Below are 57671 nucleotides of genomic sequence, written 5' to 3'. Positions count from 1 at the left end.
GATGATCTCAGCGCAATGGTCATTGGCGAACCCACTGCCGGCAATATCGTTTACGCCCACAATGGTTCGCTGAACTACCACGTCTATTCACAGGGTCTGGGCGTCCACAGTTCCATGCCAGAAAAGGGGATTAACGCCGTCACAAATCTTGCCAAATACATCACGGCCGAAGCGACCGCCTTTGACGACGCACCGGTTAGCCCCGAACTGGGCCCCCTCGTCCACAGCGTCACGGTCTTCAACGGCGGCGACCAAGTTAATAGCATCCCCGCTAAAGCCGAACTGCAAGGAAACATTCGCCCAATTCCGGAGTTCGACAACGCGGCCGTGATCAAACGTTTAAACGAAATTGTCGATCACCTGAACACGCAAAAGGACCAACACCTGACCCTACACGTCGACTACAGCTTCAAGCCGATCATTAGCCGCCAGGATTCCCCGTTGGTTCAACTGACCAAGCGCATCGCCGATCACGAATTCGACCGCGACACGCAGCTACAGGTGATTCACGGCGCCACCGACGCTTCTGAATTTACCAAATCAACAAACGACTTCCCCGTCATCGTCTTTGGCGCTGGTGAGTGGAGCGAGGCCCACGCGACCAATGAGTTTGTGGACTTAGATCAATTTATTCACGTTCAACACGTTTACCAGCAACTTGCTCAGGAATTTTTAGCCTAAAGAAAACGATTGGCACTGCGATTACTCGTGGCGCCAATCGTTTTTTCGTTATTTGCCGACCGTACGATAATCATGGGCGCCAAAGTACTGCAACCCCGGTAAGGCTTGACTGTTGAGCAGCTGACTGACGGTGACGAGCTTATAGCCCTTGGCCTTCAGGCGCTTAATAATCGTTGGCACCGCGGCGACCGACTGCGCATGAATATCATGCATCAGCACAATGTCCCCACCGCGCGTATCCTTCATGACCTCATTGATATCCTTATTCTTGTTCAGGTAAGCCCAATCACGCGAATCCACTGACCATCGGATAACAGGTTGTTCAATCGCTCGACCCTCAGCCGCGGTAATGTTGCCGTAAGGCGGCCGCACGTATTGGGGTAAGCTACCCGTTGCCTGGTAGATGGCACGATTAGTCCGGGTGACCTGACTCACCGTTTTAGCGGTCCCAATGCTGTTGAAGTTGGGGTGATTCCAGGAGTGATTGCCAATCTCATTGCCCCCGGCCACGACGGCCCGCGAAATCTTAGGGTACCGACTCACGTTTTGTCCCGTTTCAAAGAAGGTGGCGTGCACCTTGTACTTCTTTAGGGTCTTCAGTAACCGCGGAGTCAGCGTCTTATCCGGCCCGTCATCGAAGGTTAACGCCACCATCTTGGTCGTCTTAATGGCCGTCGTTCGGTTGGCCTTTGGTAAGTATCGGTTGCCCACCTTCCCCTTTAATTGCGTGTAGGGGATGGTAATTTGTTTGACCTTAAATGTATTGGCCAATAGGTTCATGCGTAAGCCTTGCGGCGTCAGTGTGGCCTTCTTGGTCATATGTGTTGGGAGTTTAACCTTGTAGACCGCGTTGACTCGACTTCCCTTGGCGTGCGTCTGCTTTAAAATTTGCTGCCGGGCCGCCTGACGAATGGCGGCTAACCGGTGGGTATTTTTATTTGTCAGCTGACCGAATGTCACCGTTTTGTTGGTAGACTTCGCCTGCGCCGGTAAAGCACCCGCTCCCAACACCAGCGCCACTACCGCGACCAGTAGTCCAATACCGTACCATCTTCGTTGTCGCATCGTAATCCCTCCTCAAAATAAGACTCCCCTGAAACTATCTTAATTCTACCAGTTGGTTCGTAAAATTGACCACAAAACGGCTTACAAATTTGGCAATAAAAAGAGCCCGGACTAAAACGCCCAGACTCTCAGTGTCTCCGAAATTAAATTGCTAAAACCTACGCCCAAAGGCAGCCCGTTTCGCTTAAAACTGCCAACCACCTTTATTCGCTCGCTTAATCTTCGTCGTCATCCGGTGGATTAACGGCTTGTTTATTTTCCTTCAAAACTTCGTTGGTGTAGTATTCAAGATCGGCCAATACGGATTCGTTACTCGATTGTTGCGCAGCCATATTTTCCGCAATCGCCCATCGCGCGAGTGCATCAGAGATGGGGACGATGTCTTGAATGATCGCCATATCGGAATCATCGGCATGCTGTTCCTGAATTGCCCGAAAACTGTCGATGTCCGTAATCAATCGCAGAACCTTTCCCGTTCGTTTCTCAATGGATTGAAAAATAACGAAGTGGGCGCGCTGGTTCGCTTCATCCATTCGCCCTCGAATCGCTTGTAATTGCTGATCGTCTATATTTAATGCCAATGCCTTCACCCCACTGTCCCTATTCTAACAAACAATTGCTGAAAACTGGCACAATTTTAGGGCCAAACGGCAATATTTGCGAAAGATTTAGCAAATCGCTAGGGATTGGTAATCATAGCCGCCATTGATTAAGAGATCTACGACCACCGTTGCGACTGTTTCACGTGAAACACGACCGGCGGGAACCGCCGCCCCCTCGGCAATAATCTGGGGCGCCGTCGCTGGTGTCGCCGTCAACGTCACTGGCCGAAGAATTGTGTACGGAAATTCCGCTTCATCGACCAACTTAGCCGCATACCGCTGCTGGTTCAAGTATTCCTTAACGTCAGTGATCCCCGGATAGGCTAAGTCTCCCGTCACCTCGTGATCGACACCAGCGGTACTCAACATCACAAAACGCGTTAACGCCAGCTGTTGGTGGTATTGGGCGTCAAACAGCGCCTCGAAGGCCAGATCAACATCCATCCCGGTCAACGCCGAAAAAACAACCGGTCGATCCTGTAGCGCCGCCTGATAGGTCGTCTCCTGTGCCAAGTCGCCGGTCAGTTCCATGACCTGAGCGGCTAACTTTTCGGGTACCTGCTCAGCCGATGCATGCAACAACCGCACCGGTCCTGCTGCCTGATCCACCAGACGCTGGGCAACGCTTTGTCCCAGCGAATTCGCCCCAATAACTACATAAGTTGTCATGTCTATTTCGCTCCTTTTAGCTTTACCTCCCAGTGTATCAGAAAACTTGCCGCAACTGATAGCCTGTCCCAAACTTTAAGGGTCCAATACGTGCCAAAATCCAGTATACTGGACTTGTAATTGTATCCCAGATGCTGATTATTTTAGGAGGTAACGTAATGACACATACGAACGTAAAAATTGGCAAGACTGACGTCGAAACCACCCCACTTGGCCTGGGGACGAATGCCGTGGGTGGGTACAACCTCTTCCCTAATTTAAAGGACGAAGACGGCTTGAATCTGGTCACAGCTGGACTGAACCACGGTATTCGGCTGTTGGACACGGCCTTCGTCTACGGTCTGGGGCACTCCGAGGAATTGGTGGGACAAGCCATGCACAACTTCGATCGCCACAGCTTTGCCTTGGCGACCAAGGGGGCCCAAGACTTTTCGACCGGCGAGCAGGTCATCAACAATGATCCCGCGTTTCTGACCCAGCAGGTTGACGCCAGCCTCCAACGGCTCAATACCGATTATCTCGATATCTACTACATTCATTTTCCGGATAAACAAACACCTAAGGCCGAGGCCGTTGGCGCCTTACAACGACTACGTGAACAGGGAAAGATTCGCGCCATTGGGGTCTCAAACTTTAGCCTGGCACAGGTTAAAGCGGCCAATGCGGACGGCTATGTCGATGTAGTTGAAGACGAATTTAGCCTGTTACACCGCGACCACGAGGCCGATTTGATGCCCTATCTGCGAGATCACCAGATTAGCTTTGTTCCTTATTTTCCCTTGGCTTCCGGCCTGTTAACCGGGAAATACGATCAGGACGTCACCTTCCCGGCCGATGACATTCGCAGCCAAATCAGTGACTTCCAGGAACCCCGCTACGGTCAGGCCCTCAAGGCCATTGCAAAAGTTAAACCGATAGCGGCAGCCCACCAAGCGACCGTGGCGCAAACCATCTTGGCGTGGTACATGCAAAATCCATTGATCAGCGTCGTGATCCCCGGGGCTAAACGGGCCGCACAGGTTACGGCCAATGCTCAGGCCCTAGACGTGACCCTCAGTGCCAGCGACTACCAAACCATTGACGCTGCCTTCGCCGCGTTTAAAGTCACGGCTAACGGTAAGTCACTGGCCGATCCGGATTAGACTCTATTTACCAACGTAATGTGAAGTGACGGCTTTCCGGCCGTCGCTTTTTAATTTACGAACTTTATTTTTATAAATTTATTTCTAATTCGGGATTGCATTCATCTTAAAATGATGTTAAGCTCTTTTAGTAGTGATTAAAGAGAGAAACCCGAACGATATGTATTAACGTTCGGGTTTACTATGTTTTAAGGGAGCGCATAAGATGCAGAGAATTGCCAAGTTTTTTCAGTTTGAGGAATTAGGAACCAATTATAAAACAGAAATTTTAGCCGGGATTACGACCTTCGTTTCGATGGCCTACATCCTGTTCGTGAATCCCCAGGTCTTAGGCGCTTCCGGCATCAGTCAGGGGGCGGTCTTCACCGCCACAGCTTTTGCCTCCGCCCTTGGGTGTGCCCTCATGGGGATTCTGGCCAACTATCCTATCGCCATTTCTGCCAGTCTCGGGATCAACGCCTTCTTCGCCTATTCCGTGGTCATTGGGATGAAGGTTCCGTGGCAAACGGCCTTGGCCGGCGTCTTCGTGGCCTCAATTCTATTCATGATTCTGACGGCCTTCAAGCTGCGCGAAAAGGTGGTTGACGCCATTCCTCGCGACCTGAAGATGGCTATTAGCGCCGGGATTGGCTTGTTCATTGCCTTTATTGGCCTGAGTCAAGGTGGCCTGGTGACTGCCGACAAATCAACGGTCGTCACCCTCGGTTCCTTGCAGGTCGGGAGTACCTGGTTAACCATCTTTGGGTTACTGGTCACGCTAATCCTGATGAGCGCCAAGGTGCCCGGCGCCATCTTTATCGGGATGGTGGCCAACTCCATTTTAGGTTTGATTACCGGATTGATTCCCATGCCCGCACACATTGTGGCTGGGATTCCCAGCATCAGCTCCACGTTTATGGTCGGCCTAACGCACGTTGGCAGTATCAACTCCTTACAGCTAATCGTCGTTGTTTTGACCTTCTTACTGGTCACCTTCTTTGACACCACCGGGACTCTGGTTGGGTTAGCCGAACAGGCCGGCCTGGTCAAGAACAACAAGATTCCGCGTATTGGCAAGGCTCTGATGGCCGATTCAACGACTATGGTCGCCGGTTCCTTGTTAGGGACCTCGCCAATGGGGGCCTTCGTTGAATCCTCCGCGGGGATCGCCGTGGGTGGTCGCTCCGGCTTTACCGCCATCGTCACCGCCATTCTGTTCATTCTGGGGGCCTTCTTCTCACCATTGCTGGCCGTTGTCACCAACCAAGTGACCGCCCCCGCGCTGATCATCGTCGGGGTCCTCATGGCACAGTCCTTAAAGAACATTCACTGGGAAAAATTCGAAGTTGCGGCACCGGCCTTCCTGATCGTTTTGGGGATGCCCCTGACTTACAGCATCTCGGATGGGATCGCACTGGGCTTCATCACCTACCCACTGACCATGATTGCCGCCAAGCGTGGCAAGGAAGTTGGTCCGATGATGTACGGCCTGGCCGTCGTCTTCATCCTCTTCTTGTGGATTCTAAATGCCGATTAACTAATATTTAAACTAAACGCGTTGACGACCACCTCGACTGTGAGGCGCGGTCGTCAACGCGTTTTTAATTTGCCGTTAACCAGTCTTGGTAAACGGCCGGCTGCAGCACGGCTCCCATAATCATTGTCGTCAGGGTGGTTAAGTCCGATGTCGCTTCATAATATCCGGACCGAACGCCCTGTGCGAAATGAAAAACCGGTCGTGTCAAAAAGTAGCGATGAAAGTTCAACGCTACCGGTCGTAAAACCTGTTGCGTCACTCCATCTCGCAAGAGTTGCTGAATCCGCTGATTGGCCAGATCATCCTGTTTTAGGGCTAACTGTCGCTTCATCTGACCATCATCTAACAGCAACTGAATCACCGTCACCATTTCCGGCTGGGCCAGCGCGAAGTCATAGAGTCCCCGAATGCTGGTCGTCAATTGAGCCACAATCGACATGGTGTCCGTTAACTCGGCCGTCGCGGCCACACTTTCTGCGTGGACGGCCGCTTGAAGCACCGCCAACAGGAGATCCTGTTTATTTTCAAAATAAATATAGAGGTTCGACTGGGGAATCCCTGCACTTTTGGCAACTTTAGTCGTCGAAAAGCCCGCCAGTCCCGCGGTCGCTAAGACATGAATCGCCGCCTGTAAGAGCCGATCGCGCTTGTGTTCATCTTTAAGTTTCACCTTGCATCCCCCTTTTAATCGCTTATTTCAAGTTTATCAGTTGACAAAGGATAAGTCTATCTCTTATAATAAATTCGAATAAAAGATAGACTTATATTTTATGAAAGAAGACTTTCCTATGAAAATCGTACTTACCGGTTCACTGGGCCACATCAGTCGGCCACTTGCACAACAATTACTCGCGGCGGGCCACAGGGTCACCGTCATTAGTCATTCGGCGGCGCGCGCCAAGGAGATTCGTGCGCTCGGAGCCACCCCAGCCATTGGACGGATCAGCGATGAAGCCTTTCTCACGACGACATTTACCGGTGCCGACGCCGTTTACCTGATGATTACAAACACTAACGACGACCAAGACATCTTCGCGGCGGGCCACCGTCAAGCCACGATCTACGCGCAGGCTGTGCTGACTGCTGGCGTCCAACACGTAGTCAACCTTAGTAGCGTTGGCGCCAATCTCGGTCCCGAAGTCGGCGCGCTCTACATCTATCACATTATCGAGGATGTCTTAACCCACGCGCTTGCATCCACCGCCACGCTGACCTTCCTACGCCCAACTGGAATGTTCTACAACCTGCTGGGGAGCCTGCCCAGCATTAAACGGGATCACGCCATTTATACCAACAATAGTGTGACGAAACGCGGCTCGTGGGTCGCGCCCATCGATATTGTCCCCATTGCGGCGCAGGCGTTAACCACGCCTCGTCCCGGGGTCACGCACCAATACATTGCCAGCGATGAACGCAGTTACCAGGAGATCGCGGCTCTCTTGGGCCGGGCGTTAAATCTTCCCGATCTGCGAGCCATTCAGATTGACGATGCCACCATGACTCGCAATCTTTTGGCGAGTGGGCTACCACAGACCTTTACCACGCAATACGTTAAGATGCTCGCCTACGAACGCGATTCTGACTTTTATGCCGATTACCGCGCACATCACCCCGTACTGGGGCCCACGAAATTAGCCGACTTTTCCCAGACCGTTGCCCGGGCTTACCATCAGCTTTAATCGTGAACACAAACGGGTCTGAGACCGCAAAGTCTCAGACCCGTTGTGCCGTCGCTATTAAATTCCTGAAGCGTGAATTCCCAGACGGTTGACGTCCCTTTACCATTTGTAAAATAACCCGGGTTAACGCTCACGTTGGTCAAAATTTCCCGGGTTATACGTCCGTAATTAATGACGCCGGCGGGGATGGTGCCACCAATGCCAACTACCGGCACCAACCAGGATCACCAGTCCCGCAACCGACAGCCAGCTTCCCAGAACGAATCCCGGTGTCTGATAGGTAAGTTGAATGTGATGGACCCCGGCGGCTAGTTGGGCCCCGACAAAGCCATCGTTTACCCGCTGCGTGGCAACCGACCGACCATCAACTTTGAGTCGCCATCCACTGGAATACGGAATGGACGTGGTCATGACGCTAGTCTGTTTGGTCGTGAGATTTCCCGTCACGCGATTCGCACTGACCGTCGCATTCTTCAGGCCACGCCGCTGAACGGCATGGACCTGTCGATCATATGCCGGACCATACGGCATCGCCACCAGTTTAACGGCTTTGAAATTAATCTGGCGGGTCGCATTGAACGTAATATCAATCGTTTGCCGCCGCTGCTTGGTATACCCCAGATTCAGCAGCATCCGATGCTTCGGTTCATAATCCGAAAGATTATCAATCCCAAACTGAGAAAAACTATTCGTCGCATCACGCGTCTTGACCTTGATCCAGTAGTCACCCATATCGGGACTGCGCACGGCCGTCCGCCAATCATTAAGCTTGGTGAGGGCCGATCGCGGCGTATTACCCAAAATGCTGGTATTGTCCTGATCCTTCAACTGATCGGCCGTTGTTAGACGCTGGGCACTGATGCCATCTAGTGCCAAATAAAGCTCCGTCCCCTGGGCCTGCTTCGGCCGTTTGAGGGTTAGTGTGTACTTAATCTGATGCCCTTGGACATCGCTCGTCATCTGTCGTAGTCCGTGTTGGTTGGCCGTCATGGTGTCTTGAAGCACCTGTTGGTTGGCAGTCAATACCCGATCCAACGCCGTTCGGTTCCGGTCTAGTTGCACCTGCTGCGCGTACTTTTGAACCATTTTCTGACTGATTAGGCCCTGATCATCAACGGTTAGGTCTGGCTCTTTTATGGAATTCCCGTAAAGATCCAGTTGCTTCTCGTTTAACCCCTTCTTCTGACCCGCTAGTGCCTGTTGCAAGCGGTATTGGACCACTTTATTGGGGCTATCCAGTACCGGGACCGTGTCGGCCGTTACCGTGTAATCCAGCTCCTTTGCCGGCGACTGTACCTTCGCCGGTTGAACCCCTGACACCTTATCGGACGTCACGGCCGCTTGCGTTAAACTACGCTCGCGTGCAACGCTAGATAGGCGACGCCACTGTTTCATCGTCAAGGCCTGTGGCTGGGTATAAACCAGTGGGAAAGCCAATGAGGTGGTCAACTTTTGGGTTCCTTCACCGTTAGATAACCCATAAACCGCTTGTTCCGGATAGACCGTCTTCTCGGCGTGATAGCCATACGGCAATGCCGCATGATTCGCGACTTGATCCTCACGCGCAAAGATTGTCTTGACGCCCAGCAAATGGTTCAGCGTGGACCGATTATCTCCTTGACCAACCGGAGAGTTCATGGCATACGCCGAGTTCTGAATATCGCGATTAAACTGCCCGACCGCCCCATTTTGAACCGAAAAGTACGACATCACACCGTGCAAGTCGTGTGCCATGGTCATATTATTCCCGACGGTCCGAAAAACGTTAAAGTTTGGCGTTGTGTTGACCCGCGAAAAGGCCTTCTCCCGGCGAACCGACTGATCGGCACCGTCATAGTAGTCCCGTATATATCGGCTGGCATCGCCCTGACGTAGTTGCTGCGTGGCTTGTTGGCTCGCATTAGGATTGTAATATCCCCAAGCGTTGTTAATGAGATTTAGTCCCAGTAAAGCACTCACTAGGGTTACGGTCACCCGTGCTGGCTGCTGGCCACCGCTCACTAAGACCAGCGTCATCGCCAGAAGTAAGCCATAAGTGATCAAATTACGCGCTGGATTACTGAAGACGAACCCATTGCTGAGATAGACAATCGCCAAGAGTCCGGCCGTCCCACCGGTTAACCACCAGCGGTCCGCCTGTGTCAGGGCAGTCACGTGATCCAGTAAGACCATGGTCGCCAAGCCAAACGGAACCGCGGCCAACAATAGCCAGCGATTGGAAGGCGTCGACAAGACGTTGAAGAACGCCGCAACGGCCGGAAAAGCTAGACCAATCGCAATCAAGACCAAGGTGCCGGCTAACGGCCGATACCGTTTCCAATGGACCAACGTGTAGAGACAACCTAGAAAAGAAAAGCTAGTCATTCCCAGAACGGCCCAATAGCTCAACGCGTTGCCCGTGGTCAATACGGCATTGCCCAACTTGAGGTAGTAACTGAGCGGATACAGCCACAAGCCGTTGGCAAATATCGTTCCTGTTCGCGTCGAATTTAACATCATCAAGAGAGAAGGGACCAACAGAATTCCCGCTAGTAGGAGCCCGGCCACAGCGGCCAGCAACAAGCGCCCCAATCGGCGGCCAATATGGCCAAGTGCTTCCCCCCGTTCTCGCAAATACAAAGTGTGCAGCCCCACATAAATTAAGCTGCCCAGTCCCAATATGTACGCAAAGTAAAAATTACTGAGAACGGCCAACCCGGTCAACGTGCCTAATGTTGCCCACCCCTTACCGCGCAACACCCGATCAATTGCCCAGAATAACAGTGGCAACCAAATCATCGGCAGAATGAAGAACGGATGGTGAACGCCAATCATGAGTGAATAGCCAGTAAAGGCGTAAGTTAGCGCACCAAGCACCTGACTAAGCGGCTTAAATGAATAACACCGCGCCAAAAGTAAAAAGGCTAACCCAGCGGCATACAGCCGGAGAATAATGAACCACCCATACCCAGCTTCCATGAGGTGGGTTGGTAGTAAGGCCAGCAAATAGGCGAAGGGATCGCCCAGGACGTAATAGGCCAAGGTCGTGAGTTTATCGGCCCCCAACCCAAACGTCCAGGACCACCCCGTTACCCCGGCTAATCCCGCCTTCGCTAACAGCCGATGAAATTCCAACATTAACGGATAGTGCTGGGTCACACCATCCATATTCCAAATCAACGTGCGATTAGCCATCAAAAATATCCCAAAGCTAAACGCCGCAATCACCGTGAACGCTGCGGTGTATAGCACCCACAACGGCCACCGGTGGTTTGCGATTTTCATGATGAGACCCTCCAGTAAATTTCGAAATTAATGGCTCACGAGTGAACCGCTATGCTTCCAATTTACAAAGCCCAACGCACCGTGTCAATCATTCTCGCCAAACGATACGGCATTGTAATGTTTCATGTGAAACAGCTTTTGCCAAACGCCGCAAAATGCGGTAATCTTACGTCAGTGTCAAAAATCGAATTATTAGCAAAGGAAGGAATTTCTCGTGAATTCTAAGAAAAGTTTTCTAGGTATCGATGGCACCCGTGGTATGGTGCTGGCGGCCCTAGTTGCTGCACTCTACGTCGTTGTGACGACGGTCTTGGCGGCCTTTAGCTTTGGTGTCGTGCAGGTACGGCTCTCCGAGATGTTTAACCATCTCGTCAGCTTTAACAAACGTTACATCGCTGCCGTCACTCTAGGGGTCTTTATTGCCAACGTTATCGCGTCACCACTGGGCATTTTGGATATTGCGACTGGGACGCTCCAAACCCTGCTGGCCCTTCTGGTCATGTATGGTCTGAGTCGGGTGGTCCATAACCGAATTGCCCAAATGATCCTGAACACGGTGGTCGCCGTCTTCTTCATGTGTATGATTGCTTGGGAGATTGCCATCGTGGCGCAAACGGCTTTCTGGCCAACTTTCTGGGCCAACTGGTTATCCATCGGCATCGGTGAATTGGCCAGCATGATTGTCGGCGGCATTATTGTCTTCTTACTGAGTCTCAAGATTGACTTTACCAAATAATCTTGCGAATCCTCTGCACCTCACGCCAAGTGGGTTGCGGAGGATTTTTGCCAACTGCCATCGATTGCATCAGCTTCATTCAGCGTATCAGATGGAACCGCCGTTTGCCTAAATAAACGACTCGGAATTATTTTAACGTCACATTCATCCGAATGAAGAACGACTAATTGGGTAAAACGAAAGCGAACCAACATCCTCGCTTTCCGTTCGTAACTTCTGTAAAGTCAACGTTACCCCCAACCAAATTCACAGAAAAAGCCTCACCGATTTCTCGATGAGACTTTCACCACATATTCCATACTTTTTTCTGTTGCTAGCGCCAGACTAAGTGTCGGAGAACCGACCACCGAAGCAGCCTCAATCCAGTTCAGCGCCTCTTACTCTCAGCGCCGTCATCATACACCCATTGGTAGGTGCTGCCAATCAATTAGTCTTCAGAAACTAACTTGTTTTCTGCAGCGACATCGTCTGGCAATTCCTTGTAATCGAAGTGATCGAAGGTTGCGGTTTGACCGTAGCCCGCGTAATCAACCGCATACAGTCCAACGAAGGCCCCGGTGAAGAAACCACCGGAAGTTTGTAAGACGTAGTCGTCAGAGAGAATTGCGGCATCCAATTCAACCGGAACCGTTTCCCACTTCTTGCCATCAAATGAGTATTCGTAAGTGTAAGATTGCTTACGAACCTTCGTCCGGAACCAAACGTAGTCGGTCCCTTCAGGAATCGCAATGGCATCGTCTTTCAAGTAAGACGTGTAATTGTTGTTGTCGTTTTGGGCAACTTCGATGACGTGGCCCTTCTTTTCATCCCAAGTAATGAAGATGGAAGAGTAGTGCTTGTCATTGTAGAAGTTAGCCAAGCCGGCCATTTGTTGATACGTGAATGGATCGAACTTAACCTTCGTTTCTGCATCGAAGTTGAAGGCTTGCCAACGACGAGCCACGTAGGAAACATCGAAGGTGCTGGATAAGGATTGGTTCCCAACCAACTTCAATTCGCCGTTGCCAACCGTCCCCAATTTCTTGGTAAATGGTTGCCGTAAGGTGTTCCAGTTCAAATCAAGTTCTGGCTTGTCGAATTCATCGTGTTGTGAGTGATCCGCTGGTGCCTTCGTCAAGATTGCGTCTTTAGGCGCTTCAACCTCAACTTGACCACCATGACCGCCAACAACCCGTGGCCAACCAGCATCGTCCCATTCAACCTTTTGAATTGACGTTTCACGGCCAAGCGTGCTCCAACCACGTGGGTCATAAGCAGATTCGTTCTTGTGGTTCCAAGGACGCGAAACCAATGATGCGTAGTACCATTCGCCACCTGGTGTGTTAACCAAGGCACCGTGACCTTGCTTTTGTAAGTAGAAGTCTGGTGTGTCCATGTTGGTGATGAATGGGCCATCTGGTTCACTTTCGAAGGATAACTTGTCTAGTGTCTTAGAACGAGCAACGACTTCTTGGTGGGTAAAGACGGTCCCACCTTGAGCAGCAAACAGGTAGTAGTAGCCATTAATCTTGTACAGATGTGGCCCTTCAACCAGTTTAACGTCGGTCCCATTGTAAAGGTTCCGTGCTGTTTCTGGCTTGAGTTGCATTGTTGAGGTATCAAATTCAGTTAAGGTGATCCCGTCGAATGGGTGGTGATATTCACGGTGATCCCAGGTTTGTTGAACCAGGTACTTGCGACCGTCATCATCATGGAATAAGGAAGCATCGAACCCAACACCGTTAACTCTGATTGGGTCAGTCCATGGGCCGCGAATGTCCGTTGCCGTGGTCAGATAGTTGGTCATATCCTTGAAAGGACCGTCCGTAATCTTAACATCGGTGTAGATCAGCCAGAATTTACCATCAGCGTAGCTCAAATCTGGTGCCCAAATCCCGCCAGAAGCAGGGTTACCTACCATGTCCAACAGCTTAGTCGTTGACAGTGGTGATGGTAACAAGTTCCAGTGAACCATGTCCTTGGATTCGTGCAGACGAACACCTGGGAACCATTCAAACGTTGAGTTCGCAATGTAATAAGTGTCGTCAACCCGAATCATGCTAGGATCCGCGTTAAAACCAGGTAAAACGGGGTTTTGAATCTTCATAAAAGAATCTTCCTTTCCTTAACAAAATTAGTTAACTACGATTAAGTTGCCTAAACCTCATGTGCCTTCCGTTCAGCGTTAAGTTCCTCGTTCATCTTCTTAACGTCAGCGTCAGACAAGGTGTACTTACTCATGACCCACATCGCAACCAGAGCCAAGACGATTGGTAACCAGATCATTGACCATTGGATACCCATCAAGGCACCAGCACTTTGCGTCGTCTTCGTCCCATCAAACTTGAAGAAGGCGTTGATGTAACCAGGGATGATCCCACCAAGAGCCAGCCCAATCTTGAAGAACAGTCCCATGATGGCGTTGATGATCCCGGCAACCCGCTTCTTGGACTTGTATTCGCCGTAAGAAACAACTTCTGGAACCAATGACCACATGTAACCAGTAGCAGCAGTGATCCCCCATTGTTGTAAGAAACGACCAATGTAACCCAGAGCCGTTGCGTTCTTGAAGGAAGGCATTGCCCATACCCACAGAACCAACGTCCCAATAATGAACAGGGTTAAGAAAGCGTAGAAGAATTGACGCTTCCCGATCTTCTTACGGATAATTGGCCATAAGAATACCAAGAAGATACCAGGAATAGAACCAACCAAGTTAATGGAAGCCATCCATTCGGAGTGACCAATGTTGTATTGCATGTAGAATGGCCATACGGTGTTCCCGAAGAACATGAAGGTAAAGCCAATCAGGAAGAAGGAACCTAACACTTGCAGTGGCTTGTTTTGCTTGAATTCGTACCACAGATCGGAGTACTTAACGGCAGCGGATTCCTTTTCAGTCGGTAAGACCCGTTCCTTGATCCCGAAGTAGGTGAACATCAACATAATGAAACCAATGATCATGTAAATCCCCATGACTAAGAAGTAAGCCTTCCCAGCCTTTGGTGAGGTGTAATCCCCTAAGTTCATGTGAATTCCGAAGAACCCAATATCTTTTGATTGTGGGTTAGGAGAAGCCATTTGAACAAATAATGGCAAGAACGTGTAAACCAATAAGTTCCCAATGTTAGCTTCCGTCATCCGGACAGTCGTTAACGTTGAAACTTCATCGTTGTCCCGCGTCAGTGAGGCGTTCAGTGCCCCATAAGGGATGTTAACGAAGGAGTAGATCAAAGCCGTTGCCAAGTAAGTGATGAAGGCATACATCACGCTGCCCCGAACGGCATCGATTGGCAAGAAGAGCATGGCGGCGAAGATCGTCATTGGAATCCCACAGTAAACCAGGTAAGGCCGGTATTTCCCGGACTTGAAGTTGTGCTTATCAACAAAGGCACCAACCCACGGATCCCAGAACACGTTGACCCAACGAACAACTAAGAAAATTGTCGCACCAACTGCGGCGGAAATTCCGTAAACAGTGGTTAAGTAGAAAAGTAACATCGACCCAATCGTACCAAAGATTAAGTTTTGGGCTAAATCCCCGGCACCATAACTAATTCGCTCACGCCAAGAAAGCTTGGCGAACTCGTCATTGGCATTGTCTTGAGTCTTTACGGCATCAGCCTGACTATTTGAGGCCATATGCAAAAACTCCTTTCAAAAGGAACAGTTTGTAACGTGCTTGGTAAATCAAGTGAGCTTACCAAGACGTCCGCTTGAATATGTCATCTGGTTGGTAGAAACAACCAACCAAGGTAGATAAAAAAATTGCTGAATCTCAACAGAAGTATCGAACAACTAGGTTAATTTGCCAACCAGCGCTAACTGGTTCTTAAATTAACTCGTCTTTTACACCCTTCTTCGGCGTAAAAGCAACAAGCTTAGCATGGCCAAACGCTAACTTGCTGTTTTGTTTCGTTAGCTAACTACAACTGCATTGTAATCGCTTTCAGCCCCAATGGCTATCTTATTTCGTGACTAATTTTAGTCATTTTGTGACCTGATAAACAAAACAAAAAACCCGGTAAATTAACCTTTTACCGAGCTAACCTGTCGCTTTGTGCACGTTAAACTACTCAAAGTAGCCGCCTTCCTTAACCGTTCGGACGCGCCGCTTTTGCTTCATTTGGCGCTGGTACTTACTGGGTGTCGTGCCCGACCACTTTTTAAATTGCTTACTAAAGTTAGACACACTGCTGGCCCCCATCAGATCCGCAACATCCTCAATTGAATATTCGGGCGACCCCAGTAGCATCTTAGCCTTGTTGTATTTCTGACTTTCAATGTAGTGCAGTGGCGTGACGCCATAAACCTTCTTGAATGTACGATGGCCATAACCACTGCTAATCCCAATCTGCTGGCACACGTCACCAAAGGTAAACGTCATCACCTCATCCCGCTCGATCCGATCCTTAATGAGCGTGGCAATCTGCCGGCTCGTCTTAGCCTCGCTCTCTGTGTAACGGGCGCCGTGCCGCGTATCATAGTCCTGCAGATCCTCCGTTAGATCATAGAAAAACTCCAATACCGCGATCTGGATCTTCAAATTAACCTGTTCCTTACTCAACTTCTGATTGGCACTATAGGCAACCATTTGTCTGGCCGTACGGACCGCGGACTTCGCAATTGGCTGGTCGGCCGTAATGACCGTGTTCGCGATCTTCCCAATAATTTCCGACTTCAAGGCCAAATTCTCAATGTTAAAATGGAAACAAATATAAGTCATATCCTGCTCTGCGCTACTGTTTTGATTTGTATGCACTGTCCCGGGCGAAATGATGATGGCTTCACCGGCACCATAGTCATACGTCGTGAGATTTTTAATCTCTGTCGTTTGCCGACCATCAATGACGACCATCAGCTCAAATGCTTGATGTTTTTGTTCAAAAAATTGCCAGCCACCGGGAACGGTTCGCATGTGACCCCCAAATAAATATAGACTAGAATCCACGACCGGCAACGACACAAAGCGTTTCATGCTAAAACCTCCTCACATCGTCGATCTGCTGTCTTCGTGTAACCGCTTCATATTTTAACTATTATTATAATCGCTGAGTTGGTAAAAATAAACAACCAACATCGGCGATCTATGTAATGACCAACTTATTATGATAGCTTATCTGTCTTTTTAGGTTTGTTTTGCCCCTACGTTTGTGGGGAATACCTGTAGCTAATGGTTGCGCTAACCGGCTTCCCGGGATCACCCCCACACCTGTGGGGAATACCGGGTGTGGGTGGTGGCGAGACGGCCCGAAGAAGGATCACCCCCACACCTGTGGGGAATACAACCGGTAGTGATTGGCGCGGACGGGAAAGAGAGGATCACCCCCACACCTGTGGGGAATACGTAGTGGCGATGTAGTGAAGCTGATCAGCGAGGGGATCACCCCCACACCTGTGGGGAATACAGCCCCTTGATCTCGCTACCGGTCAAATCCGTAGGATCACCCCCACACCTGTGGGGAATACTTCATCAAATTGTTCGCCATATGGGCCAACAGAGGATCACCCCCACACCTGTGGGGAATACCTCGATCACCGCGGGCCGTAGTTTTACCGTTAAGGATCACCCCCACACCTGTGGGGAATACTATACCACAGCCACCCGGTAACGCTTGCGTCCGGGATCACCCCCACACCTGTGGGGAATACCTGCAAAAAAACGCCACTTTTGCGAAATTTTCGGGATCACCCCCACACCTGTGGGGAATACTGAAAGTTCGTCGCTGGATACCTTTCGAGTACCAGGATCACCCCCACACCTGTGGGGAATACATTGTTGTCGTGCTGTAACCGTGACGCCACGCGGGATCACCCCCACACCTGTGGGGAATACGCTTAATCAATGGCTCCGGCGGTGGTGGGCCAGGGATCACCCCCACACCTGTGGGGAATACTGAAAGTTCGTCGCTGGATACCTTTCGAGTACCAGGATCACCCCCACACCTGTGGGGAATACGTTTCAACTACAAATACATGGTCTGGGTTAGCGGGATCACCCCCACACCTGTGGGGAATACTAACGGCGATCCGAAAGCCGTCAACAACTGGGAGGATCACCCCCACACCTGTGGGGAATACAACCGATTCTATTTTCAATGATGCCGATTCGTAGGATCACCCCCACACCTGTGGGGAATACTTTCAACCTCCCATCCATTGGCTAGCCCTAACAAGGATCACCCCCACACCTGTGGGGAATACCGATTGGCGAGCTGAACGGCGGGATTCGTGGAAGGATCACCCCCACACCTGTGGGGAATACGGATCCCTAGCAGCTCAACGGTGTTTACCCACAGGATCACCCCCACACCTGTGGGGAATACCACATCAATTGAAGATGTGCAACAAACGGTCGAGGATCACCCCCACACCTGTGGGGAATACGTGTCTTTGTGGATATCGGCCAACAGGCGGTCGGGATCACCCCCACACCTGTGGGGAATACTAGCCCGTCAGATTCATGTTTCCGATGGCCAGAGGATCACCCCCACACCTGTGGGGAATACACTAAACAATCCCTATCACACCGGCATTCTCATTTTCGGAATGTTCCCGTTTTAGTCAGTTTGTTATTTCCAGCATACAGCAGTCGGCAATGATTCACAATGAAAATACCCCGACGCCAAATCTCAAAAATAGGAGATTATGTTTACGAGGATTAGTTCCACCTAGAATAATAAAATGCCACGCAACTTAAACAAATTTTCGTTTAAATCGCGTGGCATTCGCCTATTATAAAATTGGTGATAACAGCCGTGAAGCCGTCTGCTTAAATTTCAAATACAACGACTGGTCATCAAACATCTCCGGTGTAATCAACTCGCTGTGCGCCATATCCTTTTCGAAGATATTTTCCAATTGGCACGCGATGCCCTCGTCATAGATGAAGGCGTTAATTTCGAAGTTTAGTTTGAAGCTCCGATAGTCCATGTTCGCCGATCCGACCGACGCAATCCGGCCATCGACCACGATCGTCTTGGCATGGATAAATCCATTATGGTAGTAATAAATCTTCACGCCGTCATCCGCCAACTGCCGCGCATAGTACTGCGTGGCCCGGTAAACAAAGGCGTGATCCGGCTTATCGGGAATCATAATCCGCACGTCAATTCCGGCCATGGCCGCAATCCGCAGGGAGTCCAACACACTATCGTCGGGAATAAGATAGGGCGTTTGAATCCACAGGGTCTTCTCCGCCGTTTGAATCAGGCGCATATAGCCCATTTTGATTTGTTGTAGGTCGGAATCCGGCCCACTGGAAACAATCTGCAGGCTGGTATTGCCCTTCACCTTACTGAGTGGGAAGTAGCGCGTATCAATCTTGCGATCATTAAAGGGATGATCCTTATCCGTGGCATTCCAGTCCAACATGAACCGGGCCTGTAAGGAAAAGACCCCGGAGCCGACAATTCTCAAATGCGTGTCACGCCAATAGCCGAACTTTTCCTTCCGACCGAGGTACTGGTCGCCAATGTTAAAGCCACCCACATACCCCACTTGACCGTCAATCGTCACGATCTTCCGGTGATCCCGGAAGTTCAGCCGAAAGTCAATGACGGCCGACCGCGTCCCCAGGAACGGTTCAACGTGGCCGCCAACGTCCATCAGCGGCTTGAAGAACCGTTTCCAAGTACCCATCGACCCCCAGGGATCGTAAATCACGCGAACTTCGACGCCCGCGGCCGCCTTCTTAACCAGCAAGTTCAGAATCTCATTTCCAATCTTATCGTTATAAAAGGTGTAAAATTCAATATGAATACTGGAATGGGCCCGTTCGATGTCTTCCAACATGGTGTGGAACAGGTCATGGCCGTCCGTAAAGATCTTAACGCGGTTCTGCCGCGCCAGGAAGGCCTGATCCGTTTCCATAAACATATTAACCATGTTGATGACCGAATGGCTAATCTTGTCGGCGGGCATGATCTCGGTGCCCAACTGCTCACGTTGTTGGGTCAATCGCTCATTCAGCTGGACGGCTACTTGATGTTGTAACCGGAACATTCGGCCCTTCGGCAACTTCCGGCCAATAAAGGCGTAAGCAATAAAGCCCACCACCGGAAGCAAGACCAGCACCAACATCCAGGCCCAGGTCGCTGCAATATCGCGCTTTTCTCGAAACACCGTCACCAAGGCCAAAGCCGCGTTAATGACCACGACAATTTCAAAGATAAGCATGTAGTTCACGCTCACGGGAAACCCTCCTCTACTCTCTGTCTTTTTTATCATACCCCAATTCGTTCAAATGTCTTTACTTTTTTTTAATTTTTCCTGATACTTACTATAAATCATTTGGAGGCCAGCTATGTTTACTCAGTTTTCTTCTTTGCTTGGTGGCTTACACGGCATGCATTCCGTCCGTATCTTCCACTGGATTTTCCGCGAAAACCCCATGATTGGGACCATTCTGATTGTTGGTCTCATCTTATTTCTCATCTATCGCTACATGAACCGTCGTTGACTGCCATCACCCTAAAAAGGACGTCCTCCGCAAACAGCTTGCGAGGAGACGCCCTTTATGTATATGCCTAAAATGAAGCAGCCGGATTCCCATACTGACTGGTTCCCGTACTGTAATTAATTTTAACGCCGGCCTGAATGTTGAAGATATAGACGTTGTAGGAAACGCCTGAACTGCCGACGGACTTCGCCTGCATGTGCACGCCACGCGCCACGAGTTCATTCCCCCGGAAAACAGGCTCAACCTGGTAGCGGACGTAATCGTTGGGGTGCGTCTTAAGATAGCTGGCCACCGGATTCTCGTACGCCGTCATGCCTGGATCATTCAACGACCGCGTTCCGGTCATCAGATTCTTCAAGTTATTATTCTGACCCGTTAACTGGTAGCCAATCAGGTGACTCCGATTGTAGAGATAGCCCCGTTTGCCGTTGACCGTATACGGCTTATTCTTCCACCCAGTCGGGTTCACGTAGAGCGGCTCGCGCTTGGCGGTGGGCATTAATTTCTTACTTAACAACGCATTGGCCGTGGTCACCCGATTGTGATTGTCCAAGGTCCCATACGTGGCCCAACCACCCTTCTTCGTCGACAGCTGGGCCGTCGTAAAGGTTGGCCGATTGTGATTGACCGCCACAATCTGGGTTCCCGTATATTTCTGTTGCGCCAACGCCTTGGTTGCGACCGATTGCTTGGGTGCGCTAGCTGTTGAACTGCTGGTCGACCGGTCGGACGTTGAGGTTCCGACCACCTTATTGACGGCCGTGGTCAAATGCCGGGCCGTTGAATTACCCTGACTGCCTAAACTGCCGACAGCGCCAATCGCAATCAATAGAATCGCCGCATAAATGGATACACGACTCCCCCGGCGACCACGACGATAGTGCCGTTTACTCATAATCAAACTCCCCTCTCAATTCCGTCAATCCTCTGATTTTTATTTTACCAAAAGAACATGTGTTTGTCTTTAACTTTTTGACCTTCCTCGTCTCTGTTACCGGATCTTAACGCTTTTTTAACGCCCGCAAGCGAATCTTGCCGCGGCTGGCATGCTATACTGGGTGAAGGATGGGGAGCGCGCAAGTTGTACGCGGACTCTAAAACTGTTATCATTTTTGATGAGGTGATTGGATTATGAAGAAGACCCGGACACTGACTGCCGTCTTTAGCCTTTTGGCCATCTTGACCATCGGCTTAGCCGGCTGCAGCAACAAGAGTAGCAAATCGGGGAATACGCAACAAGCAAGTTTTAAAAACAAAACGACAAAGAAAGCTGACGTTAAGTCGACTTTGACCAACTCAAAGAAGCTTTGGTACGTCACCGGCGCCGTCAACGCCAAGAGTAACTCCGGCATGGAGGCTTACCGGTTCAACAAGAACGGGCAGGCGACGGTCTACAACGTCAACAAGTTCTACAAGACTTACGCCGCTGCAAAAAAAGCAAACGCCTTGAACAAGTCGGGCGTCTTGAAGGCCACCTTTAAGACCAAGGGTGACAACACCGTCATCAACTTTAAGGGAAAGTTATCCGATATTCCAATGACCCAGAAATTCACGGTTAAGAAGACCTTAACCGGGACCAACAAGGCCACCAAGTTGAAGGTCGCCGGTTATCACATTGCCCGCGACATCGATAACGACGTCACGCAAGCCGTCCTGGTTAAAGTTGGCAATTAAGCTTTGGTAGTCATGTAATCTGAAACGAGGCCAGAAATGGTCTCGTTTTTTAAGTTGGAGGTCCGCCCTATGAAAAACTTTCTTCCACTACTTGGTGGCTTAATCGTCATCGGTGGCGTCTTACTCTACCAGCAGTTCCGCCATGTCAGTGGTATTGCGATGCTTGAAACGGCCATTCTGGGGGTCGCCGCCGTGTTAGGCATCCTCCACCTTATCAGCCACTGGCGTCATCGGTAGGGTGTTTCACGTGAAACACAACGGCTGACAGCGCGCGCACTTTGGGTTATGATAGGGCCTAAAGGAGCGTGATTCTGATGTTAAAAGATAAATGTCTACCGGCCATTGCCAACCCGATCAATCAGGAAGATATTCACCGTTTTACAGACTTAATTGACGAGAATCCTTGGCTGATTCCAGCAACGGTAATGCTTGAGATTATTCCGATCACCGTTGTCGCCCATGGATTCTGGAAGAACCGCCAGCTCAAGAAACAATTGCAAATCGAACGCGAACGAACGAAGCAGTTACAAATTAACCGTTTCCGGCCGAGTCATCACGATGGTCAACCACGGCCCCTTGCCGAACATCTCCACGGCCCGTTCCATCATTAATCGTTAAAATAGCTCAAATCGTTGCCAAAAAAGGTGACGATTTTTTAATTTTAATCAATTATCGTAATATTATGTTAACTATAATTTACATATAAAATTTGATTATTTAGCGGTATTTTCACCGTTAATTTCTCACTTATCCCATCCTAACGATTAGTAAATAGTAATCCAAGCACTGAAACAGCCGCTATTTCAGCACTGTTAATCAATGACTTATGATTAATATTCGAACCAGTTAAATAGTCTTCATAATTTCTTCACATTTTCGTTTTAAGATGACAGTAACTCGAAAATCGTTTTAACCAACCGATTTTGTCATTAACGATGACTTCCCGTTGCCCTAACCACGTAACGGCTACCGCCTCCTAACCAGGGGCGGTTTTTTGTTCATTCCACTCAAAAGACGTGGCCCTTGCCGGCACCACGCCTTTTTTGATCGTTATTGCACTTCTATTGTAAGGAATCCCAAGCGGGTAATTCCTGTGGCTGCGTCGCCAGTACGGCCCGTTGATCGGCTGTTAAGAACCGTTTGTGCACGACCACTTCGTAGACGAAGTCGTCCATCCAGTCGTCGGTCATCACAAAGTAGCCCTTCGCACCATTCTTTTCGCCCCAACTGTTCTCAACCTTCCAACGGATTGGGTCGTCGGCAACCAGATCAACCCCGGTCAGCGTCATGGCGTGGGAAACCTCGGCTTCGCCCGTCGCTAAGCGTTGGGCCTTTGTCAGGCTCAGATCGACGCCAAATAATTCGGCGGTCTTGTACAACTGACTGTCCAGGAAGCCCCGTTCCCGGCTCATCTGCTGAAGGACATCGTTACCAAACCAGACGGCCTCACCGCTTTGCAGCTGGGCAATCGCGGTCCGCTTGAGTTCCGCCATCGGTAGGTTTAAGAAGGTAATGTGCTTCCCACCCACGATATTGTCCTGACTCGGCAAACTGTAGAGCCGGTCAAATGGCTTATCCGGTGAATTGGAGATGACCACGTAGTCGTCCAAGTCAATATCGAAGTATTTCTCAAAAAAGCCTTGGGGCGTCAGGCCGGCATCGCGGTGATACTGGTGCTGATCATCCTTGTATTCCAAATCAAACGTTGCGGGTGGCTCACCAAAGGAATAAGCCGCCATTCGGTAAACTTCCTTCAACGCTTGCGCCCGGGTTGTGGCGATCTGTTCCTCACTAGCCCCCGTTGCGACTAACTGACGTAGTGCCAACGCATCCTTGCGTAATTTCAAATCCAACGTGGCCGCAAATCCCGTTGTATCATTGGTGTTAAAGGATTCTGGCATCGCACTGGCCGGAACGACCCCGTACTTTTGGACCAGCGCGGCGCCCATCGCCCACTGACCACCATCGTCGCCGGGACGACTCAGGTAAAAGGCGACTTCCCGGTCATCGAGTGGCTTATCCGCCGTTCGTAAAATATTGTCATAGAAAATGTTGGCCCGTTCGACCTTATCCCAGAAGAAAAGATAACTCTGTGACAGTTCAAAATCCTTAACGTTATACTTGGCGGCAAATTGGTGTCGAATGGTATTCAACGTTGAGAACAACCAGCACCGCCCGGAATGCTTCTGGTTGGAGACTTTCCCCGTATCCAATTCCACGGAGAAGGTGCGGTTCAACCGCACGGCGGCTTGGGAATCTTCGGCTGCGGCTAATACCCCATTCTTAATCACTGCGCGACTCACAACGTCGTGGGCGGGTTGCCGCTGAAGATCGGCATGTAAGGCCGCCGTCTCGGCTGCGGTTAATTGATGTTCAGGTTGTGTTTCTGACATAAAAGACGCCTCTTTCTTCCTCGAATGAATAATCTCATTAAAATCTCATATTTTAATTTAAATTTATTCTAACCCTTTCGGTGAGGCGGTGCAATTTTTCTCGTCAATTTCTGACAAAAAAGAGTGGGTCAAAAGGCGATTAGCTGGTGAGCATTAAGACGGATAGCCGAATCATCCCGGACTTGGATTGTTTGGTTATCTGTTCTAAGCGGAACCAGCTGCCTTTTGGCCCACGTTTCGGCAATTTAAGTTCGGAGACACTAAGCGTCTGGGCGTTTTGTCCCAGACGCGCTGTTCCCTTACGCGCCTAGGCCCCTTCGTGCGGCGCTAGTTTGTGATCAAACTGATCTTTATCGTAATCCGGCTGATTGGAAATGTGCATGGCGGATTTCAACCGCACCGTCAGGAAGTGCCACATGGCCGGCGTGATTCCCAGTTCGTCCAAGTCCTGTTCGGAAATGGTGTACCGAATCCCGGCTTCATCATGCGTTTCGACCTTCTGGACCCACTTGGGGTCGCGCAACAATTCACGCCCTAACGCTACGAAGTCGATCCCCGCGGCCATCACCTTTTCGGCGTCCGCTGGTTTTTCAACCGACCCCACGGCAATCAAGGGTAAGCGTCCGGCAACTTGTCGCTTAATCTTCAAGATTAACGGTTCCTTGTCGCTGTCGTCGTTCAACGAGGTCCGCCAAGCATATCCCATCGAAATGTGCAGGTAGTCAATCGGCTGGCCGCACAGCACGTCGATGAACGCCAACGTATCTGCCAACCGAATGCCCGGCGTTTCAATTTCTTCCGGCGAGAGTCGGTAACCCAGGATAAATGGGCGGTCGGCATACTGGTCAATGACGGCGTGGCACCGGGCGATCACGGCCAACGCGAAGCGCATCCGGTCGTGGACGTCGCCGCCCCACTGATCGGTCCGGCGATTGGAGTGCGGGGAGAAGAATTGCTGTAACAGGTAGGTATTGGCCCCGTGCAACTCGATCCCGTCGAAGCCTGCCTGAATGGCGCGACGGGTTGCTTCGCCAAAATCGGTGATGATCTGTTCAATCTCGTCTGCGGTCAGCTCCTGTGGTGTTTCGGCGTGGGGTCGCTCGGCAGCGACCGCACTGGCACTCACCGTCCGTTCCCCCCGCAAAACGTGGGAATTGGACATTCTGCCGGCATGAAAAATCTGCAAAATTGCCTTGGTCCCGTTCTGCTGCATGGCATTGGCCATCTGGGTCAATCCGGGAAGAAAACGATCGTCCGTGATGGACAGCTCGCCCTCAAAGCCCTTGCCACGGGCCGAAACGTTGGCCACCGGTGAAATGAACAAGCCCGCACCGCCACTGTGAATCCGGAAGTACCGAAGCTCATCTCGGGTAATCGAGCCCTCTTCAAAGGCCGACGCCTCGGTCATTGGCGGAATAACCACGCGGTTCTTGACGGTAACCCCGTTCGCAAAGGTATAGGGGTGTAAAAATTGATAATCTTCAGCCATTTCTAACGCACCTTTCTAGTTGTCCGTCGTTACTTCGACGGGCTCTATCTGATCTATCTTTAGTATAGTTCGATAAATCACAAAGTCGAATACTTTTCTGATAACGTTTTCAGAACGAAATGGTTATACTAAGAGTGAGGTGATTCCTATGGCATCCAGCACCAATCGACTCGCCGAAATCCTATCGGCAATCCGCGATCTGGGCAGCATCACGGCGGCTGCTCAACACCTATTCGTCTCTCAACCCTATATTAGTCGGACGGTTAAGGAAGCCGAACAGCAACTCGGCATCCAGCTGATTGACCGCACCGCCAAGCCCACCCGACTGACCTACGCCGGTACCCAATATCTAATGGGGCTAGAAAAGATCCACCGTCAGCTGACGGACCTCGATCAAACTATGCGCGAGCTTGCACAATCTAAATCCGGTCACATTTCCATCGCCCTTTCCGAAAGCATGGCCACACAGATCCTCCCCAAGCTGGGAAGTCACTTTCTTCAGCAGTATCCCCAATATCACCTGGATATTCATGAGATGCCCTCCGCAGCGGCCGAACGCGCCGTCACCGACAACCAGAGCGACGTTTACATTGGGCCCAAATCCCCCCATCACCGGGACTTCTTCTACCGCATCATGCGTGACCAAGCCTTTAGCGTCTTGCTTCCTCAAACCAGTGCCTTTTCACTGCCGCGCATCGAGACGGCCCAACAGCTAACCCCGCTTCTGACGCAGCCCTTCATCGGTTGTGACCTACAGATGGTTCTGGGCGAGATTATCCGCGACTTCATGGCAACCCACCAGCTCTTCTTACAACCGGCACTCACGCTCAATAGCCTGACGACTATTCAACGGTTGGTCGAACAAGGCGGTGGCTGGACTATCCTGCCCACGCCCGACCACACCACAGCCCGAGTCATCCCCATAACCAGCAACCTCTTGACCTACCAGCTCATCATGGCCCACCGCACGAGTAAGGCCAACACACCGGAAATGATGGCGTTTCTGCGGGTGGCCCAGCAGGCCTTTGACATCGATCCCCGCCGGCAAGTTAAGCAACGCGATGACTAAGTCCGATCTAAAAAAAGCCCGACGTCCCCTTACAGGGTCGCAGAGCTTCACGAGACTAACTCACCAGACTTAATCCGGCGCCAATCCCTTTTCTAAAAATTTAATAATCGTCGGAATTGCCGTGGCAATTTCTTCAGGAACCAACAGACTGCGTACCAATTCCGTTAACATAGTCCCAATCATGAACTGGGCAATCCGCGAATTAGGCCAGTCAACCAGCTCCCCGCGGGCCTTTAGCCGGTCTAGGACTGGAAACAAATTGTCCTCAAGTAGCGGGCCAGCGTGCTGTATAAATTGACTTCTCAAGTCTTTTCTTACCGAAACCTCGCGAATCAAGATCCGCAAAATCGGGCCATTTTTTTGAATAAACGCGAGCCGATCCTCAGCAATCGACTGGATCATTTCGTGTCGCGTCAGGTAGGGTTTCCCAACTACCCCTTCGGCAAATTCCGTGATCAGCCTAGGCAAGACCTGCGTGACAAATGGCGCCAGCACGGCGGCCAACAATTCATCCTTGGTCTTATAGCGGCGATAAACCGTACCCTCCGCAACACCGGCCTTCTCGGCAATCTGCTTGGTTGTCGTGTTGGCAAATCCCTGTTGGGCAAAGAGCTCTAGACTGGCGGCGAGGACCTGCTGCTGTTTAGGCGGAATATCGCCATTCGCCGCCATGACGGCCTTAAAGGCTTCTTGAATATTCATTTCTTCTGCCATGTTAGACCCTCCGATAACGTTTCATGCCGACGACATTTAAAATCGTGAAGAGAATCGCAAATAGAGCTAAGATGCCCAGTTCTAGTGCGATACCATCGAAGCCAACGCCCCGGGTCGCCACGTTCATCAGGGCATTACCACCGTAATAGAGTGGGAAGATGTGGGCAATCCACTGTAGCCAGTTGGCCATCTGATCCACCGGAATCAAGCCGGAGAAGAAGACTTGGGGAATCACCAGAATTGGAATAAATTGCATCATTTGGAACTCGGAGTTGGCAAACGTTGAGACAAAGATCCCCATGGATAGGGCCACCAACGCCAAGAGGAAGTTAATCAGTAGAATCAACCAGACACTGCCAATCATGTGGATCTGGAAGACCGTCAGCGCAAACGTCACGGTAATCACCGTTTGGATCAAAGCGAAGAGGCCGTAGCCCATCAGGTACCCGGTAATAATCTCACCGCGACGAATTGGCGTGGCCAGTAATCGGGTCAGCGTCCCCGTGGTCCGTTCGTTCAGCAATGAAATCCCGGAAATCAGGAACACGAAGAAGAAGACAAAGAACCCTAACAGAATCGGCAGGAACGTATCAAAGAAGGTCGAATCCGAACTCCCATAGAGATAGTGGCTCGTCACGCTGTAGTTGGTGGGCGCCTTGAGCTTGGTTTGCTGGGACTGAACTGGGGCAGTCTGCGTGGCACCGGCGCCGGTCGCGCCCTGCGCAGCCGCCATCTTTTGTTGCTGGGCCACTAAGGTCTTAAGCACCTTGGCCTGTTGTTGTAACGCCTTTTTCTGGGCCTGCGTTGCCGCCGCTAAAGCCTGGACCTTAATCTTGGTCAAACCGCCCTGTAACGCCTGCCGAACTAGGGCCGAGTCGCTCGGCTGGCTGTTCTGGTAGGTCACCGTCAGCTTGCCATTTTTTTGTTTAATAAAGGCGGCTAAGTTGTCCTCGCGAACCTTGGCCTTAGCCGTGGCCTGCGCGCTGTAGTGGGTGAGCTTGACGTGCTTGTTCTTGATGGCTTTAACCACCGTCGTGTCCACGTTGCTAACCCCAATCTTCGCCACCGTATCCGAACTGGTATTGAAGAGGAAAAACATCAACGTCAGGATAAATAGCGGCGCGATAAACATCAAAGCCAGCGTCCGCTTATCCCGTAACATCTCTCTTAAAACCCGTTTAAAGATCGCTATGACTCTCATCTTGTAGCCGCCCCGCTTTCAAAAAGACTTGTTCAATCGTTTTAACGTCATATTCCTGTTCCAACTGTTGCGGTGTCCCCTGGGCCAACGCAATGCCCTCACGAATCAACATCAGGTAATCACAACGCTCAGCTTCGTCCATGACGTGGGTCGTCACCAACACCGACTTGCCCTGCGCCTTGAGCTGGTACAGTTCCGCCCAAATCTGTTGCCGTAATTCCGGGTCAATCCCAACCGTGGGTTCATCCAAGATCAGCAATTCCGGGTCCTGAACCAAGGCAATCGCCAGCGACAGCCGCCGCTTCATCCCCCCGGAATAGGCCGATACCCGGCGATCCAAGGCGTCCGTCAGGTTCACCACCTGGGCCACGTGGTCGATAGCGGTGGACAATTGGGACTTCGGGACACTCATCAATTCGGCGAAGAACCGAATATTCTCGCGCGCCGTCAAGTTCTCATACAGGGCATCGCTCTGGGCCATATACCCAATCCGCTGCATGATCTTGCGGTTGGGCATCGCCGTACCCAGAACCGTGGTCGTGCCGGCATCGACTTTTTCCATCCCCAAGATGGACTTAACTAGCGTGGTCTTCCCGGCTCCCGAGGGGCCAATCAAGCCCATAATCTGGCCCACCGGCAGTTGTAGACTAATCTGTTTCAAAACGGGATTATCGCCAAATTTCTTGGCAACGTCTCGCACCTCAATCGTATTGGCTACCATCATTAATTCCTCCTCACACGTTCTACTTGTGAGTGTGCGCTCACTCATTTACAACCACATCATACGACCTCACTCATTAAAAGTCAACACTTATTCGTTAGCGCTTACAACACATCAAATAAAAATGGCCACCAACCGGCAGCCACCATACTCACTTCATGTTAACTTAGTCGCCCTCACTGGGCGTTTCGTTCGCCACGGCCGTTAACGCCAACTGGCGAATCTGGTCGACCAATTCATCGTGGTCACCCGTAATGTCGGCGAATAAATTGTCGGCCACTTCCTGCCGCAACTTGACAATTTCCGGGTAGAGCCGTTCGCCCCGTTTCGTCAGGGATAGCTCGTAGACCCGCCGATCCGACTTCGATTGGCGCTTCCGCACGTAGCCGAGATTCACCAACTGATTAATGGCCCGCGTGACGTTACTGGGATTTAAATAGGTCAGGCTAATCAGCTTATCCTGAGTGAGGCGCGGATGCTCATGGAGCCGCAAGATATAATAGTACATGCTGGCGTTCAAGCGGTAGGGTTGCAGCCGCCGATCCAGGGCAATTCTGGTATACCGATTGGCAATCGAGAGCCATTTAACAATGTCTGAATCATTTCCCGTGGTGGCCATGAGCCGCCTCCTTCTCCGTAAACTACGTGCGCAAGCATATTCTAAAATCTCATAAAAGTCAAGCCACTTACCGCGCCGGTTTCGCCCGAAAATTGTGATGCAATCCGGGCCAGACCAGACGATCGGCTAGCCCAATCAACGTTCCATTGAAGAGTAACGTAAACAAGGTTCCCCAGTTCACGGCATACAGCTGGTGCGTATTGATCCAGCAGACCAGAATGATGATGACCGGTGGGGTAAATGTGAGCAGCTGGGCCACGATGACGTTGTCGTGGCAATACAGAAACCGCAGAATATTGGTGGTGTCGTCGTTGGGATGCATGACCAAATTGGCGCGTTGATACATCGAAATGGCCGCACAAAAGATGACGATTCCCGTAATGGCTAACAGTAGCCGAACGACCGCCGACAAGCGCATGATGCCCATCCTGGTGAAGGTCGTCGAGAAAATATCAACGAAGTAACTAAAGAATAGGACAAAGCCAACCTCGCCCAACAACCGGGGGAAATCCCAGTGGCGCAGCAACAGTTGATTCGCGATTGCGGCCAGACAGCTCACCACAAAGATCGCCAATCCCACACTGGTGCCCAACCAATGACTGAGATTTACCTCGGAAGCCGTCCAGGGGCTCGTCCCCATGTTGGAAGCTACCGAAAGCCCGTTACCAAAGGCGTTGACCACCAGTCCCAGAAACAAAGCGATCCACCGCTGAGTCATTGTATTTTTAATGGTTAAGCGCCTCCTTGGTTGATTTAACGGCAAAGTTATGCTTGAGACCGGGCCAGATGAAGCGGTCGGTCAAGTTAATGATGGTCCCCGTGAAGAGTAAAGCAAAAACCGTGCCTAAATTAATCGCAAATAGCTGATGCGTCACGACCCAACTGACCACGATAATCGTCACCGGCGGTATGAAATTCAGAAGCTGCGCATGTAAAACGTTGCCGTGACAGTACATGAACCGGAGAATATTAGTCGTATCATCGTTGGGATGCATGACCAGATTGGCCCGCTGATAAAGGGAAATCGCGATACAAAATATCGTGACACCAGCCACGGCCAGGAAGCCGCGTGTCACGACCGACAGTCGCAGAATTCCCATCCGATAAAACATCTGCGTAAAGAAATTCACGAAGAAGCTGACGAAAAACATGAACCCAATTTCGCCAAAGAAGCGGCGGCCATCCCAATGCCGCAACAGAAACTGATTGGCAACTGCCGCTAAGCAACTGACGACGAACACCGGCCAGCCAATCGCCACCGTCAACCACTCGCTCAAGTTAACCTCCGACGCCATCCAAGGACTAGCCCCCATATTGGCGGCCACCGTCAACCCGCTGCCAAACGCGTTGATGACTAACCCCAAGATTAAGGCAATCCAGCGTTCCTTCAACGTATTCTTAATAAGTACCATCTCCCGATTCAGATCTCGTGACGTTGGGTGTTGGCCAACGCTATATACGTTCTACAATACGCCTATCCTTCCAAAATGTAAGCGGCTACTAAAAATTAATTGGCGCCCAATTCAAAAAACGTTACGCATCCCGCCAATGGCTATTGGTGAGATCCGCAACGCTTTATTTTTATCTTTAATAAGCCAACGAATTGATATTAACCCGTTTCGTCTTGCTGGAGGCCCAGAATGGCACCTTCACGACGCCGACAATCTTGTCCTTATCCACGAAGCCCCAGTAGCGGCTATCGTTGGAAACACTCCGGTGGTCACCCAACACGAAGTACTTGCCCTTCGGCACAACCGTGGCAATCTTGCCGTTATTACCGCCCTGCCAGTCATTTTGGCGTTGCAGGCTGGCCAACGTCCAGTTCCCGGTCCCGGAAGTCCGTTCGCTCTGGCTGATGAAGCTCTGGTTAATCCGTTTGTTATTGACGTAAATGTACCCGTTCTTACTCTTCACCGTGTCGCCGGGCAAGCCAATGACCCGCTTGACGTAATTGGTGTTGGGCTTAGCCGCCGGGTCTTCACCATGCGCATCGAACACGATGACGCTGAGATGCTTAACCTTCGACATCTTCCAGGCAAAGACTTTTTCATTATTATTCAGATTGGGCTCCATGGATGGCCCATCGACCCGCACTCGTGTGAACACAAACTGCTTGAGCGCTAAGGCAATGGCCAGACCAATCACGATCGGCACAATCCAACTCAAAATTTCCTTTAGATTCTTCATGTTGGCACTCCTTATTTTCGGAATCACTAATTATGTTATTATCATACACCACCCGCCGCCGTTCGCACATTTATTTTGGCCGGCAGCGTCAGTTTTAATCATAACATTTACGTTCTGCCGATCCCACGCTTTACCAAAAATTTACGTGTTTGAAATCAAACTGCAAGCTAGCTGTCACGTTACGACTTGCAAAATCTCCTATTTCCAGCAATAATGGAGCAATACGCTTTTACCGTACATAATGACCTGGGCCGCCATTCTGCAGTAGAGTGGCGGCCCGGCGTCGTCTTCACTGGTTATTGCGAAATTAATAATTACACCGAAAGGGCTGACTGCTTTTGAATGCTACTCTTACTCGGCGCCGGCAAATCTGGCTGACCCTCCTGTTGGGAACCGTCAGTGCGACCGGCCCATTGGCCATTGACCTCTATCTGCCAGCCTTACCGCAGATGCGCACGCAATTCGCGACCAGCGCCTCCCTCATGCAACTCAGTATCACGGCCTGTTTGATTGGGCTGGCGCTGGGCCAACTGATTGCGGGTCCCCTATCGGACCAATATGGCCGACGAAAGCCTTTGATTGTGGGCTTTATTATCTTTGGCTTGGTCTCCCTTGCCATGGCCTTTATTCATTCCATTACCTTATTAATCATCCTGCGCTTTATTCAAGGACTCGCCGGTGCCACCGGTCAAGTCATGGCCCGAGCCGTGGCGCGCGACCTGTTCTCGGGGAAGAAATTAACCCGCTTCTATGCGCTACTCAATACGGTCAACGGCGTCTTTCCCATTATTGCGCCGATTATCGGGGGCTTTATGATCCACTACGTTGACTGGGAAGCCATCTTCATCCTGTTGGCCATTATTGGCTTAGCCATTGCGCTAGCGGTTGCTGTGGGCTTGCCCGAATCTCTGCCCGTCGCCGAACGGCAAACAGGTGGCTTTCACAGTTCCTTGGGAGCCATGGGTCGACTGGTCGTGCAACCCGCTTTCTGGCCGCTGATCTTGGCCACGGGCCTGGTCTACGGCGGTCTGTTCAGTTACATTTCCGCCTCCACCTTCGTCTTTCAAACGGGCTTTGGCATGGCGCCGCAGACCTTCAGTCTCCTCTACGCCTTTAACGGTCTGGGGATTGTGGTCGGCAGTAATCTACCCGGCCAGTTGTCCCGCCGCTACTCCAATCGCCAACAGGTGACAAGCCTGCTAACGATCGCCGTGGGGGTCAGCCTCGCGTTGCTAGCGAGCCTGTTCTTCCCCGCTAACGTGTGGGTCGTCAGTGGCCTCGTGCTGGCGATGGTCATTCTGATCGGCGCGCTACTGACGTTGACGGTAACCATCATCATGGATCAGGCCAGCAAGAATGCCGGCGGGGCTTCTGCCGTCATCGGTTTGGCGCAGAATGCCTGTGGGGGCCTGGCCTCACCATTAGTCGGTCTGACTGGCCAATCCTACGCTGCGATGGCGATGATGTTATTTGTCTGCAATGCCGGAGCGTTGGGGCTGGTTCGTTACCAAGGGAAGTCGGCTAAAACCAATTAAGTGAAATCATCGAAACGCTGGGGAGGACGTCCGCAGCGTTTTTTTACCGTCTAAATGTCGCCCACAACCACGCGCTCGTTGCCCTCTTACCATAGAACAAGCGCTTAAATCGTCAGAGAATCAAAAAGACCGGACATCGCCGGTCTTTTTAGTTGCCATGCCCCCACTGATTGAGCTGGGTGACGACATTCTTTAGAATTTTAATGCCTAGCTGATAATCCGGTTCCGATCCCAGCATGCGAAAGGCCAACGTCCACGCATCATGATAGGCGCTTACCGTCAGTTGAAAGTTCGGCATGGTACGATAGGTGCCCGCAAAGTAAATCTGGGTTACCGGAATGTTACCAAAGTTCAGGCGCGTCTGATCGACGTGGCCAAAGCTGGCAAAGGAGATCGCCGCCGACTCGCGGTGTTTTCCTGCCAAGCGGCGCACTAACTCCGGCGGCAGGGCCCGACTCATCCGGTTTATTTCCACCAGGGGTGGCAGGTACGCTAAGCTCTCGTGCAGCCGCGTCATTGTGGCCTGCGTCCGCGCGACGACATTTTGGAGCGTGTCGCCCTCTTCGACCGTAATGGTGACCGGCATCTGACTCGTCAGGTTGGCGACCTGAACCACGTTGGTCGCGGCCACCGGTCCGTGTAGCCGCAGGTCGACCTGATAGGGAATGACCAGCCGGCGTTCCCCCGTCAAGGAAAACAGCGCAAGCGCATACGCCGACAGGAGTACCACGTTCATCGTCACGCCCTGTTGCCGCGCTAACCGCTGCAATTGCTGGCTTTCAACGCGTGGGATCAGGGCTTCACCCTTATGGTGATGGACGTTACCCGCCAACTGGGGAAAGCTTTCGGCCGCCGGGGTATCGCTACTCTGCGGCAGTGGCCGGTGCGGATGGCGCAAAAAGTTCAGAATCCGCCGGACACTCCGCTCATTGACAAAATCCGTCAAATCCTGACCATCATAAGCGGCCGCCAACAGATATAGATAGTGTTTAAAGCCCTCGCCATCCGTCAACAAGCGACTCATGATCAACCGCAACTGGTCGTAATCCGTGTGGTGAATGACTTGAATCTTTAGCTGTGGGCCTTGAAGCACATCCAGTTTTCCTCGACCGGGATCACGACTGGCATCGTATTCTTCAATAACTTGCTGGTCACCATCGGGCTGATCTTCAAACCGATTCCAACGGAGGTTGTAGCGACTTAAAATTTGTGGCACCACGGTTTGGGTCGTCTTAACGGCCGTTTGTAACCGCTCGACATCCACGGGATAGCTCAGGCTCAACGTGCATTCTAATACTGGATAGGTTTGCGCCAAGTCCAAGGTTGGAATCAAGTCCAACGGTTCCCCACGATAATTCACACGATCACCCCTTCTGCTTAATTTAGATTCAGTATAGCAAAGCAGCGCGGTTTCACTCCATGAATCTATCAAGATATAGCGAAAAGTTAACAATCCTGTAACCTAATTAGGGGAGTCTGGTAGAATGAGAGATAGCGGTTCATGAATGGAGGATGCCTATGACCACTCAACCCACACCCGTTCCCTGCAACGCCACCTTAATCGTGACGACACATCGGGTCTTTCAACCGGATTTAAATGAACACCAAACCGTTTTTGGGGGTAAAATTCTCTCGCTCGTCGACGATAGTGCTTCCGTGGCAGCGGTTCGGCTCACACACAAGACCGTGGTCACCGCTTCGTTTGATCACGTGAGCTTCCTGCGGCCCTTTCACCTCGATGACTCCATGATCTTGGAAGCCTACGTCAGCGGGACTGGCACGCGTTCGCTGGAGGTCTTCGTCAAAATCATTGGTGAAAACCTGACGACGGGCGAACGCTTCGTCGGCTTCACCTGCTTCATTACCTACGTGATTGACGACAAGTCCGTCACGGCGCCGCTGCCCAACGTCACACCGGTTACGGACGAACAACGCTATCTGTGTGCCGGCTACGAGCGACGGACGGCCCAACGCAAGGAACGCCGTCACGAGCAAGCCGGACTCAACGCGCACGTCAACACGGATTCACCGTGGCCCGCGGGCTAAATGTTTCATGTGAAACACCGCTGTCGACACTTTAGTCGGTGGTGGTGTTTTCGTCTGGAATTGTTCCACGTGAAACAGCCCACCACTCCTGTGCTAAGATGCCAAACTGATAGAGATCGAGCCACTGACCATCCTGATAAACGGCCTCTCGGTTAATCCCTTCGCGTACGAAACCGACCGCGTTATACGCCCGGAGCGCCGCCTGATTGTTGGCATTCACATCCAACGTCACCTTGTGGAGTCCCAATTCGTTGAAGGCAAACGACAGAATTGTATTGAGGGTGTCCACCCCGTAGCCCTGACCCCGATCACTGGCCACGGGTAACGCAATGCCCAACTCCGCTCGCCGGTTTTTGAATTGAATTTCGTCTAAAATCACCCATCCCAGCAGGCCGTCGTCGGCGTTGGCCCGCACCATGAAGAAGAAGTGCTCGTCGCTGTCGGGATCCGCGGCCAATTCCGCGTACTCGGCGGCCGTCCACGGATGGAGCGCGTCGGCCGATAGGTTTCGCAATAACCCTGGCTCCCATTGCGTATCCTGGAGCCACTCGGCATCCCCGTCCCGCATTTCCGTTAAGTGCACCAACTGTCCCTGAACCACATTTTTCATTTCATTGCCCCCTTGACGTTTTCTCCTACTCTACCACACCTACAACCGCGATGAGGCTTAATTGTTGGCGGGCAACTCGAAAACCGGTATACTGATCCCAGCAAAATATGGGAGGTTCCTTTATGAAAATTACAATTATTGGGGCAACCGGCATGGCCGGATCAGCTCTGGTTGCAGAAGCTTTACGGCGCGGTCACACGGTGACGGCCCTGGCCCGTTCGGCGGATAAACTGGCCAAGTTGCCGGCCCATCCCCAGCTCACCACCAAGGTGCAGGACGCCTTCGCCCTGACCACCGATGAATTGGGCGCGGCCGACGTGGTCATCGATGCCTTTGCCACCGCGCCCAGCTTGGCCTTTCAACACGTGGATCTCGCGGCGAACCTAGTGGCCAAGTTACGCACAACCACCACGCCACGCTTGGTCTTCATTCTCGGGGCGGGGAGCTTGCAAACCGGCGACGATCATCATCTGTTCGTGCATGACATTGCCAAGGACCCCAACGCCGCCAGCTTCCTCAGCGTTCCCCAAAACCAATTAAAGGAACTTAACTTCCTGCGCGACGTGGACAACGTCAACTGGGTCGGCGTTTCACCAGCCGCGAATTTCCACCCGGGCGAAGCGACGCCTTATCTGATGGGTGACGACGACCTATTGGTCAACGCACAGCAACAATCCGGCACGTCTGCCGGAACCATGGCCGTGGCCATTCTCGATGAGATTGAACAGCCCCAGCATCATCAGACCCGGTTCACCGTCGCTGATAAATAAATTTGTAAGAGGTGCCCGTTTCCTTGGGCGCCTTTTTTTGCTATGCTTACCTATGGTCTGCACGGACCGCACTTACATATAGAAAGTTGCGATGATTTTGAAAACTCGATTATCTTGGCGGGAACTTCTCTTTATCGGCATGATGCTCTTTGGGCTCTTCTTTGGTGCCGGTAACCTGATCTTTCCCGTTTTTCTGGGGCAACAAGCGGGGCATAACGTTGGCCCGGCCATCATTGGCCTACTCCTCACCGGGATTGGCCTGCCCCTATTGGGGGTAACGGGCATTGGGCTCACCCGTAGCGAGGGCGTCTTCGATCTCGCGACGACCGTCAACCGGCCGTTCGCCTACGCCTTTACGGTCCTGTTATATCTGACCGTGGGCCCCTTCTTTGCCCTGCCCCGCTTGGCCACAACGTCCTACCAGATTGGCCTGGCGCCATTCGTCAGTCGGCCGCACCAAGGCCTGGTCTTGGCGAGCTTCTCCATCCTGTTCTTTGTGCTCGCTTGGTGGCTCGCCCGCAATCCCGGTAAGCTGATGACCTATATTGGCAAATGGCTCACGCCAATCTTCTTGATTCTGTTGGGACTATTGATCCTCGCTACCTTCGTTAAACCCATGGGTGGCTTTCACTTTGCCGCACGCGGCGCCTATGCCGCGAGTCCGCTAGCCACTGGCTTTACGGAGGGGTACAACACGTTGGACGCCCTGGCCTCATTGGCCTTTGGCATTGTCGTCATCGACAGTATCCGGGCGCTAGGCGTGACCGAACCCGGACAGATTGCCAAGGACGTGATCAAGGCCGGCACCATCAGCGTCGTCCTCATGGGGCTCATCTACACCCTATTGGCCTTGATGGGCACCATGAGTCTGGGCAAATTTGCGGCCGCAGAGAATGGCGGGATTACGCTGGCGCAGATTGCCAATCAGTATTTCGGTGTCTTCGGAAATCTTTTGCTGGCCCTAATCGTCATCATTGCCTGTTTGAAGACGGCGATTGGCTTAATCTCGGCCTTTGGCGACACCTTTCATGCCATGTTTCCCCGACTATCTTATCCGGGGCTGATTATCTTTGCCAGCGTACTGCCGTGTCTATTCGCTAACGTTGGGCTGACCAAATTAATCAACTACTCCACGCCGGTGCTGATGTTCCTATACCCGCTAGCCATCGTCCTGATCGTGCTGGCGGTGCTCTCACCGCTGTTGGGCACCAGTCGCTGGTTATTCGGCCTAGCGATGCTATTCACGCTAATACCGGCCATTTTTTCGGCCGTGGCCGCCCTACCGACGCACTTGCAACAGGCCGGTTGGAGTCGCGCCATTCTCGCGTTGAACAATCAGCTTCCCCTGGCCGCTCAAGGCTTTAGTTGGGCCGTTCCCGCACTCGTCGGGATCATCTTCGGCTGGTGTGCCAGTCAGCTCGCGCGACTCACTAAAAAATAGATGATGCTCTTAGTTGTGTCCCTCCTCGTGAGTGGCGCGACTTTTTAAATGAATTGGAATTTTAGACGAAAATTTGCTAAACTCAGGAAAACTCATTTCGAAAGGTGCGCGCCCATGAAAAAATTTGCCATTATTGATTTAGACGATACCCTCCTTGATTTTACCCGTGGTGAAAATGAAGGGGTCACCCAGCTCCTGCAGGAAAACGGCGTCACCGACATTCAACGCGGCTTAGCCACCTACGTGCAGATTAATCAGCGTATCTGGCATCAGATTGAATTGGGCGCCGACCGCAAGCCACTGTTGGACCGCCGCTTCACCCAGGCTTTCGGCGCCCTCGGGGTCACAGTCGATGGTTTGGCCCTGGAAAAGCAATACAAGGCCATGCTGGATCACAACTACTATACGTTGCCCGGCGCCACGACCTTTCTCACCAACCTACAACGCGCCGGGGTGACGGTCATCGCGGGCACCAATGGTACCAAGTCCATTCAACTGAATCGTCTGCGCGGTTCACGGTTAACCGCCTACTTTGACAGTGTCTTCATCTCCGAGGATGTCGGCTTCGACAAGCCAGATAAGCGCTTCTTCGCGCCCATCTTCGCGCAGTACCCGACCATGTCCGCGGCCAACACCGTCATGATCGGCGATAGCCTCCACTCCGACGTTCTCGGCGCGACCAATGCCCATCTCGACAGCATCTGGTTCAATCCCCGGCACGCTACGGGTTCGGCGGACTACCATCCGACGCACGAGGCGGATTCGTTCGCTACGCTGGAAAATCTGTTGCTGGCCTAGCAGTTGCTGCATAATCTTAAAAGATTCAAAATAAACACGAATCGCCCGTTAACGTTAGTTGGACTAGCGCTAACGGGTGATTTTTAGAACCGTTTGGTGGCTTATTTTACTTTTAAGGCATTAATTTACCCCTTTAACCAGAATTTCTGGTATGATGGGTACAAGTTATAATTAAAATCTCATATTCTCATTTAACGAAACGAGGTGAAGACCATGACCGACACACGCTTTCCAACCACCCCAGCTAAGGTTTTCGTTCCGATTCTGACATTGGTTCTGTTAGTTGCCATGCTTACTCTTCAAGACCCCCAAATCGTTGCCTTTCTCTGTTTTAGCTCGCTGATCACCGCGATGCTGCACTTTAATGTCTTTGAGAGTACATCCGATAGCAATCCATTAAATCGGATTGATTTCACGATTCAAATCGTTTTCTTAATCTCTTCAATCGCCCGCGCCTTTATCATGGGTAGTGGAAAATACTAAGCCACATTAGCCGTTTGGTGACGCGGCTTTTTTACTAGCCCCATTCAATCTTATTCAGATCCATCTCAAGCGCCTTACGCGTGGGCTGTTGTGCCGCTTCTAGCGCGGCTTTCAAAGCCTCCCATTCATACTTGGCGACAATAATAGCCGAATTGGCGTCATTACCATCTGTCGGCGTCACCACAATCGTTTCTTGCTGGTGATTCACTTCATCTAAGATCTGGAGCAACGCCTGCTGCGCCGCTGCCGGTGAATAACGTTTCATTTGAACTTTCCCCCTGATAAAAAATCCCGCGCACGTTGCTTGTTCAGCGTCCACGGGTTCTCCGAATGACCATTTAATTATGCTGGCAATTGCGTCAGCGTCCCCAGTAACACGGCGGCCAGAATGATCTGGCTACCCACTAAATACCATGCCTGTCGTTGCCAAAGTGCTCGCGTTGCCGCCGGATAGGTGCGCTGGTGATGCTGATAGTAACTCATCCCCGTAGCCAACACATCAACCAGCAGAAGCAGACCAATCACCCGGGCGTCCAACCACGCTGGACGCCACAGGCCGACGGCGACATACATCAATCCTAAGTACAAGAAACCATGGTACACGGTGCGACTCCGCGTATGACGCACCGTTGTTGCTTGTTGTAGCTGTCGTAGCGTGTGGTGATGCAAGCCATGACTCACCAACACCAGGATGATACCGAGACTCAACAGACCGATTTTCATAACGTAAAACTCCCTACTCGAGATTTAATTCCCCAGTGTTCAATTTTACCGAAGGTTGGCCGTGATTCCTAGGCATTCCTGCCCTTTCGTTGACTCACAGTAGGAGGTTCCGTTCCATGATCAGAAATACCATTTACGTGCTCCTGTACCCCGGGTTTTCACCCTTTGAAATCACGTGTCTCACCAGTCTCTTTGCCTTTGCCGAAGAGTCCCATCCGCTCGTGACCATCGCGGTGGATCGGACGCCGGTTGAAAGTGAAGACCACTTTCACGTCCTCCCCGATCAAACCTTGGCGGACACCGATCTGAGTAACGCGCAACTGCTCCTCTTACCCGGCATTGATGACTTCCGGATTCCCCTGGCTGATCATCGCCACTGTGAGTTTCTCCAGCGCGCGCAGAAACAGCTTCCCGCGATGAAACTGGCGGCGATTTCAAGTGCCCCCATCCTGTTAGCACAAGCTGGCCTGTTGGATCACCACCAATTCACGGCGGGGATCTTTGAGGAGTTTTACAGTCAGTATCCTTTCATCCCCAAACAAAATCTCCGACGCCAACCCGTCGTTGTCGATGGCGAACTCACCACGGCCATCGGGTTTGCCTTTCGTGAGTTCGCCATCACCGTGGCCCGCCAATGTCACATTCCGGCCGACGCGCGGAGTTTTGCCGAAGCTCGGCAAACACCGCCTTACACGGCCGAGGAACTGACTTTTCACCTACCTGACGCCTAACCCATTTTGGCTAAGGGGCTACTTCATTTAGAATACCCAACCAACGTGTCGTTTTCGCAAAAAACGTGTAAAGATTTCATATAGCCTGTTATTAATATCTTATTAGTTATTAATAACTAATTTTATGATAATAAAAAAGGACGATCACCACAGTCGGGATCGTCCTTTACTTTGCAATTTTTACTTCACTTTCGCGATCTTCCCCTGTTCAATGTACACACTCAGAATCGCAATATCAGCCGGGTTAACCCCACTGATCCGACTTGCCTGAGCCAAGGTTTCGGGTTGGATCTTCTTGAGCTTCTGGTGGGCCTCCGTTGCGAGACCATCAATGGCATCATAATCGATGTTTGCTGGAATCGCCTTGGCTTCCATCCGCTTCAACTTCGCGACGTTGTCTTCGGCCTTCTTAATGTAGCCGGCATACTTCAGCGAAATCTCAATTTCTTCGACAATGTGCCGGTCCAACGGTTGGGCTGGTGCTGGAATGAAGTCCAACAACGTCTGGTAATCGACGTATGGCCGCCGTAAGAAGACTGCCGCCAACACGCCATCTTGGAGCGGCTTGTCGCCATGGCTTTCGATAAAGGCGTTGATGCTGTCGTTGGGCTTGATCCGGATGCTGTTCAACCGGTCGATTTCAGCTTTTAAGGCCGCTTTCTTGTCCAAGAAGGCTTGGTACCGGTCGTCGCTGATCAGGCCCAGTTCGTGGCCCTTAGCCGTCAAACGCAGGTCGGCGTTGTCGTGACGCAGAATCAGCCGGTATTCGGCCCGACTCGTCAATAGCCGGTAAGGTTCGTTCGTTCCCTTGGTGACCAGATCATCGACCATGACGCCGATGTAGGCATCGGAACGCTTCAACGTGAAGCCAGGCTTCCCCAGGGCACGCAACCCGGCGTTAATACCGGCCAGCAAGCCTTGGCCCGCGGCCTCTTCGTAACCGGACGTCCCGTTGGTTTGCCCCGCCGTGAACAGGTTCTTCAACGGCTTGGTTTCCAAGGTCGGCCGCAACTGGTAAGGCGACACGACATCGTATTCGATGGCGTAACCGGGACGCATCATCTGGGCATCCTCTAACCCCTTGATGGAGTGGAGAATCTTCTGTTGCACCTCTTCCGGCATGGACGTTGACAGGCCTTGAACGTACCATTCGTCCGTGTTCCGGCCTTCTGGTTCCAAGAAGAGTTGGTGCCGTGGCTTGTCCGCAAACCGCACAATCTTGTCCTCGATGGATGGGCAGTACCGGGGACCGACACCCTCGATAACCCCCGTGAACATCGGCGCGCGATCCAAGTTGGCCTTGATGATCTCGTGGGTCTTCTGGTTGGTGTAGGTCAACCAGCAAGACAACTGGTTCTTCAAATCCAAATAGGCGCTATCCGGTGTGGTGAAACTGAAATGGTTGGGTTCTTTGTCCCCCGGCTGCTCTTCGGTCTCATCGTAGTGAATCGTGTTGCCGTCAACTCGTGGTGGCGTCCCGGTCTTGAAACGTTCCAGACTGAACCCGTATTTCGGCAGGTTCGCCGTCAGCTTGTTGGCCGGTTGGGAGTTGTTGGGACCGGATGAATACATCAATTCCCCAATAATAATCTTGCCCCGCGCCGCAGTACCGGCCGCAATCACGACGGCCTTAGCCTGGTAACGGGCCCCAGTATTGGTGATCACACCCTTGCAGACGCCATCTTCGACGATTAAATCATCCACGATTCCCTGACGCAGGGTCAGGTTAGGTTCGCGTTCGATCGTGTGCTTCATTTCGGCGTGATAGGCGTGCTTATCCGCCTGGGCGCGCAAGGCGCGGACGGCCGGGCCCTTACCCGTGTTGAGCATCCGCATCTGTACATAGGTCTTGTCGATGTTGCGGCCCATTTCGCCACCCAAGGCGTCAATTTCGCGGACCACGATACCCTTGGCCGGGCCCCCGACGGATGGGTTACATGGCATAAAGGCCACCATGTCTAGGTTGATCGTCATTAATAAGGTCTTGTTGCCCATTCGCGCGGCGGCCAGAGCGGCCTCGCTACCGGCATGACCGGCACCGACGACGATGACGTCGTAGTCCTGTCCCGGATATTCAATTACTTCAGTCATGGTTCTTTCCCTCCATGCCCGATCGTCGGTTCAGCGGCGGTCAAGCGGTCTCTTAATGGTTTAAATTTTCGCTTATTTGCCTAAACAGAATTGGCTAAATAACTGGTCGAGCAGCTCATCTTGATAGCTGTCGCCGGTAATTTCACCCAGTAAATCCCAAGCACGGGTCATGTCGATCTGTACCAGATCCACGGGCATCCCCGCAGCAATCCCGTGCATCACATCGTCTAGGGCCGCACTGGCTTGATGAAGTAACCCAATGTGGCGGGCGTTGGTGACCATCACCGTGTTCTGGCTGGATTCAATGCCCTCGTCAAAGAACAGGTGGGCAATCGTCTCCTCCAGCTTGTCCAAACCCGCGCTCTGCAGGATGGATGTCTCGATGATCGGACTGTCGCCGGCGGCCCGTTTGAGCGCCGCCATATCCAGCTTTTGTGGCAAATCCGTCTTGTTTAAGATCAGGATGCGTTGCGTGTCGGCGGTCGCCGTCAGGAGCTGTTCATCCTCGGCGGTCAGGGGTTCGCTGGCGTTGAGCACCAACATGACCAAATCGGCGGTGTTGATGGCCTTGCGCGAGCGTTCGACCCCGATCTTTTCAACCTTATCCGTGGTGTCGCGAATACCGGCCGTGTCGATTAATTTCAGCGGCACACCCTTGACGTTGACGTATTCCTCAATCACATCACGGGTGGTCCCGGCAACGTCGGTCACGATCGCCTTGTCTTCGTGTAACAAATGATTCAACAGGCTACTCTTCCCGACGTTGGGCCGGCCAACGATCGCCGTGGCTAGGCCTTCTCGCAGGACCTTCCCCTGCTTGGCGGTGGCCAGTAAGGCCTGAATCTGCTTCTTGACCTCTTGGGCCTTCTCCAGCAGCATCTTCGTGGTCATGGTCTCCACGTCATCGTATTCGGGATAGTCGATGTTGACTTCCACTTGGGCCAAGGCGTCGAGGATATCTTGGCGCAGATGCCGAATCAATTTCGACAAATCACCGTCCAACTGGTCTAAAGCGACCTTCATGGACTTATCCGTCTTCGCTCTGATCAGATCCATCACGGATTCGGCCTGCGTCAAGTCAATTCGGCCATTCAAGAAGGCCCGCTTGGTATACTCGCCGGGTTCCGCCAACCGCGCGCCATAACTCAGGCACAGCTGTAAGATCCGGTTCGTCGCCACGATCCCGCCGTGGCAATTGATCTCCACGATATCTTCTTTGGTATAGGTCTTTGGCGCCCGCATCACGGTGACCATGACCTCGTCGACTTCTTCGTTGGTTTCGGGGTCGATGATGTGGCCGTAGTGAATCGTATGGCTCGCAACCTGCGTCAGGTCCGCACCCTTAAACAACTTACCCGCAACGGCGAAGACCTCTTCACCGCTCAACCGAATAATGGAAATGCCCCCCTCACCAGGCGGGGTCGAAATTGCTGCAATCGTATCAAATTCTGTTGTGGTGACTGCCATGAGCCATCCTCCTTTTGAAATTCTATTCTGTCGATGGTTCCTACCAAGTTCCGCTAACCGTTGCCGAACTTTTCCGTTCTTCAGCCCGGGCGTATCATTTAACGCCATAAAAAAAAGCACCTACTCCACGCCACCTAACTGTGCGTGGATAAAGTACTTTCACTACTTTATCGTAAACTTGATAAGAATGATTGTCTTCACTATAAGGGGTAATCGGCCGTTTGTCAAACGAAACTTATGCCGGTTCGATCACAACGGCGCGGTGCGGTTCCTTCCCCGCCGAATAGGTCGTCACGTACCGGTTCTTGGCCAAGACCGCGTGAATCTGCTTGCGTTCAAACGAGGGCATCGGGTCCAAATAAATCGGCTTCCCCGTGGCCACCACCTCACGCGCTGTGCTCTCCGCCAAACGCGTCAACGTGGCCGCTCGCCGTTCCCGGTAGTTCGCCACGTCCAACTCCAGCTCCACGTGCGCGGCCCCATGATGGTTCAAGAACAGCTGGCCCAGACTCTGTAGCGCATTGATGGTTCGCCCGTGCTTGCCAATCAGGAGGCCTTCCTTATCGGTGGTAAAAACCAAGCGGACTTGGCGATGGCCCCCCGCCTCGGCGTCTATCGTGGCGTCTATGCCCAGTTGTTCGACAATGGTTGCCAAGTAATCCTGCACGGCATTGACCGCCGCCTCACGTCGCTTACGGCGCTCCTGTGGTGTCACCGTGGGTTCGGCCGTAGGCGCTGGCGCTGGCGTTGCCGGTTTCGGAGCGACTTGGGCCTTTGCTGGCGCAACCGACTTCGGGGCCGGCGACTTTGCCGGTGCTGGGGCCGTGGTGTCCTCGACCACCGTCTTCAAGACCACGTCAACCATGGCCTCCCGCCGACCGAGTCCCAAGAACCCCTTCCGTGGAGTGGCGACCACTTTGGTAACGACTTGATCGCGACGACTATTTAACGCGGCCAATCCTGCCGCAATCGCCGCTTCTTCCGTTTTCCCCGTGTAGATTGTCATCGTCCATTCCTCCATGTCTTTTTCGCTAAAATTTAGTATACCATAACGGCTACGACGCGCTCCGTAATCCGTTTGAAAATTACAGATTTTCCAGATGTCATGCGGTTGATTGAGGCCTCCGCCGAAAAAAACATGCGCGGTAGACCGCAATACTTAAGGATTGACTAAGCTCTTGGAAAGCGCGCAACTAATCCCGTTAAAATAACATTAGTAGTAAGTATAGGGCGGCCTTTAGGAGGTGATGCTGCATAACATAAAACTCATTGGGTCAAGGGAATTGGTTGTTGGTAGCTTTAGTTTAGCGCGCTAATTTTGCTCCCGCCGTTAGACTTTGGAGACTTGCGGCCTCCGAAACGCGTTCGCCCCGGCAGGTCCCTGCGCTTAGAAAGCTAAAAGCTAAGTGACTCCTATCCGGCACAGTTGTTAGTGACTAGGTTAGCTTGGAGCGTTGGATTTGCTCTCGCCATTAGACTTCGGAGATTTGCGGCCTCCGAAACGCGTTTCGCAAGCCAGATTCCTCCGCTTAGACAAATAAGCCGCTCCTGTCCGGCACAGCCGAACAGAAACGTCTTATTTCCCTAATGCTCAGAATCTAGGCAGCTTGCTACACGCTCTTATACAAAAAAGACCCGCAACCACCTCGGCTGCGGATCGATAAAATGCATTTAAGCGTTCTGTTACTTGCGTTTGCTTTGCTTTGCACGCCGGATGGCCTTTTGAACCGCCCGATCGTGATCTTTCTTTTCCTTGTCCTTGGCATCGCGTTCCGCTTGGATCTTCCACGGATTTTGAATCAACAAGGTTTGACCCACTTGGAACACGTATGAGATCGTCCAGTATAAGGACAGAGACGATGGCACGTTCAGGGCCGTGAAGAAGACCACCACGGGCATCCCGACAACCATCATGGTGCTCATCGAGTTCGATTCTGGCATCGACTTGGTGCTTAACCACGAACTAATCATCGTGGCGACAGCGGCCAAGATTGGTAGGATGAAGTACGGGTCCTTGTGACCTAATTGGAGCCACAAGAAACTACCGGACCGTAACACGGCCGTCCGCCAGATGGCTTGATACAAGGCCCAGATGATTGGCAACTGAACCACTGCAGGTAGGCAACCCAACATGGGGTGAACCCCCGCTTCCGAATACAGCTTTTGCTGTTCGGCCTGCATTTTTTGCATCGTTTCGCGATCTTTTGAGGAGTACTTCTTTTGTAAAGCCTTTAATTGTGGCTGCAGGTCTTGCGTCTTCCGCATGCTGCGGGTCTGGAAGATCATCAGTGGCAGTAAGATAATCCGCACAATGATGGTGAAGATGATAATCCCGACACCGTAGCTTCCGCCGAACATGTGGGCCAACCCGATAATGGCCCGGGAGAAGTTCAGAACGATCCAGCCGTCCCAAATCCCGGTACTCTTATCCGTAATTGGCGCGTTGCTACAAGCGGAAAGGATAAAGACCAAGCTCACAATACCTAGCATAAGTAGGGTACGTTTGTACTTTTTCACTTTTATTCCTCGCTATAGTTGGAATCTAGCAGTTTTGCCAGCTTCAAAACATGAATCAGGCTGCTCTTCGCATCGGTCATGGAAATGCCGTCTGCCCGGGGCCGAGCAATCACGAGAAAGTCCACATCTTGCTTAAGATGCGGCTTTAGCTCGAGTAGACTCTGCCGAATCCGGCGCTTCACCCAGTTACGGTGGACCGCGTTACCAATCTTTTTGCCGACCGAAATGCCAACTCGAAAATGTAATTGATCAGGTTTTTCCATTGAATACACCACAAATTGCCGGTTAGCGACTGAATTTCTGGTTTCAAAGACCTGCTGAAATTCCGCTTCTTTCTTAATGCGGTAAGATTTTCGCATGGTGCATCTCCAAAATTCTCAACGATTTATTGAACAGTCCGCGAGCGATTAGAGTTCCAGTCAACTCGCAGATAAAATAAAAAGACCACTGAACCATCAGCGGCCTATGCAGACAATACTTTACGTCCCTTTTGACGGCGACGTGCTAATACTTGACGGCCATTGCTAGTGCTCATACGCTTGCGGAAGCCGTGGACACGTGAACGGTGACGTTTCTTTGGTTGGAAAGTGCGCTTCATCGTAAAATCTCCTCTCTTAACTATGACTATTTTTTATCTGGTGAAGCCAGACAAATACTAAATGCATTTCCTGAACATATTAGCATAAATTCCGCAGAATGGAAATAGGAACTTTGAATTTCCAAGAAAAAGTTGTCCCCGGCGAAATTTGTTTCATGCACTTAGGCTGTGGATAACTCTCGATTTTAAAAAAAGTTTTTCCGGACTTTCCCACCAGGTTATCCACTGTTCCACAGCCTGTTTATTTCTAAATATTAGGTTCAGTGAATTCTGTGGATAACTTGTGAAACACTTGTCGCTATGCTTTTTATAGCACTGTGTCCTCTGTGTATAACTCAAGCCAGCCAAAACTATCCACAGCTTTTGACTTGCCTGTGGATAACTCAATTCACTTCCTGTGAAACAATTTTCCACAGTCTCAAATGCCCTGTGGAAAACTTTTTTTCTTCATGCTACACTGGACTTACGTTTTCGTTTGGGCCTCGTGCGCCCATTTGGAAAATGACACTTTAAAAAATAATAGGGGGATTCATCAGTGCCAGATATGTCAACTTTATGGACTGATATCAAGGCGTTATTTAAAGAAAATAACACACCAACGACCTACACGACTTGGATCGAAACGGCCAAGCCGATTGCCTTAGAGGGCAGTCAATTGACGTTGGAACTTCCGTCACCCCTGCATCGTGATTACTGGACCCATCAACATCTGGACCAGCAATTGGTAGAATACGCATACCAAGCCGCTCACGAAGATATTCAACCCGTTTTAATCATCGAAAGTGAACGCCAGCAACAGGCGACGCGTAAGGCTAAGACCGCCACATCAGCGACGGCCACCGAGACCGCTGAACCGACGCCCACTTTTATGAAGGAAACGGCTTTGAATTCCCGCTACACTTTTGACACATTTGTCATCGGAAAAGGCAACCAAATGGCCCATGCAGCGGCCTTGGTGGTCTCCGAAGAACCCGGCGTGATGTACAATCCGTTGTTCTTCTACGGTGGCGTGGGCCTTGGTAAGACCCACTTGATGCACGCGATCGGCAACAAAATGCTTGAAGATCGGCCAGACACCAAGGTTAAATATGTCACGAGCGAAGCCTTCACGAATGACTTTATTAATGCGATTCAAACCCGGACGCAGGAGCAGTTCAGACAGGAGTACCGTAACGTTGATCTGCTACTGGTCGATGATATTCAGTTCTTCGCTAATAAGGAAGGAACCCAAGAAGAGTTCTTCCATACATTTAATGCACTTTACGACGATGAGAAGCAGATTGTGTTAACTTCTGATCGCTTACCCAACGAGATTCCCAAGCTCCAAGACCGCTTAGTTTCGCGGTTTGCCTGGGGGTTATCCGTAGATATTACGCCACCAGATTTGGAAACGCGGATTGCCATCTTACGGAACAAGGCCGATGCCGACCAGATTGACATCCCCGACGACACACTCAGCTACATCGCGGGTCAGATTGACTCCAACGTGCGCGAGTTAGAGGGCGCCTTGGCGCGGGTTCAAGCCTACCATCAGTTGATGCATCAACCGATTACCACCGATCTGGCGGCCGAAGCCTTGAAGAGTTTGAACTTGGCTAACGCTACCGATGCCGTGACGATTCCCGTCATTCAGGATCGCGTGGCCAATTACTTCCACGTCTCCCTCAAGGATCTCAAGGGGAAGAAACGCAAGCAAGCGATTGTCATGCCCCGACAGATTGCCATGTACCTGTCGCGAGAATTAACGGAAGCCTCGCTGCCCCGAATCGGTAACGAGTTTGGCGGTAAGGATCACACCACGGTCATCCACGCGTACGACAAGATCCAAGATTCACTCAAGACGGATGCCGAGCTTCAAAAAGACATTGATAATTTAAAAGACGAATTACGGCGCTAGGATGAAACCGTCCGAGTCGGCACCCAAGTTAGCAGACTCGTGACGGTTTTTTAGTGACCACTTGCGGTATGATAGAGGTATCGCGAACAGAGCGTGTGGATAAAAACTGAAAAGGCCTAAAGTTTTCCACAAGTTATCCACAAGTGGAAAACCTAGTAACACAAGCGGTTCTTCAAAGTTATCCACAGAATACACCGCTCTACTACGGCTACTGTTTTTCTCTTTTAATTAAGTAAACTACGCACCACTAAAAAGGAGTGTCTCAACTTATGAAATTTTCCATTAACCGGGCGGCCTTCGTTAAGGAGCTCAACAATGTGTCTCGCGCCATTTCATCTAAGACTACAATTCCCATTTTGACCGGGATCAAGATCGTTGCCAGTGATGCGGGCCTCTTACTCACCGGGTCTAACGCCGACATTTCGATTGAATCACTCATTCGTGCAGACGACCCTGACATTGGGTTAACCATTGATGAACCCGGCGCCATTGTCCTAACGGCCCGTTTCTTCAGCGAAATCGTCAAGCGCTTGCCCGAACAAACCATGACCGTCACGGTTAAGGATGGGTTCCAAACGGAGATCACGTCAGGATCGGCGGCCTTTAACATCAACGGCCAAGATGCCAATAACTATCCGCATTTACCAGAGGTCGATGCCGGCGATTCCATGGTCTTGTCCGGCGCCGTCTTCAAGGAACTGATTAGTCAAACGGTCATTGCCGTGTCCAATCAGGAAAGTCGGCCCATCCTAACCGGGGTGCATTTCGTCTTGGCCGACAATCAATTCCTGGCGGTTGCCACGGACAGTCACCGGTTGTCTCAACGGCAGATTGAATTGCCAACGCCAACCGACGCAGCGTTTGATGTCATTATTCCGGGGAAGAGTCTGACCGAATTGTCCCGGATGATCGGCGATGACGACAGCGACGTGAAGATGCAATTCTCCGAAAACCAAGTGTTGTTCTTATTGGGTGACACCTCGTTTTATTCCCGGCTACTCGAAGGAAACTACCCGGATACGTCGCGGTTGATTCCTAAGGAAGCCTCAACGACGGTAGAATTCGAAGCGCCAGAATTGTTGGCAGCCGTGGAGCGGGCATCGCTGTTGTCCCACGAATCGCGGAACAACGTGGTTAAGCTGACCTTGACGCCAGCCGACAATCAGGTCACGATCTTCAGTAATTCCCCGGATGTTGGGAATGTCGAAGAAGACTTGGCACCGAAGGAACTCACGGGGGATGACCTCGAGATTTCCTTCAACCCAGATTACATGAAGGATGCGCTCCGGTCGTTTGGTCAAACCACGATCCGCGTGGCCTTCACGTCCGCCTTGCGACCATTTACGTTGGTCCCAACGGAAGACACCAGCAACTTCATCCAACTGATTACACCAGTTCGGACGTTCTAAAGTAAACTAACACAGCGTCACCTCAGAAATGAGGTGGCGTTTTTTTGGTTAAAGAGTGCGGAACCAGGCGCTTAGATCCTGAGCATTAACGTCATTAAGTCAAAAATCCCGGATTTAGATTTTGGGCTTAATGGGGTTAAGCGCAGGGATCTGCCTGGTTCCGCACGTTTCGGCTAGATAAAATCAAAGAACGAATTTAAGTAATGGCAGCGAGCCAATCCCGGATTTAGATTTTGGGCTTAATGAGGTTAAGCGCAGGGATCTACCCGGTTCCGCACGTTTCGGCCAAGTGACGATCAAAAAATAACCGCCCCAAACGGCGCAGTAATCTCCCAAATTCGCTTAATCGCGCAAGACCATTTCGGCTAAAATCGCGCTTTCTTGAAAATAGTCCCTAGAACAACCCATTTTTCACGTGAAATCAGCTAATTGCGTGCGCATATTTTTAGTGATTTTCATGACGTTTCAAAAATGACTGAAAAAAAGGTTGAAAAAACAAAAAAATCGATATAAGGCCGCTATTTTTAGATTAGAGCAGATTTACCGACTTTTACCCAAAAATATCAAGAAAGCCTCAGATTGCCTGAGAACGCAAAAATCAAGCAGTTAAACTGTACTTTTCGCCCAAAAGCGGTATAATAGAAGAGAATAAAATTAAGGGGTGAAATTGTGAAAAAAGAAGTTTTCATTGAGACGCCCTACATTACTTTAGGCCAGTTACTCAAGGAAGAATCCATTATCAGTACTGGCGGTCAAGCCAAGTGGTATTTACGGGAAAACACCGTTAATATCAACGACGAGCCGGACAACCGGCGGGGCCGCAAGCTGTATCCTGGTGATACGGTGGAAGTACCTGATACAGGATTATTTTTTATACGCTCAAAGCAGGGTGAATAATGTATTTGCAAGAGTTGCGGCTGCAGCATTTTCGGAATTATCCCAGTGCCAGTCTCGAGTTAGGACCCGGGATTAACGTTTTATTGGGAGAAAATGCGCAGGGCAAGACCAATCTATTAGAGGCAATCTACGTGCTTGCGTTGACGCGCAGTCACCGTACCGCAAATGATCACGATCTCGTAAACTGGCAGGCCAAAACGGCGAAGGTCAGTGGCCGGGTGGTCAAGGCAGCTGGGACGGTACCCTTGGAATTAACGTTCTCGCGTCAGGGTAAGCGCGCCAAAGTGAATCACCTTGAGCAGGCCCGACTGTCACAATATGTCGGTCAGCTCAACGTGATTTTGTTTGCACCAGAAGATCTCGCCATTGTCAAAGGAGCTCCGACCGTTCGGCGGCGCTTTATGGACATGGAGTTTGGCCAGATGAATCCCCGTTACCTGTACAACTTGAGTCAGTACCGGACGTTATTGAAGCAGCGAAATCGGTACCTCAAGGATTTACAGCATAAACAAAATCGTGACCTGTTGTTTTTGTCGGTCTTATCCGACCAACTGGCCGCGTATGGCGCGGAGATCATTGCCCAGCGGCTGCGGATGTTACATAAGCTGGAGCACTGGGCACAGGCGATTCATGCCGAGATCTCACAGCAGAAGGAAGAATTGACGTTTCACTACGCGACCCAGGTTCCCGAGGATCAATTGACGAACCCGGAGTCGATTTGTGCGGCGTTAACTCAGCTTTATCAGGAACATCAGGCTAAGGAATTATACCGGGGTACCACGTTGGTTGGTCCACACCGCGATGATCTACATTTTCGCGTCAACGGCAAGAACGTGCAGACGTTTGGGTCTCAAGGACAGCAACGGACAACGGCACTGAGTGTGAAGCTCGCCGAGATTGACCTGATGAAAGAAGAGACTGGGGAATACCCAGTTTTATTGCTCGATGACGTGCTTTCAGAACTAGATGATGCCCGGCAGACGCACCTGCTGAAGGCTATTCAGGATAAAGTACAGACGTTTATTACCACCACCAGCTTGAGCGGAATCACCCGCCAGCTGATCAAGGACCCGACCATTTTTCACGTGGACAATGGGACTGTGGTGGCCGATGGATCGGCCCCAAGTGGCGATCCGGCAACAAAGGAGGATTAATCAGTGGCTGATAAAGAACACGAAACTAAGGCGGAACAAGCCAGAGAATACGATGCCAGCCAAATCCAGGTTCTAGAAGGCCTGGAAGCGGTCCGGAAGCGGCCTGGGATGTACATTGGTTCAACGAGTGCCCAAGGTCTCCATCACCTGGTTTGGGAAATTGTGGATAACGGAATTGATGAAGCCTTGGCAGGCTTTGCGGATTCCATTCACGTCACGGTTGAAAAGGACAACAGTATTACCGTCAGTGATAACGGCCGGGGAATTCCAGTCGATATCCAGAAGAAGACGGGGAAGCCTGCCCTAGAAACGGTTTACACCATCCTACACGCCGGCGGTAAGTTCGGCGGTGGCGGATACAAGGTTTCTGGTGGTCTCCATGGTGTCGGGGCGTCCGTGGTTAACGCGTTGTCCACGCATCTGGAAGTCCAAGTCATTCGGGGCGGCAAGCGCTACGGCATCACCTTTAAACGGGGGCATGTCGATAAGCCCATGTACGTGATGGAAGAGGGCTTGGACCCCGATCGTCACGGCACGATCGTCCATTTCCTGCCAGATCCAGATATCTTCCGGGAAACGACGACGTTTGATATCAAGACGTTGACGACGCGGATTCGTGAACTGGCCTTCCTGAACAAGGGCTTGCGGATCACCATTCGTGATGAACGCCCAGAAAAACCAACGGAAGAGGATTTCCACTACGAAGGTGGGATTCGGCACTACGTTGACTATTTAAACGAAAATAAGACCACGCTATTCGAACCTCCAATTTACGTTGAAGGGGCAGAAAACGGGATTACCGTGGAAGTGGCCCTTCAATATACGGACGACTACCACAACAACCTGTTGACCTTTACCAACAACATTCACACCTATGAAGGTGGGACGCACGAGGAAGGGTTCAAACGGGCGTTGACGCGGGTTGTGAACGATTACGCGCGGCAAAACAAATTGATGAAGGATAACGAAGCCAACCTGACCGGGGATGATGTCCGTGAAGGGATGACGGCCGTGGTTTCGGTGAAGCATCCGAACCCCCAATTTGAAGGTCAAACCAAGACCAAGTTAGGGAACTCCGATGCGCGGACGGCCGTGGATCACACGTTTGCCGATCACTTCATGCGTTACCTGATGGAACATCCCGACATTGCCCGTAAGATTGTGGACAAGGGGACGCTGGCCTCTAAGGCCCGGGTTGCGGCTAAGCGGGCCCGTGAAGTTACCCGGAAGAAGAGTGGGTTGGAAATCTCTAACCTACCTGGGAAATTGGCCGATAACACGTCCAAGGACCCCGCTATTTCCGAATTATTCATCGTCGAAGGGGATTCCGCCGGTGGGTCTGCTAAACAGGGCCGGTCGCGGTTGACTCAGGCGATCCTACCGATTCGGGGGAAGATTTTGAACGTCGAAAAGGCCTCAATGGACCGGATCTTGGCGAACGAAGAAATTCGGTCGATGTTTACGGCGATGGGAACTGGTTTTGGCTCTGATTTTGATGTGTCCAAAGCCAACTATCACAAACTGATCATCATGACCGATGCCGATGTCGACGGGGCCCACATTCGGACGCTGCTGTTGACGTTGATTTACCGTTACATGCGCCCATTGTTGGACGCCGGCTACGTGTATATCGCTTGCCCACCGTTGTACCGGGTTCGCCAAGGCAAGATGCAGCGTTACCTGGATTCCGATGACGAATTAAAGGAATTGTTAGGCCAATTACCACCTGCACCGAAGCCACAGATTCAACGGTACAAGGGGCTTGGTGAAATGGATGCCGAACAACTGTGGGATACGACCATGAAGCCAGAGAACCGGCGTCTGTTACGGGTCGACGCTAATGATGCCATCAATGCGGACCAAGTGTTTAGCATGTTGATGGGGGATAAGGTTGCACCTCGACGGGAATTTATTGAGGATAATGCCACCTTCGCCGAGTTGGATGTTTAGTGAAGAACGGAGGGTAAAAATTTGGCTGATCAAGATTACAATATAGGTCGGATTACCGACGTTGACCTTTCACAAACCATGCGAACATCCTTCTTGGACTACGCGATGAGTGTGATTGTGCAACGGGCGTTACCAGACGTGCGGGATGGGTTGAAACCCGTCCACCGTCGGATTTTGTATGATATGCACGAACTCGGGATTACCCCCGACAAGCCATTCCGGAAATCTGCCCGGATGGTCGGGGATGTCTTAGGGAAATACCATCCGCACGGGGATTCCGCCGTGTACGAATCAATGGTTCGGATGGCCCAAGACTTCTCGTACCGTTACATGTTAGTCGACGGTCACGGGAACTTCGGGTCCGTCGATGGTGACGGGGCCGCTGCCATGCGGTATACCGAAGCGCGGTTGAGTAAGATCGCGATGGAAATGCTACGCGATATCAACAAGGATACGATCGATTTTCAAGATAACTATGATGGGTCCGAACGCGAACCCGTCGTGCTACCATCACGGTTCCCGAACCTGCTAGTCAATGGGGCTTCCGGGATCGCCGTGGGGATGGCAACGAACATTCCGCCGCACAACCTGACGGAAGTCATCAGTGCCCTGCACATTTTGATGAAGAACCCGGATGCCAGTCTGGCTGAGTTGATGGAGGTCTTACCAGGCCCCGACTTCCCAACCGGGGGGATCGTCATGGGTAAGGCGGCCATTCGCCGGGCTTACGAGACCGGGAAGGGTACGATTACCTTACGGGCGAAGGTTGATATTGAAGAAGAGAAGAATGGCAAGCAACGCATTGTGGCCACGGAAATTCCGTACATGGTCAACAAGGCTAAGCTGATCGAACGGATCGCCGAACTGGCACGGGATAAGCGGATCGAGGGCATTACCGATGTCAACGATGAAACCGACCGGACCGGGATGCGGATCGTGATCGATGTTCGTCGGGATGCCAGTGCCGAAGTCATTTTAAATAACCTCTACAAGATGACGCTCATGCAGACCTCGTTTGGGATCAACATGTTGGCGATCGTCAATGGCGCGCCGAAGGTTCTGGGCTTAAAGGCCATTCTGCAATACTACCTGGACTTCCAATTGGAAGTTATCCGGCGGCGGACGCAGTTTGAACTGAAGAAAGCCGAAGCGCGGGCCCACATCCTGGAAGGGTTGCGGATTGCCCTCGATCACATCGATGCCATTATCACCATCATTCGGCAGTCTCAGACCGCCGAAGTGGCGAAAAATGAATTGATGACCCGCTACAGCTTGTCAGACAAGCAATCGCAAGCCATTTTGGACATGCGGTTGGTTCGGTTGACCGGTCTGGAGCGCGAGAAGGTCGAAAAAGAATATAACGACGTGATGGCAAACATCAAGGATTACAAGGAAATCTTGGCTTCCAAGGAACGGCAACAAGCCATTATCTACGATGAATTGATGGAAATCCAGAACAAGTTCGGTGACGCGCGGCGGACCGAATTAATGGTCGGTGAGGTGTTGAGTCTGGAAGACGAAGACCTCATTGCCGAAGAAGACGTCGTGGTTTCCTTGACTCACAACGGCTACATCAAGCGGTTGCCAACGTCCGAATTTAAGGCGCAAAACCGGGGCGGTAAAGGGGTTCAAGGCATGGGCGTTCATGAAGACGACTTCATCGAACACTTAGTGGCCACGTCAACCCACGACATGTTGCTGTTCTTTACCAACACCGGGAAGGTCTACCGCATGAAGGGGTATGAAATCCCTGAATACGGGCGGACGGCTAAGGGAATTCCGGTCATTAACCTGTTGGGCATCAACAACAACGAGCACGTGCAAGCCGTGATCAACGTGGCTAATCCGGGAGAGAATGCCGAACGGGATCTCTTCTTCACCACGGTTCAAGGAACGGTCAAACGGACGCCGGTTGATGAATTTGCCAATATCCGGAGTAACGGGCTGAAGGCCATTAACCTTAAGGAAGACGATGAACTGATTGATGTCGACATTATTAATGGCGATGCCAACATGATCATCGGGACCCACTTAGGTTACGCCGTGAGCTTTGCGGCCAAGGACGTTCGGTCCATGGGCCGCTCGGCAACCGGGGTTCGCGGGATTCGTCTGCGGGATCGTGACTATGTCATTGGCGCCAGCGTTCTCCAGCCGGACAGTCGGGTGTTTGTCATTTCCGAAAAGGGTTATGGGAAACAGACGCCGGCCAGTGAGTACCCAATCAAGGGCCGTGGCGGTAAGGGCATCAAGACCGTCAACGTGACCGCAAAGAACGGGCCGTTGGCGGGGTTAACCACCTTAGATGGCGACGAGGATATCATGCTGGTCACCAACAAAGGGGTCATGATCCGCTTTAGCGGTAGCGATGTTTCCGAGACGGGTCGGGCAACCTTAGGGGTTCACCTGATTCGCTTGGGCGACGATACCGCCGTGGCGACGATGGCCAAGGTTGACAAGGAAGATGATAGTGATGACTCATCAGATGGCACAACACCTGATGAAACACCGGCTACCGATAGTACGGCCGCAACGTCGGATTCCAATGCGCCAGAAGCTTAAGATGTAACGTTATCATTTCAGTAAACTAGTCATTGCCGGTTCTAAAATATCTGTTGTTGGTAATCAATTTAATTGATTACTGGCAACGGATATTTTTGTATACTGTGTAGAGTAAAAAAAGTGTATAAAAAAGG

General features: G+C 51.5%; 52 protein-coding genes and 1 CRISPR repeat array (1 of these 53 running past the window's edge). Of the genes, 23 read left to right on the top strand and 29 right to left on the bottom strand.

Annotated elements, in window-relative coordinates; genetic code table 11:
• On the top strand, nucleotides 1-681 hold the 3' portion of the coding sequence (locus HEQ50_RS05615; protein ID WP_168899542.1) for an ArgE/DapE family deacylase. It extends 462 nt beyond the left edge of the window; the window shows 681 of its 1143 coding nt (coding positions 463-1143); its start codon lies off the left edge, out of view; it ends in the stop codon at nucleotides 679-681.
• Nucleotides 682-729: 48 nt separating this feature from the next.
• Here the strand turns inward: HEQ50_RS05615 and HEQ50_RS05610 are convergent, their stop codons facing one another.
• The 3 genes from HEQ50_RS05610 to HEQ50_RS05600 all read right to left on the bottom strand — a co-directional run bounded on the left by HEQ50_RS05610 (nucleotide 730) and on the right by HEQ50_RS05600 (nucleotide 3017).
• Entirely contained in the window at nucleotides 730-1746 is a 1017-nt protein-coding gene (locus HEQ50_RS05610; protein WP_168899541.1) for a polysaccharide deacetylase family protein, read from the bottom strand.
• A 215-nt stretch (nucleotides 1747-1961) separates the two neighbouring features.
• On the bottom strand, nucleotides 1962-2336 hold the full coding sequence (locus tag HEQ50_RS05605; RefSeq protein WP_334427390.1) for a hypothetical protein: 375 nt from the start codon (nucleotides 2334-2336) through the stop codon (nucleotides 1962-1964).
• A gap of 78 nt (nucleotides 2337-2414) precedes the next feature.
• Nucleotides 2415-3017: an NAD(P)-binding oxidoreductase gene (locus HEQ50_RS05600; RefSeq protein WP_168899539.1), complete on the bottom strand. Its 603-nt coding sequence runs from the start codon at nucleotides 3015-3017 to the stop codon at nucleotides 2415-2417.
• Nucleotides 3018-3175: 158 nt separating this feature from the next.
• Here HEQ50_RS05600 and HEQ50_RS05595 point away from each other — a divergent pair, with 158 nt between their 5' ends.
• Both HEQ50_RS05595 and HEQ50_RS05590 read left to right on the top strand, forming a co-directional pair.
• On the top strand, nucleotides 3176-4159 hold the full coding sequence (locus tag HEQ50_RS05595; RefSeq protein WP_168899538.1) for an aldo/keto reductase: 984 nt from the start codon (nucleotides 3176-3178) through the stop codon (nucleotides 4157-4159).
• A gap of 205 nt (nucleotides 4160-4364) precedes the next feature.
• Nucleotides 4365-5675 carry an NCS2 family permease gene (locus tag HEQ50_RS05590; RefSeq protein ID WP_168899537.1) on the top strand — a complete coding sequence of 437 codons (1311 nt, stop codon included), beginning with the start codon at nucleotides 4365-4367 and terminating at the stop codon, nucleotides 5673-5675.
• 64 nt (nucleotides 5676-5739) lie between these two features.
• Here the strand turns inward: HEQ50_RS05590 and HEQ50_RS05585 are convergent, their stop codons facing one another.
• Nucleotides 5740-6345, bottom strand: a complete 606-nt coding sequence (locus tag HEQ50_RS05585; RefSeq protein WP_168899536.1) for a TetR/AcrR family transcriptional regulator — start codon at nucleotides 6343-6345, stop codon at nucleotides 5740-5742.
• A gap of 118 nt (nucleotides 6346-6463) precedes the next feature.
• Between HEQ50_RS05585 and HEQ50_RS05580 the strand changes: the two genes are divergently transcribed.
• Complete coding sequence (locus HEQ50_RS05580) at nucleotides 6464-7354, top strand: NAD(P)H-binding protein (RefSeq protein WP_168899535.1); 891 nt, start codon at nucleotides 6464-6466, stop codon at nucleotides 7352-7354.
• Between the two features lie 168 nt (nucleotides 7355-7522).
• Here HEQ50_RS05580 and HEQ50_RS05575 read toward each other — a convergent pair whose 3' ends face one another.
• Nucleotides 7523-10618, bottom strand: a complete 3096-nt coding sequence (locus HEQ50_RS05575) for a YfhO family protein (protein ID WP_168899534.1) — start codon at nucleotides 10616-10618, stop codon at nucleotides 7523-7525.
• A 214-nt stretch (nucleotides 10619-10832) separates the two neighbouring features.
• On the opposite strand from HEQ50_RS05575, the gene HEQ50_RS05570 reads away from it, so the two are divergent.
• The gene (locus HEQ50_RS05570) at nucleotides 10833-11354 is read left to right on the top strand and encodes a QueT transporter family protein (protein WP_168899533.1); all 522 of its coding nucleotides are present in this window, start codon (nucleotides 10833-10835) and stop codon (nucleotides 11352-11354) included.
• 427 nt (nucleotides 11355-11781) lie between these two features.
• On the opposite strand, the gene HEQ50_RS05565 is transcribed toward HEQ50_RS05570, so the two are convergent.
• The 4 genes from HEQ50_RS05565 to cls all read right to left on the bottom strand — a co-directional run bounded on the left by HEQ50_RS05565 (nucleotide 11782) and on the right by cls (nucleotide 19526).
• Nucleotides 11782-13440: a glycoside hydrolase family 43 protein gene (locus HEQ50_RS05565; RefSeq protein ID WP_168899532.1), complete on the bottom strand. Its 1659-nt coding sequence runs from the start codon at nucleotides 13438-13440 to the stop codon at nucleotides 11782-11784.
• Between the two features lie 50 nt (nucleotides 13441-13490).
• A complete protein-coding gene (locus HEQ50_RS05560) occupies nucleotides 13491-14975 on the bottom strand; it encodes an MFS transporter (RefSeq protein ID WP_168899531.1) in 1485 nt (494 codons plus the stop codon).
• A gap of 430 nt (nucleotides 14976-15405) precedes the next feature.
• Complete coding sequence (locus HEQ50_RS05555; RefSeq protein ID WP_168899530.1) at nucleotides 15406-16311, bottom strand: AraC family transcriptional regulator; 906 nt, start codon at nucleotides 16309-16311, stop codon at nucleotides 15406-15408.
• 158 nt (nucleotides 16312-16469) lie between these two features.
• Nucleotides 16470-17842: direct repeats of the CRISPR family, unit length 28 nt; unit sequence GGATCACCCCCACACCTGTGGGGAATAC.
• Nucleotides 17843-18068: 226 nt separating this feature from the next.
• Complete coding sequence (gene cls, locus HEQ50_RS05550) at nucleotides 18069-19526, bottom strand: cardiolipin synthase (RefSeq protein WP_168899529.1); 1458 nt, start codon at nucleotides 19524-19526, stop codon at nucleotides 18069-18071.
• 112 nt (nucleotides 19527-19638) lie between these two features.
• Between cls and HEQ50_RS05545 the strand changes: the two genes are divergently transcribed.
• A complete protein-coding gene (locus HEQ50_RS05545; protein WP_168899528.1) occupies nucleotides 19639-19794 on the top strand; it encodes a hypothetical protein in 156 nt (51 codons plus the stop codon).
• 67 nt (nucleotides 19795-19861) lie between these two features.
• On the opposite strand, the gene HEQ50_RS05540 is transcribed toward HEQ50_RS05545, so the two are convergent.
• Nucleotides 19862-20689, bottom strand: coding sequence for a DNA/RNA non-specific endonuclease (locus HEQ50_RS05540; RefSeq protein WP_168899527.1), 828 nt, complete (start codon nucleotides 20687-20689; stop codon nucleotides 19862-19864).
• Nucleotides 20690-20925: 236 nt separating this feature from the next.
• Between HEQ50_RS05540 and HEQ50_RS05535 the strand changes: the two genes are divergently transcribed.
• The 3 genes from HEQ50_RS05535 to HEQ50_RS05525 all read left to right on the top strand — a co-directional run bounded on the left by HEQ50_RS05535 (nucleotide 20926) and on the right by HEQ50_RS05525 (nucleotide 22079).
• Nucleotides 20926-21468: a hypothetical protein gene (locus tag HEQ50_RS05535; RefSeq protein ID WP_168899526.1), complete on the top strand. Its 543-nt coding sequence runs from the start codon at nucleotides 20926-20928 to the stop codon at nucleotides 21466-21468.
• Between the two features lie 69 nt (nucleotides 21469-21537).
• The gene (locus tag HEQ50_RS05530; RefSeq protein ID WP_168899525.1) at nucleotides 21538-21705 is read left to right on the top strand and encodes a hypothetical protein; all 168 of its coding nucleotides are present in this window, start codon (nucleotides 21538-21540) and stop codon (nucleotides 21703-21705) included.
• Nucleotides 21706-21782: 77 nt separating this feature from the next.
• Nucleotides 21783-22079 (top strand): hypothetical protein, encoded by a 297-nt coding sequence (locus HEQ50_RS05525; RefSeq protein WP_168899524.1) that lies wholly within the window; start codon nucleotides 21783-21785, stop codon nucleotides 22077-22079.
• Nucleotides 22080-22529: 450 nt separating this feature from the next.
• On the opposite strand, the gene HEQ50_RS05520 is transcribed toward HEQ50_RS05525, so the two are convergent.
• Both HEQ50_RS05520 and HEQ50_RS05515 read right to left on the bottom strand, forming a co-directional pair.
• The gene (locus HEQ50_RS05520) at nucleotides 22530-23861 is read right to left on the bottom strand and encodes a C1 family peptidase (protein ID WP_168899523.1); all 1332 of its coding nucleotides are present in this window, start codon (nucleotides 23859-23861) and stop codon (nucleotides 22530-22532) included.
• Between the two features lie 307 nt (nucleotides 23862-24168).
• Entirely contained in the window at nucleotides 24169-25350 is a 1182-nt protein-coding gene (locus HEQ50_RS05515) for an NADH-dependent flavin oxidoreductase (protein ID WP_168899522.1), read from the bottom strand.
• A 148-nt stretch (nucleotides 25351-25498) separates the two neighbouring features.
• On the opposite strand from HEQ50_RS05515, the gene HEQ50_RS05510 reads away from it, so the two are divergent.
• Nucleotides 25499-26419 (top strand): LysR family transcriptional regulator, encoded by a 921-nt coding sequence (locus HEQ50_RS05510; RefSeq protein ID WP_168899521.1) that lies wholly within the window; start codon nucleotides 25499-25501, stop codon nucleotides 26417-26419.
• Nucleotides 26420-26488: 69 nt separating this feature from the next.
• Here HEQ50_RS05510 and HEQ50_RS05505 read toward each other — a convergent pair whose 3' ends face one another.
• The 7 genes from HEQ50_RS05505 to lepB all read right to left on the bottom strand — a co-directional run bounded on the left by HEQ50_RS05505 (nucleotide 26489) and on the right by lepB (nucleotide 31861).
• Entirely contained in the window at nucleotides 26489-27133 is a 645-nt protein-coding gene (locus HEQ50_RS05505) for a TetR/AcrR family transcriptional regulator (protein ID WP_168899520.1), read from the bottom strand.
• A gap of 1 nt (nucleotide 27134) precedes the next feature.
• A complete protein-coding gene (locus HEQ50_RS05500) occupies nucleotides 27135-28334 on the bottom strand; it encodes an ABC transporter permease (RefSeq protein ID WP_168899519.1) in 1200 nt (399 codons plus the stop codon).
• On the bottom strand, nucleotides 28312-29055 hold the full coding sequence (locus HEQ50_RS05495; RefSeq protein ID WP_168899554.1) for an ABC transporter ATP-binding protein: 744 nt from the start codon (nucleotides 29053-29055) through the stop codon (nucleotides 28312-28314). Before HEQ50_RS05495 ends, HEQ50_RS05500 begins: the two co-directional genes overlap by 23 nt.
• Before the next feature lie 166 nt (nucleotides 29056-29221).
• Nucleotides 29222-29674: a MarR family winged helix-turn-helix transcriptional regulator gene (locus HEQ50_RS05490; protein WP_168899518.1), complete on the bottom strand. Its 453-nt coding sequence runs from the start codon at nucleotides 29672-29674 to the stop codon at nucleotides 29222-29224.
• Between the two features lie 67 nt (nucleotides 29675-29741).
• The gene (locus tag HEQ50_RS05485) at nucleotides 29742-30371 is read right to left on the bottom strand and encodes a hypothetical protein (protein ID WP_334427387.1); all 630 of its coding nucleotides are present in this window, start codon (nucleotides 30369-30371) and stop codon (nucleotides 29742-29744) included.
• Nucleotides 30372-30399: 28 nt separating this feature from the next.
• Entirely contained in the window at nucleotides 30400-31086 is a 687-nt protein-coding gene (locus tag HEQ50_RS05480) for a hypothetical protein (RefSeq protein ID WP_211089223.1), read from the bottom strand.
• A 175-nt stretch (nucleotides 31087-31261) separates the two neighbouring features.
• Complete coding sequence (lepB, locus tag HEQ50_RS05475; protein ID WP_168899517.1) at nucleotides 31262-31861, bottom strand: signal peptidase I; 600 nt, start codon at nucleotides 31859-31861, stop codon at nucleotides 31262-31264.
• 338 nt (nucleotides 31862-32199) lie between these two features.
• Here lepB and HEQ50_RS05470 point away from each other — a divergent pair, with 338 nt between their 5' ends.
• On the top strand, nucleotides 32200-33396 hold the full coding sequence (locus HEQ50_RS05470; protein WP_232842686.1) for a multidrug effflux MFS transporter: 1197 nt from the start codon (nucleotides 32200-32202) through the stop codon (nucleotides 33394-33396).
• Nucleotides 33397-33544: 148 nt separating this feature from the next.
• On the opposite strand, the gene HEQ50_RS05465 is transcribed toward HEQ50_RS05470, so the two are convergent.
• Nucleotides 33545-34756, bottom strand: coding sequence for a condensation domain-containing protein (locus HEQ50_RS05465; RefSeq protein WP_168899516.1), 1212 nt, complete (start codon nucleotides 34754-34756; stop codon nucleotides 33545-33547).
• Nucleotides 34757-34914: 158 nt separating this feature from the next.
• Here HEQ50_RS05465 and HEQ50_RS05460 point away from each other — a divergent pair, with 158 nt between their 5' ends.
• A complete protein-coding gene (locus HEQ50_RS05460; protein ID WP_168899515.1) occupies nucleotides 34915-35442 on the top strand; it encodes an acyl-CoA thioesterase in 528 nt (175 codons plus the stop codon).
• A gap of 31 nt (nucleotides 35443-35473) precedes the next feature.
• Here HEQ50_RS05460 and HEQ50_RS05455 read toward each other — a convergent pair whose 3' ends face one another.
• The gene (locus tag HEQ50_RS05455) at nucleotides 35474-36052 is read right to left on the bottom strand and encodes a GNAT family N-acetyltransferase (RefSeq protein WP_168899514.1); all 579 of its coding nucleotides are present in this window, start codon (nucleotides 36050-36052) and stop codon (nucleotides 35474-35476) included.
• 122 nt (nucleotides 36053-36174) lie between these two features.
• Here HEQ50_RS05455 and HEQ50_RS05450 point away from each other — a divergent pair, with 122 nt between their 5' ends.
• The 4 genes from HEQ50_RS05450 to HEQ50_RS05435 all read left to right on the top strand — a co-directional run bounded on the left by HEQ50_RS05450 (nucleotide 36175) and on the right by HEQ50_RS05435 (nucleotide 39544).
• Complete coding sequence (locus HEQ50_RS05450) at nucleotides 36175-36822, top strand: NAD(P)-dependent oxidoreductase (RefSeq protein WP_168899513.1); 648 nt, start codon at nucleotides 36175-36177, stop codon at nucleotides 36820-36822.
• 97 nt (nucleotides 36823-36919) lie between these two features.
• The gene (gene brnQ, locus HEQ50_RS05445) at nucleotides 36920-38263 is read left to right on the top strand and encodes a branched-chain amino acid transport system II carrier protein (RefSeq protein ID WP_211089222.1); all 1344 of its coding nucleotides are present in this window, start codon (nucleotides 36920-36922) and stop codon (nucleotides 38261-38263) included.
• Between the two features lie 114 nt (nucleotides 38264-38377).
• Nucleotides 38378-39061 (top strand): YjjG family noncanonical pyrimidine nucleotidase, encoded by a 684-nt coding sequence (locus tag HEQ50_RS05440; protein ID WP_168899511.1) that lies wholly within the window; start codon nucleotides 38378-38380, stop codon nucleotides 39059-39061.
• Nucleotides 39062-39274: 213 nt separating this feature from the next.
• The gene (locus tag HEQ50_RS05435) at nucleotides 39275-39544 is read left to right on the top strand and encodes a hypothetical protein (RefSeq protein WP_168899510.1); all 270 of its coding nucleotides are present in this window, start codon (nucleotides 39275-39277) and stop codon (nucleotides 39542-39544) included.
• 34 nt (nucleotides 39545-39578) lie between these two features.
• Here the strand turns inward: HEQ50_RS05435 and HEQ50_RS05430 are convergent, their stop codons facing one another.
• Nucleotides 39579-39809, bottom strand: a complete 231-nt coding sequence (locus HEQ50_RS05430; protein WP_168899509.1) for a type II toxin-antitoxin system Phd/YefM family antitoxin — start codon at nucleotides 39807-39809, stop codon at nucleotides 39579-39581.
• 77 nt (nucleotides 39810-39886) lie between these two features.
• Complete coding sequence (locus HEQ50_RS05425; protein ID WP_168899508.1) at nucleotides 39887-40267, bottom strand: hypothetical protein; 381 nt, start codon at nucleotides 40265-40267, stop codon at nucleotides 39887-39889.
• Between the two features lie 116 nt (nucleotides 40268-40383).
• On the opposite strand from HEQ50_RS05425, the gene HEQ50_RS05420 reads away from it, so the two are divergent.
• A complete protein-coding gene (locus HEQ50_RS05420) occupies nucleotides 40384-40998 on the top strand; it encodes a DJ-1/PfpI family protein (RefSeq protein WP_168899507.1) in 615 nt (204 codons plus the stop codon).
• A 180-nt stretch (nucleotides 40999-41178) separates the two neighbouring features.
• Here HEQ50_RS05420 and mnmG read toward each other — a convergent pair whose 3' ends face one another.
• The 6 genes from mnmG to rpmH form a co-directional block, all read right to left on the bottom strand.
• Nucleotides 41179-43089: a tRNA uridine-5-carboxymethylaminomethyl(34) synthesis enzyme MnmG gene (mnmG, locus tag HEQ50_RS05415; protein ID WP_168899506.1), complete on the bottom strand. Its 1911-nt coding sequence runs from the start codon at nucleotides 43087-43089 to the stop codon at nucleotides 41179-41181.
• A gap of 72 nt (nucleotides 43090-43161) precedes the next feature.
• Nucleotides 43162-44556, bottom strand: coding sequence for a tRNA uridine-5-carboxymethylaminomethyl(34) synthesis GTPase MnmE (mnmE, locus tag HEQ50_RS05410; RefSeq protein WP_168899505.1), 1395 nt, complete (start codon nucleotides 44554-44556; stop codon nucleotides 43162-43164).
• Between the two features lie 235 nt (nucleotides 44557-44791).
• On the bottom strand, nucleotides 44792-45562 hold the full coding sequence (gene jag, locus HEQ50_RS05405; protein ID WP_168899504.1) for an RNA-binding cell elongation regulator Jag/EloR: 771 nt from the start codon (nucleotides 45560-45562) through the stop codon (nucleotides 44792-44794).
• A 677-nt stretch (nucleotides 45563-46239) separates the two neighbouring features.
• Nucleotides 46240-47073, bottom strand: coding sequence for a membrane protein insertase YidC (gene yidC, locus HEQ50_RS05400; RefSeq protein WP_334427385.1), 834 nt, complete (start codon nucleotides 47071-47073; stop codon nucleotides 46240-46242).
• 2 nt (nucleotides 47074-47075) lie between these two features.
• Nucleotides 47076-47432, bottom strand: a complete 357-nt coding sequence (gene rnpA / locus HEQ50_RS05395; RefSeq protein WP_168899503.1) for a ribonuclease P protein component — start codon at nucleotides 47430-47432, stop codon at nucleotides 47076-47078.
• A 104-nt stretch (nucleotides 47433-47536) separates the two neighbouring features.
• Nucleotides 47537-47671 (bottom strand): 50S ribosomal protein L34, encoded by a 135-nt coding sequence (gene rpmH, locus HEQ50_RS05390; protein WP_081624573.1) that lies wholly within the window; start codon nucleotides 47669-47671, stop codon nucleotides 47537-47539.
• A gap of 535 nt (nucleotides 47672-48206) precedes the next feature.
• On the opposite strand from rpmH, the gene dnaA reads away from it, so the two are divergent.
• The 6 genes from dnaA (at nucleotide 48207) to gyrA (ending at nucleotide 57537) form a co-directional block, all read left to right on the top strand.
• Entirely contained in the window at nucleotides 48207-49568 is a 1362-nt protein-coding gene (gene dnaA, locus HEQ50_RS05385) for a chromosomal replication initiator protein DnaA (RefSeq protein ID WP_168899502.1), read from the top strand.
• A gap of 269 nt (nucleotides 49569-49837) precedes the next feature.
• Entirely contained in the window at nucleotides 49838-50977 is a 1140-nt protein-coding gene (dnaN, locus tag HEQ50_RS05380; RefSeq protein WP_168899501.1) for a DNA polymerase III subunit beta, read from the top strand.
• Nucleotides 50978-51646: 669 nt separating this feature from the next.
• Nucleotides 51647-51874 carry a S4 domain-containing protein YaaA gene (gene yaaA / locus HEQ50_RS05375; protein WP_057731463.1) on the top strand — a complete coding sequence of 76 codons (228 nt, stop codon included), beginning with the start codon at nucleotides 51647-51649 and terminating at the stop codon, nucleotides 51872-51874.
• Nucleotides 51874-53028 carry a DNA replication/repair protein RecF gene (gene recF / locus HEQ50_RS05370; protein ID WP_168899500.1) on the top strand — a complete coding sequence of 385 codons (1155 nt, stop codon included), beginning with the start codon at nucleotides 51874-51876 and terminating at the stop codon, nucleotides 53026-53028. Before yaaA ends, recF begins: the two co-directional genes overlap by 1 nt.
• Nucleotides 53029-53031: 3 nt before the next feature.
• Nucleotides 53032-54978, top strand: a complete 1947-nt coding sequence (gyrB, locus tag HEQ50_RS05365) for a DNA topoisomerase (ATP-hydrolyzing) subunit B (RefSeq protein WP_168899499.1) — start codon at nucleotides 53032-53034, stop codon at nucleotides 54976-54978.
• 21 nt (nucleotides 54979-54999) lie between these two features.
• Nucleotides 55000-57537 (top strand): DNA gyrase subunit A, encoded by a 2538-nt coding sequence (gyrA, locus tag HEQ50_RS05360; protein ID WP_168899498.1) that lies wholly within the window; start codon nucleotides 55000-55002, stop codon nucleotides 57535-57537.
• The last annotated feature ends 134 nt before the right edge of the window (nucleotides 57538-57671 follow it).

Origin of the sequence: Lactobacillus sp. HBUAS51381 (assembly GCF_012641095.1) — a bacterium.
Lineage (GTDB): Bacteria > Bacillota > Bacilli > Lactobacillales > Lactobacillaceae > Levilactobacillus.
This window is presented reverse-complemented; position numbering and strand designations above follow the sequence as displayed.

What these genes read in the sequence shown, in the direction of transcription:
- HEQ50_RS05500 (WP_168899519.1), bottom strand. Translation starts at nt 28,334, where the DNA reads ATGAGAGTCATAGCGATCTTTAAACGGGTTTTAAGAGAGATGTTACGG.
- HEQ50_RS05590 (WP_168899537.1), top strand. Translation starts at nt 4,365, where the DNA reads ATGCAGAGAATTGCCAAGTTTTTTCAGTTTGAGGAATTAGGAACCAAT.
- HEQ50_RS05530 (WP_168899525.1), top strand. Translation starts at nt 21,538, where the DNA reads ATGAAAAACTTTCTTCCACTACTTGGTGGCTTAATCGTCATCGGTGGC.
- HEQ50_RS05575 (WP_168899534.1), bottom strand. Translation starts at nt 10,618, where the DNA reads ATGAAAATCGCAAACCACCGGTGGCCGTTGTGGGTGCTATACACCGCA.
- HEQ50_RS05490 (WP_168899518.1), bottom strand. Translation starts at nt 29,674, where the DNA reads ATGGCCACCACGGGAAATGATTCAGACATTGTTAAATGGCTCTCGATT.
- HEQ50_RS05545 (WP_168899528.1), top strand. Translation starts at nt 19,639, where the DNA reads ATGTTTACTCAGTTTTCTTCTTTGCTTGGTGGCTTACACGGCATGCAT.
- HEQ50_RS05520 (WP_168899523.1), bottom strand. Translation starts at nt 23,861, where the DNA reads ATGTCAGAAACACAACCTGAACATCAATTAACCGCAGCCGAGACGGCG.
- rpmH (WP_081624573.1), bottom strand. Translation starts at nt 47,671, where the DNA reads ATGAAGCGCACTTTCCAACCAAAGAAACGTCACCGTTCACGTGTCCAC.
- mnmE (WP_168899505.1), bottom strand. Translation starts at nt 44,556, where the DNA reads ATGGCAGTCACCACAACAGAATTTGATACGATTGCAGCAATTTCGACC.
- HEQ50_RS05560 (WP_168899531.1), bottom strand. Translation starts at nt 14,975, where the DNA reads ATGGCCTCAAATAGTCAGGCTGATGCCGTAAAGACTCAAGACAATGCC.
- HEQ50_RS05505 (WP_168899520.1), bottom strand. Translation starts at nt 27,133, where the DNA reads ATGGCAGAAGAAATGAATATTCAAGAAGCCTTTAAGGCCGTCATGGCG.
- HEQ50_RS05610 (WP_168899541.1), bottom strand. Translation starts at nt 1,746, where the DNA reads ATGCGACAACGAAGATGGTACGGTATTGGACTACTGGTCGCGGTAGTG.
- HEQ50_RS05540 (WP_168899527.1), bottom strand. Translation starts at nt 20,689, where the DNA reads ATGAGTAAACGGCACTATCGTCGTGGTCGCCGGGGGAGTCGTGTATCC.
- dnaN (WP_168899501.1), top strand. Translation starts at nt 49,838, where the DNA reads ATGAAATTTTCCATTAACCGGGCGGCCTTCGTTAAGGAGCTCAACAAT.
- HEQ50_RS05425 (WP_168899508.1), bottom strand. Translation starts at nt 40,267, where the DNA reads ATGAAAATCGGTCTGTTGAGTCTCGGTATCATCCTGGTGTTGGTGAGT.
- HEQ50_RS05510 (WP_168899521.1), top strand. Translation starts at nt 25,499, where the DNA reads ATGGCATCCAGCACCAATCGACTCGCCGAAATCCTATCGGCAATCCGC.
- mnmG (WP_168899506.1), bottom strand. Translation starts at nt 43,089, where the DNA reads ATGACTGAAGTAATTGAATATCCGGGACAGGACTACGACGTCATCGTC.
- HEQ50_RS05430 (WP_168899509.1), bottom strand. Translation starts at nt 39,809, where the DNA reads ATGAAACGTTATTCACCGGCAGCGGCGCAGCAGGCGTTGCTCCAGATC.
- HEQ50_RS05420 (WP_168899507.1), top strand. Translation starts at nt 40,384, where the DNA reads ATGATCAGAAATACCATTTACGTGCTCCTGTACCCCGGGTTTTCACCC.
- HEQ50_RS05455 (WP_168899514.1), bottom strand. Translation starts at nt 36,052, where the DNA reads ATGAAAAATGTGGTTCAGGGACAGTTGGTGCACTTAACGGAAATGCGG.
- HEQ50_RS05565 (WP_168899532.1), bottom strand. Translation starts at nt 13,440, where the DNA reads ATGAAGATTCAAAACCCCGTTTTACCTGGTTTTAACGCGGATCCTAGC.
- HEQ50_RS05525 (WP_168899524.1), top strand. Translation starts at nt 21,783, where the DNA reads ATGTTAAAAGATAAATGTCTACCGGCCATTGCCAACCCGATCAATCAG.
- HEQ50_RS05515 (WP_168899522.1), bottom strand. Translation starts at nt 25,350, where the DNA reads ATGGCTGAAGATTATCAATTTTTACACCCCTATACCTTTGCGAACGGG.
- jag (WP_168899504.1), bottom strand. Translation starts at nt 45,562, where the DNA reads ATGACAATCTACACGGGGAAAACGGAAGAAGCGGCGATTGCGGCAGGA.
- HEQ50_RS05555 (WP_168899530.1), bottom strand. Translation starts at nt 16,311, where the DNA reads ATGAAACGCTTTGTGTCGTTGCCGGTCGTGGATTCTAGTCTATATTTA.
- HEQ50_RS05480 (WP_211089223.1), bottom strand. Translation starts at nt 31,086, where the DNA reads ATGGTACTTATTAAGAATACGTTGAAGGAACGCTGGATTGCCTTAATC.
- HEQ50_RS05600 (WP_168899539.1), bottom strand. Translation starts at nt 3,017, where the DNA reads ATGACAACTTATGTAGTTATTGGGGCGAATTCGCTGGGACAAAGCGTT.
- HEQ50_RS05460 (WP_168899515.1), top strand. Translation starts at nt 34,915, where the DNA reads ATGACCACTCAACCCACACCCGTTCCCTGCAACGCCACCTTAATCGTG.
- HEQ50_RS05440 (WP_168899511.1), top strand. Translation starts at nt 38,378, where the DNA reads ATGAAAAAATTTGCCATTATTGATTTAGACGATACCCTCCTTGATTTT.
- recF (WP_168899500.1), top strand. Translation starts at nt 51,874, where the DNA reads ATGTATTTGCAAGAGTTGCGGCTGCAGCATTTTCGGAATTATCCCAGT.
- HEQ50_RS05450 (WP_168899513.1), top strand. Translation starts at nt 36,175, where the DNA reads ATGAAAATTACAATTATTGGGGCAACCGGCATGGCCGGATCAGCTCTG.
- HEQ50_RS05595 (WP_168899538.1), top strand. Translation starts at nt 3,176, where the DNA reads ATGACACATACGAACGTAAAAATTGGCAAGACTGACGTCGAAACCACC.
- lepB (WP_168899517.1), bottom strand. Translation starts at nt 31,861, where the DNA reads ATGAAGAATCTAAAGGAAATTTTGAGTTGGATTGTGCCGATCGTGATT.
- HEQ50_RS05495 (WP_168899554.1), bottom strand. Translation starts at nt 29,055, where the DNA reads ATGGTAGCCAATACGATTGAGGTGCGAGACGTTGCCAAGAAATTTGGC.
- HEQ50_RS05580 (WP_168899535.1), top strand. Translation starts at nt 6,464, where the DNA reads ATGAAAATCGTACTTACCGGTTCACTGGGCCACATCAGTCGGCCACTT.
- HEQ50_RS05435 (WP_168899510.1), top strand. Translation starts at nt 39,275, where the DNA reads ATGACCGACACACGCTTTCCAACCACCCCAGCTAAGGTTTTCGTTCCG.
- rnpA (WP_168899503.1), bottom strand. Translation starts at nt 47,432, where the DNA reads ATGCGAAAATCTTACCGCATTAAGAAAGAAGCGGAATTTCAGCAGGTC.
- HEQ50_RS05535 (WP_168899526.1), top strand. Translation starts at nt 20,926, where the DNA reads ATGAAGAAGACCCGGACACTGACTGCCGTCTTTAGCCTTTTGGCCATC.